At 51.9% G+C, this 57,671-nt stretch carries 46 protein-coding genes and 1 pseudogene (1 of these 47 only partly in view); 27 read left to right on the top strand and 20 right to left on the bottom strand.

Annotated elements, in window-relative coordinates:
* Positions 1–794: 794 nt before the first annotated feature.
* Positions 795–1,094, top strand: coding sequence for a putative quinol monooxygenase (locus tag ACYVK4_RS02415; RefSeq protein ID WP_461125892.1), 300 nt, complete (start codon positions 795–797; stop codon positions 1,092–1,094).
* 64 nt (positions 1,095–1,158) lie between these two features.
* Complete coding sequence (locus ACYVK4_RS02410) at positions 1,159–4,734, top strand: carboxypeptidase regulatory-like domain-containing protein (RefSeq protein ID WP_461125891.1); 3,576 nt, start codon at positions 1,159–1,161, stop codon at positions 4,732–4,734.
* Between the two features lie 15 nt (positions 4,735–4,749).
* On the opposite strand, the gene ACYVK4_RS02405 is transcribed toward ACYVK4_RS02410, so the two are convergent.
* Positions 4,750–5,283, bottom strand: a complete 534-nt coding sequence (locus ACYVK4_RS02405; RefSeq protein WP_461125890.1) for a hypothetical protein — start codon at positions 5,281–5,283, stop codon at positions 4,750–4,752.
* A gap of 104 nt (positions 5,284–5,387) precedes the next feature.
* On the opposite strand from ACYVK4_RS02405, the gene ACYVK4_RS02400 reads away from it, so the two are divergent.
* On the top strand, positions 5,388–5,933 hold the full coding sequence (locus ACYVK4_RS02400; protein ID WP_461125889.1) for an REP-associated tyrosine transposase: 546 nt from the start codon (positions 5,388–5,390) through the stop codon (positions 5,931–5,933).
* Positions 5,934–6,056: 123 nt separating this feature from the next.
* On the opposite strand, the gene ACYVK4_RS02395 is transcribed toward ACYVK4_RS02400, so the two are convergent.
* Both ACYVK4_RS02395 and ACYVK4_RS02390 read right to left on the bottom strand, forming a co-directional pair.
* Positions 6,057–7,259: an MFS transporter gene (locus ACYVK4_RS02395; protein ID WP_461125888.1), complete on the bottom strand. Its 1,203-nt coding sequence runs from the start codon at positions 7,257–7,259 to the stop codon at positions 6,057–6,059.
* 26 nt (positions 7,260–7,285) lie between these two features.
* Complete coding sequence (locus ACYVK4_RS02390) at positions 7,286–7,993, bottom strand: MarR family winged helix-turn-helix transcriptional regulator (protein ID WP_461125887.1); 708 nt, start codon at positions 7,991–7,993, stop codon at positions 7,286–7,288.
* Positions 7,994–8,195: 202 nt separating this feature from the next.
* On the opposite strand from ACYVK4_RS02390, the gene ACYVK4_RS02385 reads away from it, so the two are divergent.
* The 4 genes from ACYVK4_RS02385 to ACYVK4_RS02370 all read left to right on the top strand — a co-directional run bounded on the left by ACYVK4_RS02385 (position 8,196) and on the right by ACYVK4_RS02370 (position 12,467).
* Positions 8,196–8,882: an ABC transporter ATP-binding protein gene (locus ACYVK4_RS02385; protein ID WP_461125886.1), complete on the top strand. Its 687-nt coding sequence runs from the start codon at positions 8,196–8,198 to the stop codon at positions 8,880–8,882.
* Position 8,883: 1 nt separating this feature from the next.
* A complete protein-coding gene (locus tag ACYVK4_RS02380) occupies positions 8,884–9,891 on the top strand; it encodes an HlyD family secretion protein (RefSeq protein WP_461125885.1) in 1,008 nt (335 codons plus the stop codon).
* Positions 9,892–9,893: 2 nt separating this feature from the next.
* A complete protein-coding gene (locus ACYVK4_RS02375) occupies positions 9,894–11,012 on the top strand; it encodes an ABC transporter permease (RefSeq protein ID WP_461125884.1) in 1,119 nt (372 codons plus the stop codon).
* 150 nt (positions 11,013–11,162) lie between these two features.
* Entirely contained in the window at positions 11,163–12,467 is a 1,305-nt protein-coding gene (locus ACYVK4_RS02370; RefSeq protein WP_461125883.1) for a TolC family protein, read from the top strand.
* 32 nt (positions 12,468–12,499) lie between these two features.
* On the opposite strand, the gene ACYVK4_RS02365 is transcribed toward ACYVK4_RS02370, so the two are convergent.
* The 3 genes from ACYVK4_RS02365 to ACYVK4_RS02355 all read right to left on the bottom strand — a co-directional run bounded on the left by ACYVK4_RS02365 (position 12,500) and on the right by ACYVK4_RS02355 (position 15,796).
* Positions 12,500–13,009 (bottom strand): GNAT family N-acetyltransferase, encoded by a 510-nt coding sequence (locus ACYVK4_RS02365; protein WP_461125882.1) that lies wholly within the window; start codon positions 13,007–13,009, stop codon positions 12,500–12,502.
* Positions 13,010–13,156: 147 nt separating this feature from the next.
* Positions 13,157–13,603 carry an IS200/IS605 family transposase gene (gene tnpA / locus ACYVK4_RS02360; protein ID WP_461125881.1) on the bottom strand — a complete coding sequence of 149 codons (447 nt, stop codon included), beginning with the start codon at positions 13,601–13,603 and terminating at the stop codon, positions 13,157–13,159.
* A gap of 315 nt (positions 13,604–13,918) precedes the next feature.
* Positions 13,919–15,796, bottom strand: coding sequence for a family 43 glycosylhydrolase (locus ACYVK4_RS02355; protein WP_461125880.1), 1,878 nt, complete (start codon positions 15,794–15,796; stop codon positions 13,919–13,921).
* Between the two features lie 27 nt (positions 15,797–15,823).
* Here ACYVK4_RS02355 and ACYVK4_RS02350 point away from each other — a divergent pair, with 27 nt between their 5' ends.
* Both ACYVK4_RS02350 and ACYVK4_RS02345 read left to right on the top strand, forming a co-directional pair.
* The gene (locus tag ACYVK4_RS02350; protein WP_461125879.1) at positions 15,824–16,279 is read left to right on the top strand and encodes a hypothetical protein; all 456 of its coding nucleotides are present in this window, start codon (positions 15,824–15,826) and stop codon (positions 16,277–16,279) included.
* Positions 16,280–16,536: 257 nt separating this feature from the next.
* Positions 16,537–16,854, top strand: coding sequence for an antibiotic biosynthesis monooxygenase family protein (locus ACYVK4_RS02345; RefSeq protein WP_461125878.1), 318 nt, complete (start codon positions 16,537–16,539; stop codon positions 16,852–16,854).
* Positions 16,855–16,877: 23 nt separating this feature from the next.
* On the opposite strand, the gene ACYVK4_RS02340 is transcribed toward ACYVK4_RS02345, so the two are convergent.
* Positions 16,878–17,807 carry a cation diffusion facilitator family transporter gene (locus ACYVK4_RS02340; protein ID WP_461125877.1) on the bottom strand — a complete coding sequence of 310 codons (930 nt, stop codon included), beginning with the start codon at positions 17,805–17,807 and terminating at the stop codon, positions 16,878–16,880.
* A 367-nt stretch (positions 17,808–18,174) separates the two neighbouring features.
* Between ACYVK4_RS02340 and ACYVK4_RS02335 the strand changes: the two genes are divergently transcribed.
* From ACYVK4_RS02335 to ACYVK4_RS02315, 5 genes are all read left to right on the top strand, one after another.
* Entirely contained in the window at positions 18,175–18,702 is a 528-nt protein-coding gene (locus ACYVK4_RS02335; RefSeq protein ID WP_461125876.1) for a PAS domain-containing protein, read from the top strand.
* On the top strand, positions 18,680–18,910 hold the full coding sequence (locus ACYVK4_RS02330; RefSeq protein WP_461125875.1) for a cysteine-rich CWC family protein: 231 nt from the start codon (positions 18,680–18,682) through the stop codon (positions 18,908–18,910). The genes ACYVK4_RS02335 and ACYVK4_RS02330 overlap by 23 nt, the downstream gene beginning before the upstream one ends.
* 127 nt (positions 18,911–19,037) lie before the next feature.
* Entirely contained in the window at positions 19,038–19,415 is a 378-nt protein-coding gene (locus ACYVK4_RS02325) for a hypothetical protein (RefSeq protein WP_461125874.1), read from the top strand.
* A gap of 193 nt (positions 19,416–19,608) precedes the next feature.
* Entirely contained in the window at positions 19,609–21,963 is a 2,355-nt protein-coding gene (locus tag ACYVK4_RS02320) for a TonB-dependent receptor (RefSeq protein WP_461125873.1), read from the top strand.
* Between the two features lie 74 nt (positions 21,964–22,037).
* Positions 22,038–23,243: a sialidase family protein gene (locus tag ACYVK4_RS02315; protein WP_461125872.1), complete on the top strand. Its 1,206-nt coding sequence runs from the start codon at positions 22,038–22,040 to the stop codon at positions 23,241–23,243.
* Positions 23,244–23,308: 65 nt separating this feature from the next.
* Here the strand turns inward: ACYVK4_RS02315 and ACYVK4_RS02310 are convergent.
* The 6 genes and pseudogenes from ACYVK4_RS02310 to ACYVK4_RS02285 form a co-directional block, all read right to left on the bottom strand.
* A pseudogene (locus ACYVK4_RS02310) lies at positions 23,309–23,563 on the bottom strand (HepT-like ribonuclease domain-containing protein); the annotation flags it as partial.
* 82 nt (positions 23,564–23,645) lie between these two features.
* Positions 23,646–23,936, bottom strand: a complete 291-nt coding sequence (locus ACYVK4_RS02305) for a nucleotidyltransferase family protein (protein ID WP_461125871.1) — start codon at positions 23,934–23,936, stop codon at positions 23,646–23,648.
* A gap of 128 nt (positions 23,937–24,064) precedes the next feature.
* Positions 24,065–26,488 (bottom strand): TonB-dependent receptor domain-containing protein, encoded by a 2,424-nt coding sequence (locus ACYVK4_RS02300; protein ID WP_461125870.1) that lies wholly within the window; start codon positions 26,486–26,488, stop codon positions 24,065–24,067.
* Entirely contained in the window at positions 26,466–27,815 is a 1,350-nt protein-coding gene (locus ACYVK4_RS02295; RefSeq protein ID WP_461125869.1) for an HTTM domain-containing protein, read from the bottom strand. Before ACYVK4_RS02295 ends, ACYVK4_RS02300 begins: the two co-directional genes overlap by 23 nt.
* A 9-nt stretch (positions 27,816–27,824) precedes the next feature.
* Complete coding sequence (locus ACYVK4_RS02290) at positions 27,825–28,979, bottom strand: imelysin family protein (RefSeq protein WP_461125868.1); 1,155 nt, start codon at positions 28,977–28,979, stop codon at positions 27,825–27,827.
* 74 nt (positions 28,980–29,053) lie between these two features.
* Positions 29,054–30,229, bottom strand: coding sequence for a DUF4856 domain-containing protein (locus ACYVK4_RS02285; protein ID WP_461125867.1), 1,176 nt, complete (start codon positions 30,227–30,229; stop codon positions 29,054–29,056).
* A 407-nt stretch (positions 30,230–30,636) separates the two neighbouring features.
* On the opposite strand from ACYVK4_RS02285, the gene ACYVK4_RS02280 reads away from it, so the two are divergent.
* From ACYVK4_RS02280 to ACYVK4_RS02265, 4 genes are all read left to right on the top strand, one after another.
* Positions 30,637–31,065 (top strand): response regulator, encoded by a 429-nt coding sequence (locus tag ACYVK4_RS02280; RefSeq protein WP_461125866.1) that lies wholly within the window; start codon positions 30,637–30,639, stop codon positions 31,063–31,065.
* Positions 31,066–31,149: 84 nt separating this feature from the next.
* Complete coding sequence (locus tag ACYVK4_RS02275) at positions 31,150–32,226, top strand: alpha/beta hydrolase (protein WP_461125865.1); 1,077 nt, start codon at positions 31,150–31,152, stop codon at positions 32,224–32,226.
* Positions 32,227–32,334: 108 nt separating this feature from the next.
* Complete coding sequence (locus tag ACYVK4_RS02270) at positions 32,335–33,810, top strand: leucyl aminopeptidase family protein (RefSeq protein ID WP_461125864.1); 1,476 nt, start codon at positions 32,335–32,337, stop codon at positions 33,808–33,810.
* A gap of 171 nt (positions 33,811–33,981) precedes the next feature.
* A complete protein-coding gene (locus ACYVK4_RS02265) occupies positions 33,982–35,193 on the top strand; it encodes an ATP-grasp domain-containing protein (protein WP_461125863.1) in 1,212 nt (403 codons plus the stop codon).
* 81 nt (positions 35,194–35,274) lie between these two features.
* Here the strand turns inward: ACYVK4_RS02265 and ACYVK4_RS02260 are convergent, their stop codons facing one another.
* The 5 genes from ACYVK4_RS02260 to ACYVK4_RS02240 all read right to left on the bottom strand — a co-directional run bounded on the left by ACYVK4_RS02260 (position 35,275) and on the right by ACYVK4_RS02240 (position 41,396).
* Complete coding sequence (locus tag ACYVK4_RS02260; RefSeq protein WP_461125862.1) at positions 35,275–35,571, bottom strand: hypothetical protein; 297 nt, start codon at positions 35,569–35,571, stop codon at positions 35,275–35,277.
* Between the two features lie 98 nt (positions 35,572–35,669).
* On the bottom strand, positions 35,670–38,285 hold the full coding sequence (locus tag ACYVK4_RS02255; RefSeq protein WP_461125861.1) for a glycoside hydrolase family 9 protein: 2,616 nt from the start codon (positions 38,283–38,285) through the stop codon (positions 35,670–35,672).
* A gap of 129 nt (positions 38,286–38,414) precedes the next feature.
* Entirely contained in the window at positions 38,415–39,770 is a 1,356-nt protein-coding gene (locus ACYVK4_RS02250; RefSeq protein WP_461125860.1) for a neutral/alkaline non-lysosomal ceramidase N-terminal domain-containing protein, read from the bottom strand.
* A gap of 144 nt (positions 39,771–39,914) precedes the next feature.
* Positions 39,915–40,661, bottom strand: a complete 747-nt coding sequence (locus ACYVK4_RS02245; protein ID WP_461125859.1) for a ferritin-like domain-containing protein — start codon at positions 40,659–40,661, stop codon at positions 39,915–39,917.
* A gap of 15 nt (positions 40,662–40,676) precedes the next feature.
* Positions 40,677–41,396, bottom strand: a complete 720-nt coding sequence (locus ACYVK4_RS02240) for a ferritin-like domain-containing protein (protein ID WP_461125858.1) — start codon at positions 41,394–41,396, stop codon at positions 40,677–40,679.
* A 518-nt stretch (positions 41,397–41,914) separates the two neighbouring features.
* Between ACYVK4_RS02240 and ACYVK4_RS02235 the strand changes: the two genes are divergently transcribed.
* The 5 genes from ACYVK4_RS02235 (at position 41,915) to ACYVK4_RS02215 (ending at position 49,413) form a co-directional block, all read left to right on the top strand.
* Entirely contained in the window at positions 41,915–43,189 is a 1,275-nt protein-coding gene (locus ACYVK4_RS02235; RefSeq protein WP_461125857.1) for an MFS transporter, read from the top strand.
* Between the two features lie 85 nt (positions 43,190–43,274).
* A complete protein-coding gene (locus ACYVK4_RS02230) occupies positions 43,275–43,769 on the top strand; it encodes a DUF4126 family protein (RefSeq protein ID WP_461125856.1) in 495 nt (164 codons plus the stop codon).
* 207 nt (positions 43,770–43,976) lie between these two features.
* Positions 43,977–46,433, top strand: a complete 2,457-nt coding sequence (gene thrA, locus ACYVK4_RS02225; protein WP_461125855.1) for a bifunctional aspartate kinase/homoserine dehydrogenase I — start codon at positions 43,977–43,979, stop codon at positions 46,431–46,433.
* Positions 46,434–46,689: 256 nt separating this feature from the next.
* The gene (locus tag ACYVK4_RS02220) at positions 46,690–48,276 is read left to right on the top strand and encodes an McrB family protein (RefSeq protein WP_461125854.1); all 1,587 of its coding nucleotides are present in this window, start codon (positions 46,690–46,692) and stop codon (positions 48,274–48,276) included.
* A gap of 96 nt (positions 48,277–48,372) precedes the next feature.
* On the top strand, positions 48,373–49,413 hold the full coding sequence (locus tag ACYVK4_RS02215) for a galactitol-1-phosphate 5-dehydrogenase (RefSeq protein WP_461125853.1): 1,041 nt from the start codon (positions 48,373–48,375) through the stop codon (positions 49,411–49,413).
* Between the two features lie 7 nt (positions 49,414–49,420).
* Here the strand turns inward: ACYVK4_RS02215 and ACYVK4_RS02210 are convergent, their stop codons facing one another.
* The gene (locus ACYVK4_RS02210) at positions 49,421–50,803 is read right to left on the bottom strand and encodes a DUF4932 domain-containing protein (protein WP_461125852.1); all 1,383 of its coding nucleotides are present in this window, start codon (positions 50,801–50,803) and stop codon (positions 49,421–49,423) included.
* A 154-nt stretch (positions 50,804–50,957) separates the two neighbouring features.
* Here ACYVK4_RS02210 and ACYVK4_RS02205 point away from each other — a divergent pair, with 154 nt between their 5' ends.
* The 4 genes from ACYVK4_RS02205 (at position 50,958) to ACYVK4_RS02190 (ending at position 56,702) form a co-directional block, all read left to right on the top strand.
* The gene (locus ACYVK4_RS02205; protein WP_461125851.1) at positions 50,958–52,034 is read left to right on the top strand and encodes a Gfo/Idh/MocA family protein; all 1,077 of its coding nucleotides are present in this window, start codon (positions 50,958–50,960) and stop codon (positions 52,032–52,034) included.
* Between the two features lie 210 nt (positions 52,035–52,244).
* Entirely contained in the window at positions 52,245–54,467 is a 2,223-nt protein-coding gene (locus ACYVK4_RS02200; RefSeq protein ID WP_461125850.1) for a S9 family peptidase, read from the top strand.
* An 856-nt stretch (positions 54,468–55,323) separates the two neighbouring features.
* Positions 55,324–55,911: an RNA polymerase sigma factor gene (locus tag ACYVK4_RS02195; protein WP_461125849.1), complete on the top strand. Its 588-nt coding sequence runs from the start codon at positions 55,324–55,326 to the stop codon at positions 55,909–55,911.
* Positions 55,908–56,702 (top strand): hypothetical protein, encoded by a 795-nt coding sequence (locus ACYVK4_RS02190; protein WP_461125848.1) that lies wholly within the window; start codon positions 55,908–55,910, stop codon positions 56,700–56,702. The genes ACYVK4_RS02195 and ACYVK4_RS02190 overlap by 4 nt, the downstream gene beginning before the upstream one ends.
* Before the next feature lie 5 nt (positions 56,703–56,707).
* On the opposite strand, the gene ACYVK4_RS02185 is transcribed toward ACYVK4_RS02190, so the two are convergent.
* Positions 56,708–57,671, bottom strand: the 3' portion of a protein-coding gene (locus ACYVK4_RS02185; protein WP_461125847.1) for a LamG domain-containing protein. It continues 560 nt past the right edge of the window; the window shows 964 of its 1,524 coding nt (coding positions 561–1,524); its start codon lies beyond the right edge, outside the window — the gene reads right to left on this strand; the stop codon is at positions 56,708–56,710.

Raw genomic sequence — 57,671 nt, 5'->3', positions numbered from 1 at the left:
AAACAAGTCAACGGGAAGCTTTATACAACCAGGAGAGGACGGTATGAGGGGAGTAATTTCCTGACGAGCATTTCTCTGTGTTCTTTGTGCCTCTGTGGTTAATATTCTTTTAAGATTTTATGAACCACAGAGGCACAGAGACCACAGAGAAACAAGTGAGCGGGAAGCTTTATACAACCAGGAGAGGACGGTATGAGGAGAGTAGTTCCCTAGCGAGCATTTCTCTGTGTTCTCTGTTCCTCTGTGGTTAGTATTGTTTTGTGTTTTATGAACCACAGAGGCACAGAGAAACAAGTGAACGGGAAGCTTTGTACAACCAGGAGAGGACGGTATGAGGAGAGTAGTTCCCTAGCGAGCATTTCTCTGTGTTCTCTGTGCCTCTGTGGTTAGTATTGTTTTGTGTTTTATGAACCACAGAGGCACAGAGAAACAAGTGAACGGGAAGCTTTATAGAACCAGGAGAGGACGGTATGAGGAGAGTAGTTCCCTAGCGAGCATTTCTCTGTGTTCTCTGTGCCTCTGTGGTTAGTATTGTTTTGTGTTTTATGAACCACAGAGGCACAGAGAAACAAGTGAGCGGAAACCTTTGTACAACCAGGAGAGGACGGTATGAGGAGAGTAGTTCCCTAGCGAGCATTTCTCTGTGTTCTCTGTGCCTCTGTGGTTAATATTCTTTTAAGATTCTATGAACCACAGAGAAACAAGTGAGCGGGAAGCTTTATACAACCAGGAGAGGATGGCATGGGGGTAGTAGAAACCTGATGAGCTTTTCTCTATGTTCAAACCATACATTTATGCTCGTTCGTATTGTTCGTATGACGTTTCAGGATGGTAAACTGGACGACTTTCATGCCATTTTTGACCGCTCCAAGCACCACATTCGGGCCTTTCCCGGTAACCATCACCTCGCACTCCTGCGCGATCCCGATCAGCCAAACGTGCGCATAACCTACAGCCTGTGGGAATCGGCTGACGCGCTGGAAGCGTATCGCCAAAGTGAGTTGTTTCGCACAACATGGGCCGCTACCAAAGTGCTCTTTTCCGAACGGGCTATGGCGTTTTCAGGCGAAAAACTGGAAGAGATAACCAGTTGATTTCTTGAGTAAAACCGCTTATATTGTGCCTTATGCACACGGGTAAATAAACAACTAAACATACATGAATCGTCAGCTTTCCATCACCTGGTTGACTATCTGTCTGCTGCTCTGGCTGGCGACGATCACGTATGCACAAACGACCACTACACTCACTGGCTCCGTAACGGATGCGGCTACGGGAAAGCCCATGCCGTTTGCCAATGTTTACCTCAATGGCAGCACACGAGGTACAACCACCAATGAACAGGGGCGCTATTCGCTGTCGGGGGTGCCGCTTGGAACGGTCGAGGTGGTGGCTTCCTTTATCGGCTATCAACCGCACCGGCGCATATTCCGGCTGGATAAGAGCCCGGACAACAAAGCCAACTTCCAGCTGAAACCCAGCGATCAGACACTGGCCGCCGTTACGGTTCGCGGAAATCCGAAAAAGTGGCAGCAGCACCTTCGCCAGTTTAAACGCCAGTTGCTCGGTGAGCCCTTCGGCGGGCAATGCCAGATCCTGAACGTCGATGCGCTGAGCTTTCGTGAGGAAGACAGCCACCTGAAAGCTACCGCCAGTGAGCCCCTGGTCATCGAAAATCAGGCATTGGGCTATAAGCTCTGGTATGACCTGATGTATTTCGACGGCACCTCTCAAAAAGTCTATTATGCCGGTGCTACCCGCTTTGAAGAAATAAAGCCCGCGGATGAACGACAGGCCAACCGCTTTAAACGCAACCGGATGAGGGCCTACAATGGGTCGACCCGGCATCTGATGGCCAGCCTAATCGACAGCACGTATGAGAAGGAAGGCTTTCTGGTATATGAAGAGGATTTACTCATGCCTATCACCAAAACCAGAGAAAATCGAACAACCTTATATGGATCGGTGAACAGGCGATTGAAACCGTTACGCATCAGCCAACTGATTCAGCCGGGCCGACTCCCAACGGAACGAAGGCTGGTGTCTACCCGTCCGCTCGTGGTGTTTTATACCAATGCCATGTCGAATTATTCACCCTATATGGACGCCCGGTTTGCTTACTCCCAAATCGTGCTGCCGAAGGGACAGCTGGAAATGACCGTCGACGGTACAGTTACGCTCCCGTTTGGCGTTGAGATTCAGGGCTCACTGGCCGATGATCGTTTGTCGACGATGCTGCCTGCCGACTGGACGCCGAACCCCGCGGATGCTGAACCCACAAAAAGCAATACGCCCATAGCGACTCAGGGAAAGCTACTGCCGCCCGATGCCCGGATGAACCGCATTGCCACGGCCTTCAACGACCGATTCCAGGCACTGGCTCCCGTTGTATTCCTGCACACCGATAAGCCGCTGTACGCTACCGGCGACCGGGTCTGGCTGAGCGGATATGTGCTCGATGCCGCCACCAATCGCCGACCCCTGGGCGAGACAGCCATTCACGCCGACTTGCTGACGCCGGCCGGTAAACTCATTCAGCATCAGTGGCTGAAAGTTGAAGACGGACGCGCCGTGGGCAACTTTCGGTTGTCTGATACACTGACATCGGGAACGTATCGACTACGAGCCTATACCGATGAAGATGATGGGCAGCATCGGCCCGCCTTTGATCGATCCATTGCCGTTTACAACATTCTTCAGGGAACGGGCACGACGTCTAAAACAAGGGATACCTCCCGACAAGCGCTCGATATTCAGGTGCTGCCCGAAGGAGGGCGCTGGCTGGTAGGGTTAGCCGCCCGGCTGGGCATTAAAGTTGTTCAGCCGAATGGGCATGGACTGGCTGTTGCAGGCCGGATTGTGAACGAAGAGGGAACGGAAATCTCCCGATTTAACACCAGTGTTCTGGGAATGGGGAGCGTGGTGATAACACCCCAGGCTGGCCGGAAATACTATGCCGAGGTGCAACAGGATAATCAAGAGCAACGGGTGCCCTTGCCTGCTCCTGAGTCGGAAGGGTTAATGCTGGCGGCCGATGTCGTCAGCGATACCAGTCGACTGACACTCTCGATTGTTGGTACCAGCCGCCCGCCCAAAGACTCGGTCTATATGCTCATTCAACAGCAGGGACGGCTGGTGGAGCAACGGAAAATTCTGCTCGACAATGGCGTGGCTCAGGTCAGCCTGCCAGCTGCGTCGTTGCCAGCGGGTCTGAACCAGATTACACTCTACGACGCCACCGCCCGTCCCCAGGCCGAACGACTGGTGTTTTTACCCGAACGGGTGCCGCCTATCCGGGTTATTATGGGGGCGAATAAACCCCGCTACCAACCTCGCGAAAAAGTCACGCTCAGTATCAATCTGAATGATGATGGCCTACCCATCGTTGCGGGCCTGTCGGCTTCCGTTACGGATGTGAGTCAGGTACCCGAAGATACCGCGGAGGCTACCATTCGAACCCACCTCCTGCTAACGGGCGAATTGCGCGGGCGGGTAGAGCAGCCTGCCAGCTACTTAAACGATAACTCGTCTATTACCCGCCGGGCCATAGACGACTTGTTGTTGACACAGGGCTGGCGACGGGTAAGCGGCACGCCCTCCACTGAATTGTTAGGTGGGGTTTCCTTTATGGGTCGGGTGTTCAATGCTAAAAATCAACCTATGGCCGGAGCGCAGGTAATTCTGGCTTCAACAGCCCCCGGCAATTCCTTTGTGCGGTCAGCAGGAACAGACGAGCAGGGGCGGTTTCGACTGGCCGGATTCTCCATTGCCGACACCCTCCGGCTGATGACTCAGATTACGGATCGCCAGCTAAAAAACGTTCCGCCCAAAGATGCCCGCCTGGTACTGGAAGGGCCTGGGGGCGGCTGGGCACCCGATAGCGTTCGGGCTTTACCGGACTGGGTGGCGCTGCGGGCTCAACTGGAGGCTGCCCGTACCCGTCAGGAGGGCGACGCTGATTTTTACCGGGACAAGACCGTTAAATTATTAAAAGAAGTGACCGTGCGGGCCCGTCGAAGAGATGACCGGCCGGAAGATATTCAGCGATCCAGTTTGCATAAAGAATCGGATGCGACCCTGCTTTTCGATGAGAAGTCGCCCCGGTTCTCGAATCTTTACGAAATGATTCGGGGGCGGGTGTCGGGCGTTAGCGTCCAGCAATCGACGACATCGCTGGTGGGCTCCTATCAGGTTGTCATTCGGGGGGTAGGCACGTTGAAAAGCAGTCCTCAACCGTTGTTCCTGGTCGATGGGATGCCCATTGAAGATAATGAGGGAACGGCCTTGCTGGTCTTTAATCCGGGTGATATAGAGCGGATCGAAGTGTTGAAAAATGCAGGTACTGCCGGTATTTATGGCGTTCGGGGCGGCAATGGTGTCATCGCTTTTTATACCAGACGCTTCCGCCCCGGCCAGTCGTCGGCAGAGGAGGAAAAAGCAGGCATGAAATCGCTGCAGGTGATCGGCTTCCCATCCGTTCAGCGGGAGTTTTACGTGCCCCGCTACGAAACAGCGGCTACGGATCGGCTTGGCGAAGGGCAGTCTGATTTCTCAGAGCGTATCGATCGACGGGATGTATTGTACTGGAAGCCCATCATGCAAACCGATAGCCAGGGGCACAGTCAATTGATCTTCCCTTTGTCGGACGTGGTCCGCACCCTACGGGTAGTCGTGCAGGGCATTTCGGCTGATGGCCGACCCGTGGTGGGCATCCAGCATATTCGTGTCCAGTAGCATCACCCGCTGCGTTTACTTCGCCCAGGCGGGGGCTGCCGTGTTCGCATCGAAAAGCTCGTCGATGTAGTAACGCCTCCGTGGACGCTTGTCGCATTCATCGTCCCCAATCGGATACTGGCAGGTCGCATAGATGGCCACATTGTTGGGGTTCATGATGCTGGCAAACGCGCCGATGGGAAATTTATCGGTTTTATGGCCCCGCTTCAGCAGGCAGTGGGCGAGTTCATGGAACACCAGGCATTCCCGTTCCTGCTGACTGGCCCGCTGCCAGCAAAAGTCATCGTTATTCAGCGTAATGCGGGGCGTTTTTCCACTTTCCAGCAAGCACTCACCGCATATGTCTTCGCCTAGCGCTGTTCCGAACCTAACAATCAGGTTGTCTGTCGAAATGGATACGTTGCGTTTGCGAGCTTCATCCCGAAACGACTGAACAAACGGCTCTACATCGGCCGGGACGCTGTATTGTATAGGCTCCGGTTGCGCCGTAGGCTGGCAGCCTGTCAGGCAGAAGATAACAAGCAAGATGACCAATGAAGTGGGGCGCATATACTAAGGAGTACGCTGGCACGAGTAAATACTCGTGCCAGCGCACCAGCTATTTATTGATTTCTTTTATATTCGATTTTTATTTATATGTATACAAGAGCCTCATGAGCGAAAAATACAAAGTCAGGGATCAGTCTAAAGTTTATTTCGTGACATTCACGGTCGTGCAATGGGTTGATGTATTTACCCGGCGTCACTACAAAGATCTTATTCTTGACAGTATACGCTATTGTGTCGCCCAAAAAGGTCTTGAGTTGTATGCCTATTGCCTGATGACGAACCACCTGCACATGATCGTCGGTAGTAATAAAGATCCCATCCAATATATAATGCGTGACATGAAGCGACATACGTCTACGCAATTATTTCCGATGATTGAAAATGACAGTGAAGAAAGTAGACGGGGTTGGATGTGCTGGATTTTCAAGCGGGCGGGTCTGTCAAATCCTGCCAATAATGTACATCAGCTTTGGCAGCAGGGCTTTCACCCAATTGAACTATTTACCGATAGTGTACTTCAACAGAAGCTTGACTACATTCATAACAACCCGGTTGAAGCCGGATTTGTGGACGAACCCGAAGATTACCTGTATAGTAGCGCCCGTAACTACGCTGGCCGGAAAGGGTTGATCGATGTGATTTTGGTGTAAGGGATGCTGGGAAAGCTGGCGCGAGCATTGGCTCGTGCCTTTTGATATAGTCAGTATTCACTGACGCAAGCGAATGCTTGCTATATGTACAGGCACGAGCCAATGCTCGCGCCAGCTTTCCTGTCAACTTTTCCGTTTCCAGGCCAGCCATGCCACTACGGCCAGGCACGCGCCGAACCAGGCGAAGGGTAATCGTAAATCAATCAATGATAAACTGCCAAAGACTACGGTGGTCACAAAACTGGCTACGCCCTGTAAGGCCTGGTTGATGCCGAAGATTTCGCCCCGGTCTTCGTCCGATGTCAATTGGGCCATCAAGCCTTCGATAAGTCCCTGAATGAGCGACAACGTCAGGCAGTCGATCGTGACGAGAATATACAACCACAGCACGGATGTTCCGACAAGTCCATAGCCGCCAAGTATGGGTGCCCCCAGCAACGCGAGCCAGAAAATACCCCGTCGCTGGTTGATGCGGTCGGCGATGTAGCCGTAAAAGACGTAACTGATCACGACGCTCAGCCCGCCGAAATACATGAAGAAATACGAAATGGCTTTGGCGTCCATCTGCAACGCCCCAAAACTGGCGAAGGTGACGAAGTAAAAATAGTAGCCGGTGCTAAACGTGAGAGCCAGCTGCATCAATACCAGTATTTTCAGGCCTTTGTATTGCCGGTCTTTGGCTAACAGGCGCGTCCAGAGGGTATGTACGTCGAGTGAGTTGGCCAGTTCCGTTTTCAGAGCGGCTGTGGTGATACCCGGCGGATTCGGGTGGGTTTCGCGCAAAGTCCAGCTCAGGATCATGTTTACGCTCGACAGGGTTACCGCCATAATGGCCACCACCCGTGCCTGATCGCCCTGCGCAACATCGAAGGTCGTCAGCAACAAACCTGATACGGCCGGACCAATGACAAAGCCAAGGGAGATAATTGCTCCTTCGATGCCCAGATTCTTAAATAGATTTTCTTTTGGGGAAATATCCGTAATCGCCGACCGCACCGTAGCATACATACCATTCGTGGTGCCATCGCTCACCCGATTGGCAAAGTAATACCCGACCCGAACCGGAAGCAGCAGGCAATCGGCCAGGAAGGTGCCAATGGCTGAGACAATAAAAATCGGTCGGCGGCCGTACCCGTCGGATAGTTTGCCTAACAGTGGGGCCGAAAACAATTGCATGCCCAGAAACAGGGCCGTACCCACGGCAAGCCACAACTGGGGCCGTTCGAGCCCCTTCACGAACTCGGGTAAGATAGGGCCCACCGCCGAGCCGACGATGACATCAATGAAAATGATGGCGTAAATATGAAGCAGTTGACGGTTGGCCACAGGTTGTCTTTCGGTAGGATGCAAAGTTACCCCACCATGCGTTCATACACCTCGCTGAATTCACTATTCCGACTTTGTTTGTAATGGTCGGCATGATAGCGGTCGAGTTTGTCGAGAATCTGTACTAAAATAGCTTTCTCTCCTTCTGTTAATGAACTGTAGGCCACATCGGCCACCTGGTTCATGACCGGAAAGCACGCCTGAATAATGTCCATGCCTTTGGGTGTTAACCGCAGGCGTTTGGACCGCCGATCGTGTTCGTCGGGAAATTCTTCGAGGTATGCCATTCGGATGTGCCGGTTGATAATGTCGGTACCCGACGCAAACTCGGCCATCATCTCATAAATCACCTCACTTTTTTTGGGCGTACCCATCTGTAACACAACCAACAGATAAATCGGATCGTCAAGTCCTTTGACATCCAGCGACTGCATTGCCTTTTTGGAATAGAAATAGGCATATTTTGCCAACCTGCCCACCAAAGCCCCTAAGCGGGCTTCGGTACGAATAGACATCATCGGCTGGCTTGTCGTGTCGGTAAGGCTCTCTTTCCATTGATCGTTCTGGAGCTTGTCTTTATCGACAGTAGGAACCTCTCCATTCATGGCCGATTCGTGCAATTGATCAGTCAGGTAATGCAGACAGAATCCCGCCAGATCAGCACCTGGCGTAACGGCGCTGTACGCAGCCCAGCGATTCACCAACTCAATAACGTTTTGCTCACCTCTATCCATACTACTACGCTTTCGTAGTGAATAACATACCGTTCTTATAAAATCATTACGAAAATAAATTTTTTTTCTTCAAAACAGAGTTATTGTTACGAAATCGCACTAATATTGTAAATAAATGAAATATTAACTACGAAAATGTAGTATATGATACTTTGTTTGTGTCTCATTGGTTGGAGAATCAATCCTTTATTGTCCTGAACAAATGATAGCTGAATTGAAAGATGTGGGTAAAGAATACAAAACCGGCGACCAGACGATTGTGGCCCTGCAACCAACGACGCTTCAATTGAATGAAGGTGAACTGCTGCTCATCATTGGTCCGTCGGGTTCGGGGAAAACAACTCTGCTGTCGATGCTGGGGTGTGTGATTTACCCCAGTTACGGCGAATTGTGGGTCGATGGGCAGCACATTAACAAGCTGAATGAGAAAGCCCTGGCGACCCTGCGGCTAAATACCATCGGATTCGTTTTCCAGAATTTCAACCTACTGGCTCCGCTTACCGCGGAAGAAAACGTGCTGATGCCCCTTCAGCTTCAGGGTATTGGTAAAGCCGAAGCGCGTGATCGCACCGAACAGGCACTCAAGACGGTGGGGATGATCGACCGTCGGAGAAACCTGCCCAAACAACTGTCAGGCGGACAGCAGCAACGCATCGCCATTGCCCGTGCGCTGGTAACGAACCCCAAACTGGTTCTGTGCGATGAGCCCACGGCCTCGCTGGACAAAGACTCGGTAAGCGTTGTCATGCGCGAATTACGAGCACTGGCCGATGATGGAAAATCGGTCGCCGTAGTAACCCACGACCCGCGTCTGAAGCCCTATGCCCACCGAATTGTGGAGGTCGACAATGGGTCGGTTCGGGAGATAAGCGAATTTAATGATGTATAACATGAACGATACACTGCATACCGCAACAACTAACCGGATGAAAGCAACACGTATCAACATTCGTTCGGTACTTTTTTGTACGCTGGCGGCTGCTCTGTCGCTCGTTTCCTGCGATAACAAGAAGGAGAAAGCCGAGGCTCAGCAAGACTCGATCCGAACGATGCAGACGGCCCGGCAAATTGCCGAGGTGGTGGGCGTGGCCGTTATTGAGCCAGCTGCCCGCATCAGTAAACTGGCCGCCGAAACGGATGGCCTCGTTAAAACGATGAATGTCGAAATCGGTCAGGAGGTCCGAAAAGGGCAGGTGCTCCTAACGATGGATAATGCGGTGGAATCGGCGCAACTTCAACAGGCTACCGTCAAGCTGAAGACCCAGCAGGACGCCATCGAAACGGCCCGGCAAAATGTGCAGACGCTCCGGGTGCAGCTCCGGAAAGCCGAAGCCGACCTGAGCCGGAACGAAACGCTCTTTGCCGGGAATGCGCTTACCCGCAAAGAGCTTGACGATTCGCGCTACGATGTCCAGAACCTGCAACAGCAGATCCGGGCGTCGGAAGCGCAGGTGAAACAGGCGCAGGGGCGCATCGCCGAGATCCGGGCCGACAATCAGTATGCCCGCACCGTGGCCGGGCTGAAAACGGTGAAAGCGCCTGTCGATGGGACGCTGCTGAGTCTGGATGCCAAAGTGGGGCAGTACCTGAGCAGCAACCAGCCCATTGGCGATTTTGCCCCTGCTGGCCCACTGGTGGCGGTTACGGAAATCGACGAATTATTTGCCCTGAAGGTGAAGGTCGGTCAAAAAGCGTACATCCGCCCTCAGGGCAGCAGCGACCGGCTGACGACGGGCACCGTCATACTGGCATCGCCCTACTTACGGAAGAAATCGCTCTTTTCCGATAACGCGTCGAACCTCGAAGATCGGCGTGTTCGTGAAGTTCGCGTCCGGTTAGACGATCCGGGTAAGGTAATCATTGGGGCACGGGTAGAGTGCGTCATTAACGTCGACTAACTATGCTGCAAACGGCATTTAGCTTTCTGAAATACGACAAGGCCAAGTCGATTGGAGCGATGGTTGGTATTACCCTGTCGGTATTTCTGGTTGGTCAGCAAACGGGGGTATTTCTGTTTCTGACCAACTCCATCATCAATGTAGTCAACAGTAATCGGCAGTATATCTGGATTGTTGACGAGAGCACTACCGATGCTAACAAGCTGGTGCCGCTGGATGTGCGGATTGGTCGGGAGGTAGCCAGTATGACCGGTGTAAAGCAGGTCCATGAAGTCGTTATATCGGCGGGTTCGGTGAAGCGACTCAACGGAAAAACCGCCGGTCTTTCGCTCATCGGTGTTCAGGCCCCTGCCTATGCCGGGATGTGGAATGTCGAGCCGGGCACCTCACCCAACCAACTGCTGACCGAGGGGGCGTTATTCATGGATCTCTTTTCGGAAAACCTGAAGGATGTCAAAGTAGGGGAAGCTTTCGAACTGAACGGAAAACGGGTTTACAAAGCCGGACAAACCCGGGGTACACAGGGGCTGGGTATCGACTATGCCTTTACGACCATTGAACGCGCCCGGAGTCTGACAGGCTTTTCGCCCGACAAGGTCAGCTTCTTTCTGGTGGAGGCACGGCCCAATGTAGACAAGACACAACTGGTAAACCGCATTAACGCGGCCATTCCGGGCATTCGGGCCTGGACGGGCGAAGCCTTTGCGGAAAGTACCTTCACGCGGGCCGTGGTATCGGGTGGTTTTGCTGCCACGTTCGGCTTCCTGATCGTATTTGCCATCATTGCGGGCTTCGTCATTATCGGCCTTACGCTGTACTCGGCGGCCAACGAACGAATCCAGGATTACGGAACGCTGAAAGCCATTGGTGCCACCAACCGCTACATTGCCCGGCTCATTCTGCTTCAGGCCATGATTCTGGCAGTTATTGGTTATGGCATCGGGCGACTGTTTGTGGAGGGGTTTCGATTGCTGCTGGTGTCAATCGGTTCCAACTTCACCTTTTCTCCCTGGCTCGAAGTCGGCTTCATCAGCGTAACCCTTTTCATTGCGGTGGGCGGCAGTTTGTTCGCCATCCGGCGTATCACATCGCTGGAGCCCGCATCGGTATTCAGGCGGTGAGTATCTTACCCCGCCCCAACCCCTCCCCTTGAACTAAGGGGAGGGGCTATGTCAACGGCTACTCCTTTTTTAGCCCCTCCCCTTAGTTCAAGGGGAGGGATTGGGGGTAGCATGCCACCAATCTACGACCCTCTAATTCATTCAATTCCTATGAAGTCGCTACTCGCTATAGTCTTCTTTACCCTCGCTTTTTCGCTCGTCGGGAGGGCGCAACCGGTTAATCTTACGCTGGATCAGGCTCTCCGTCAAGCGCAGGAAAACCGGTTGGAGTTGCTGAACGGACAACTGCAAACGCAGATTGCGGAGAGCGACGAAGCTCGCCGACGCGCTCGCTGGCAACCGCAGGTGAAGGCCGCAGCCGATTTTCGGTGGAACACGCAAATTCAGCAAAGTGTCATCAAAAACGCGCCCTTTGCCAACGGGCAGGATGTGGTGCTCCGGTTCGGGACGCCGATCGCCAACGTGTTGAATGTACAGGCCGAACAGAAAATCTACGACGCCCAATCGCCCATCGACCGGCGGATCAACCGGGTCAATGTGGCCGCTCAGCAGACGACGCTGGAAAAAACAGCGGTCGATATTCGGCAGCAGGTGACTGAAGCCTACTATCAGGCCGTTTTCAATCGGGAGAAAATCCGGCTGTCGGAGCGGGCCAGAACGCGGGCGCAGGGGTATCTGGAACAGGCGCAAACCCGCTTTCGGGCGGGCTCACTCCTACAAACGGATTTCGACCGGTTCGCGCTCGATCTCAGCAATGCCGAGCTCACCTACCGCAACGATCAGCGCGACTATTCACTTAGTCTGGACAACCTCCGCTACCGAATCAACACCTCACAGGCCGTTAAACCTGCCGATTCTTTAGGGACCTTGTTTGCCCAGTTTCAGGATCAGAATGGAGCCGCAGGCAGCCGGGTAGAACTGAAACAGGAAGAGTTGAGCCGGCAACTGAATGAACTGAACCAGCGACGGGAGCAGGCCCGTCTTGCGCCGGTCGTGTCGGCTTACGGGGCTTATTTTGCGCAGCAACTGGCCGATGGGTTCAATCCATTTCAGGCTGATACCTGGTATCGGTACAATTACGTGGGTGTTCAGGTCAGCGTCCCAATTTTCGATGGGCGGCAGGCCCGGCTCAACCGGCAGGACTATGTACGTCGCGCCCAGGTGAATCAGAACACCATCCAGCAGCTCAAAAACGACTTCGATTACGAAACCCGTTCGGCTAAAAACACGCTGGAACAGGCCCGCGAAAACCTCGCCGAAACCCGGAAGAACATTCAGCAGGCCCAACGCATACTCGCTGTCGATCGGGTTCGTTTTGATGCGGGTACGCTGTTGCTGGCCGATTTTCGGAATAGTGAATACAGTCTGCAACAGGCCGAGACGAACTACCTCCGTGCGGTATATGACGCGCTGGTAGGTCAGTTGCAGCTACGGAAGGCAACGGGTAGTTTATAGGGCGCTGATGGGGCCCCTATCAAGCATCAGGACTAGAACGTCATCACATAAAACTGACAGGTAAATGACTGCCCAAACTCCACCATCTCCCGCTGGTACGTGGGAGTAAAACCGTAGCGTTCATAAAACTGCATCAGTTTGGGCCTTGAGGCATCGGTTTCGAGTTGCAGGGTTTTAATGCCGCGTTTCAGGCACTCCTCCCGGCTGAAGTCGATGATAGCGGCAAACAGGTTTTGCCCGTTGAACGGTCGGCGAATGGCTAGTTTGTGAATGAATCCTGAAGTGTTGGGCGGTACATCGGGCCAGTAGAGCGGGTCGGTCCACTGCAGGATAAAGACCCCGGCCGGTTCGGGACCAGCCCCTTCTTCGCGGTCGGCGTAAAGTACAAACAGGTTGCCCTTGGTGTGTTCATCCAGTAGGTTCTCGGCCGTTAGCGTATCAACTTGCCAGAGTTCGCGGTCGTTGTCGGCGAGCCACTGGCCGACTTCACGGAGGATAGTCAGGGCAAGCTCGGGCTGGTCGTTTCGGAAGGTAAACTGCATGAGTAGGTTGTAAAGGTGTATGTGTGTGGTGAGTTGGGTAGTATGCTGGGCGTGTGTCTATGTATCTATCTATTGGGTATCTCCATACGCTGTGCCGCATCCGTAAGCTACGCATACGGTGATCCACAGTCAACTCCTTCGGAGTTGTTAGGTGAATAGGTGTTTTTCGTCGTAGGATACACCGTTTTCATCGAGTAGTACTTTGTATTCATCGGTGAAGGTCACTTGTTTATGGTGCTCTTTTTGCTTTTTGATGTAGTTGATGACGCGGTCACGCTCTTTGATCGAGTAGGTGAAGGCACCGTATCCTTCGGCCCATCCTTCGAAATCAGGAAACAATCCACTGGCTTTCATCCAGAGCGAGCTGGCTACTTTGATGTCTTTAACGAAGTCAGCTAAGGCTATCGACGGATGCAGATCACTCAGAATGTGGATATGGTCTTCCACGCCATTTATTCTAAGTAGTGTCCCTTTCTTGTTTTTTATGACGCCCCAAATATATCTGTATAACTCTTCACAATGAGCATCCGTAATGGTTGGATGTCTATACTTGGTGCCAAAAACAATATGATATAAAATCTGTCGATAGCTCATAGCCTGTAAGATAAGTACAGGCTGGTTTTTAGTCAACTTATTTTTTGTTTGGGTATATATGTTGTATGTGTAGTGTCAGTCCTATACTACGCCCCGCACTGGGTGGTGCCCGCGCTACGTACAGCCCCGCACTGCGTACGGGGTTATCCACAGTCAACACCTCCGGCGTTGCGATGTGGTACAACGCCGGAGGTGTTGACTGTGGATAACCCTAGGTGTAACCTAGGGCAGATGGATAACCCTAGGTGTAGTCTGGGGCAGATGGTATAGTTAGGTGTAGCCTGGTGTGGTCTAGCCATGTACCTGATACAGAAGCTATTGCTTCTTGCCCAGTCCTGATCCGTCGTCGATCACCTTACTCAATACCGATACGCCATTTTCGTCGAACGCTTCGATGGCGAAGTAATAAGGGACATCGACGTTGAGCGCGCGGAGTTCGAAGGTGTTGGGCTGGTCATTCCAGAACTGGTAATTTTGATACAGTTTGTCGGGGGCAATGCCCCAGCGGATGTTATACCCCACGGCACCCGGTACTTTACTCCACGAGAGGTCGGCGTTGCGCTGGTCTTTCTGGCGTTTGGCCGTGAGGGTGGCCGGAGTCGCGGGCACTTTTCCGAGTCCGTTACCAAATACCCGGAAGGCATTGATGGCCAGGTGCGACCCGGCAACGTACACATGTTCGTAGCGCACGTAGCGGGCCCGGGCAGGCTTGTCTAACGGTACATAGGCGCAGGCGCGGTCACGTTTGGGCTCTTTGCGGTCCGACGTATCGGTTAGATCGGCCACAACCGTCCACTTTTTGTTGTCCATCGACGTCAGGATTTTGAACTGGGTATACACCGTTGAGTCGGAATCGTAAACGGTTTGTCGGTAGTCGATGTAATCGACCTGCACGGCCCGTATATCCCGTTCGGCACCCAGGTCGAGGGTGAGCGTTTCGCCGGGTTTGTTCTGGCCTGCCACCCAGAACGTGCGCGGGTTTTCATCCGTCGTCTTATCGGCCGACAAGGTGTCTACGGCAGATGCTTTAAAGGTCGACGATGCCACGGCGGGTTTGCGGTAGGAGAGAAGCATCCAGCCCGTGAACAGCTCGTCGGTGTTCATCCCGTTCTGGGTTGGAATATTTTTATCAGGCAGATAATGCGGAAAATCGCCGAAACGGGTGTTGGCAAACATTTGGTCGTCTTTGTCAAAACCAGCGGGATTCATCACAATCCGTCGCTCCATGCCCCAGTTGTGTCCGATCCAGGTTGTGCCCGTATTCCAGTAATTCCCAAAATTATCCTGAAACGTATTGCCGTGGCCGCATCCCGTAGCAAATCCGCCCGGCTTGTACGCCACCGGATTGTAGGGCGCATACTCGAATGGCCCCAGCGGATCTTTGCCAACGTAGGTGCCGTTGCCGTAGACATTGTATTCCGTACCGGGCGCACCGTACTGCAAGTAGTATTTGCCATTGTGTTTGGTCATCCAGGCTCCTTCGGTAAACGGTTTGAAGGGGTCGGAGTGGTTCGGGCCGAAGCGTTCCCAACCGTGCTTGTAGGGGTCGAGCCAGAGCATGGCTTTGTAGGAAGCCGCCGGGTTATTACCGGCATAGGTCAGGTTGCGGCTTTTGTCCAGCTCGGCACCAAACAGCGGATACACATTCGAGGAGCCCCAGTACATGTACCATTTGTCGGTATCGTCGTCGTGGAAGAGTGCCGGGTCCCAGGGGCCAATGTCTTTGGGTAGGCGGGGTAGCCAGCGATTGAAAAACTTGAGTTTCCCTTTCTCGGGTTCGGTGGAGTAAAAAATAGGACGCTGCTCAAAGGTTGATTGAAACAGGTACATCGTATCGCGAACGGACAATGCTGCCGGGGCGCACATATCTTCCATGGGCCACTTGTCGGGCACGATGTATTTCCAATTGACCATATCTTTCGAATGCCACCAGCCGCCCTGAATCGTGACAAACAGGTAGTATTCTTTCTTATGGTTGATGATAACCGGGTCGGCTCCGGAGCGATACGAGATTTTCTCGTTCAACTGTTCGAAATTATACCGATAGCTGATATCCATCGGGTTACAATAGGTTAGCTTCGGCTTTTGTTGCGCTATGGTTGCATGATAACCGGTTGCTAATAAGCCGATTAAGAGAATAAGAAAGGTCAGGAAACGCACGACGTTGTCAGGTTTGGTACCGGTAGTTAACATTTGTAGAGGCTCACAAGTTAAGCACCTATGACTGATATAAACAAGACTCTCCTGCAATCGCTGGGCAGCGGTTTGGCCGGTGCCTGTGCGCTGACGGCCCTCCACGAAACGGTACGCCAGTTCGTTCCCGAAGCTCCCCGCGCCGACATTCTGGGCATGCGGGCTATTAAAAAAATAATGGAAAGTGCTGATGAAGAGCCACCCGCCGATGATGAATTCCACAACTGGGCCTTAGGTGGTGATGTGCTGTCTAACACTATTTATTACAGTCTGATCGGGCTGGCCAAACCTGAAAACGCCGTCCTGACGGGAGCTGCCCTGGGGTTGGCTGCGGGCGTTGGTGCCGTTGCTTTGCCCGGACCAATGGGCCTCGGCACAGCGCCCAGCAGCCGGACACCCGCCACAGCCGCCATGACGATTGGCTGGTATCTGGTGGGCGGACTCGTAACCGCAGGGGCTTTTGCATGGCTGAAGCGTCGCTGATAACCGGGCTTGATTTTAATGTACGTCAACAAAGCGGATACGGGGCTACTCCGGTCCGCTTTGTTAGTTACCGTTGGCCGCCATGAGTCAGGCTGCCAGGGTCAGTCCATGCATTCAGAGTGAGATTTATTTTTGAAATAATGTCAATTCTTTCATTTAATCAACGGTAATGCCAGTAAATCGTTATATTTAGTTCACAAATACTAAGAAACAGAAAATGAACCGATATCCTATGGTAAAAATGTATACTTATTGATATGATTGCGTCAACCCCTTCACCGCCTTATTATGCTGTGATTTTTACATCCATTCGCACCGATTTCGACAAGGGCTACAGCGACATGGCTGCCCGTATGGTCGAGATGGCCCACGAACAGGTGGGCTTCCTGGGTGTCGAATCGGCCCGGGTCGATATAGGCATTACCGTATCGTACTGGGAAAGTCTGGAGTCGATTCGCGTTTGGAAAGAGAAGGCTGAACACCGGATTGCCCAGCAAATAGGCCGCGAACGCTGGTACGACAGTTATAAAGTTCGCATCTGTAAAGTAGAGCGGGATTACGGGTTCGAACTGTGACCCGGCTTTTTAATGATCGTTCGCTAGCAGACTTCGGCACCGTGGTCGGCCCCGGTGCCAACTTCGGTTTCCAGAGTGGCATGGCTTATTTTATGGTGTTCGAGCCGGTGCCGGGCATCTGCTTTCAGGGTGTTTACGGCATCCGGGGTTAGATTCGTCGCCAGCACAAGGTGGGCGGTAATGGCATTTTCAGTAGTGCTCATGGCCCACACGTGCACATGATGGACGGCCTCCACACCGGCAACCGACCGTAGATCAGTCAGCACTTTCGGCAGGTCGATGTCAGCGGGTACCCCATCCATCGACAGGCGTAGGCTGTCGGTCAGCAAACGCCAGGTCGAACCCATAATAACGACCGCCACCAGAACGCCAATGATCGGGTCGAGCCAGGTCCAGCCGGTGTAGCTGATGATGACGCCCGCTACAACGACACCCAGCGAGACCAGTGCATCGGCTGCCAAATGCAGATAGGCGCCTTTTACATTCAGATCATGGTCTTTGTCGCGGAAGAACAGCAGGGCCGACACGCTATTGACGAGAATACCAATACCGGCGACCCAGGCTACGGAGCCACCGGCAACGGGTTCGGGATGGCGGAAACGGCTGATGCTTTCCCACAAAATGGCTCCGATGGTGATTAGCAAAATAACGGCATTGGTCAGTGAGGCCAGCACGGTACTTTTCCGATAGCCATAAGTAAAGCTTGGTGTTTGGCGCACCCGTGCCAGCCGGAACGCCAGCAACGAAAGCAGCAGGCTGGCCACATCGCTGAGGTTATGTCCCGCATCGGCAACCAGTGCCAGCGAATTGTAATGGAAACCAAGAACGAACTCAACAACAACATAGACCGTGTTTAGAATGGCCCCAATAATTAATGCCCGATTAATAGAGGTAAGAACCGTTGGACCGTGGTGGTGCCCGCTATGGTCATGATGTGCGTGATCGTGTGTCATATAATGTTTACGCGTGGCGCATTTTCAGTAACGCTGTATGTATAACGCGGTTTTTGATAAATTGGCCGTCAGATAATCTATAAAGATTACCAACAAAACCTGGTTCAATAATTGTACCGATCGTTTATGAGCCGAAAGCCGCAGCCCTATTCGCCTGAAAATGAAAATAATAAGCAATCAGAGCCATGGCTATCATACAATATGGTTAATTATGCAGTTACCTTGACATATAAATACAGTCGAATTAAACCAAAAGACTGGTAGACAGTCAAAAAGAGACCAACTGGCACGCAAATTTGTTAGGGTATCCAATGGGACCACCATAACTTTCTGTTAATACTGGCCAGAAGGTCTTACATTCGTTATTATGAACTTTACTGGACCTTACGACAAACAACTTGCTGCACAGCCGCAGCCTTCTCTGCTGACGCCCCTCCTGGCGGGCTGGGAGTTTAGGGAACGGCCAACCCTCCTGACAGGGAGTGCGGGTTGGCGAGCGTTGGCCAAAATGCAGAATTGGGCCTTAACCGCTCCGGTTCGCCATGACCTGTTGAGTGATCAGTGGGTTATTGTTGTGACCGATACGAACCAGGTAATTCAATACGTAAACCCGCATTTCGAAACAATGACCGGATACAATAGCTACGAAGCTGTTGGGCGTCGTCCGGCTTTTCTGCAAGGGAAAGATACATCGATAGTGACCCGTAATCGAATCCGGCAAGCGATTGAGTTGAAGAAGTCTGTGAGTGAAAAAGTGTTGAATTATCGAAAGGACAGCACACCTTACTGGTGCCAGATTGTCATTCGACCGATCGCTAACCAACAGAAAGAAATCGTCAATTTTATCGCATTCGAGAAGGAAATTTCTGCCGATGAAGCCGCTGTTGAGCAATAAACAGGAACACACTAGCTGCCCGCGTTGCCAACGTACCTTCGACTGTCGGGCTGAGGAAGTCAGTCAGTGTCAATGTCAGGCTGTTGCCTTAACTGAACCTCAACAGAACTACATCCGATCTTTATACGAAGGATGTCTCTGCGCAACCTGTCTGCTGGCTCTGCAAACAGACTATCAGTCAGCGATGGTGCAGTGTCAGAACAGATAAACAGTATACTTTAGCGTTTACACAGAGGTGTTTCACAGCGAAACACCTCTGTTTGTGTATACCGAACGGATAAAAAAACGGGTGCTTTCATCTCGCATGTTCGATCAGGACCTACCTTTGCCTGTCCATGAAAACCGCTCTGCTCTTCCTGCTGCTTGTTGCAACGATGCTGCCTGTTGTCAGCCCCTGGGGAACCATTGCGTATTATCATGTGAATAAGGACTACATTGCCCGTGTGCTCTGCCAGAACCGGGATAAACCCCAACTCCACTGCGATGGGCAGTGTTATCTGGCTAAACAACTGAAAGTTCAGCAGGACAAACAGGACAAAGAAACGACAGAACGGGTGCAGCATATGCCCGTATTACAACTGTTTTGTCAGGCAACAATCCCATTTCAATTTCGTCGGCATCTGGCTTTGCTGTTGTCGACTGATTTTTTTGCCTATCATCTTCCTGTTTACACGGCTCCCTTAGCGGGCTCGTTTCATCCTCCCCAGGTTTAAGTCACCCTACTTTCCTGTCAGCCTGCCTGTCCGCCCTTGCGGACGGAATAACTCTGTCGTTTTCCAGACAAACGTATTGGAAGATGGTGCGCGGATTTATTCGGTAGTCTGATACCTGATCGATTCGAAGACACAACGATTGGTTGGCCTTCGAATCCTCTCGTCCTTCATTTTCTCGACTTAAACTACTGTCATGACTGTTTATAAACTGTTCATAACCTTCGCGTTATGGACAATAAGTGCATGCTGTGCTCTGGCACAGCCTATTCCGTCGGGACTTGTCTTCGACGCCCAGACCAACGAGCCGCTACCCGGCGTGACACTGATATTCGCTACCGGAAAAGGTGTACTAACCGATGCAAATGGTCGATTCGACCTAACCGCTAATATGACCCGCCTGACTGTATCGGCCATTGGGTATCGACAGCAGGAGGTGCGTATTTCACCTGGCCAACCCGTTCGCATTGCACTCGAACCCGCTGTTGAAGACCTTCAGCCGGTGGTCGTAACGGGTAACCGGGAAGCTGCCCTCCGCACCGAAACACCCATGGCAATCTCAAAACTGTCCGCTAAACTCATCAACGAAACCAAACCCACGGGCATCTACGAAGTCATCAACAAAACCCCGGGGGTGCTTATGGTCAATCTGGGAAATGAACAGCACATGATGGCCATTCGACAGCCGATGACGACAAACGCGTATTTTCTGTATATGGAAGATGGCGTGCCCGTTCGGCCAATGGGCGTTTTCAATCACAATGCCCTGCTCGAAATGAATCAGTTTACGGTCAGCTCCATCGAGGTGGTCAAAGGCCCCGTGTCATCCATTTATGGGCCGGAGGCTGTGGGGGGCGCGGTAAACTTCATAACCCAACGGCCAACAGCGGTGCCAACGGCGCGGGCGGGTATTCAGGTCGATCAGTGGGGATATCAGCGAGTACAAGTGGGGGCGGGCACTACGCAGGGTAAATTCGGCATCTACGTTGGGGGCTTCATCTCCCGGCAGCGTGACTCCTGGATGGCTCGCTCAAACTACGACAAGTCGTCGTATTTCGCCCGGCTCGAATATGCTTTTACGCCCCGAACCCGCCTGACGGGTACGCTGTCCTATAACGATTATAATTCGCAGACCAGTGGCAGCGTCGACAGTACCGCTTTCTTTTCGCGGCAGTATGTGAGTACCACCGATTTTACGTATCGTAAAACAGTCTCACTGCGTAGCCGCCTGACGCTGGAGCACGATTGGAAAGATGGACGGTCCGACGTATCGGCTCAGTCGTTTTTTACGGCCTTCGTTCGTAATAACAGCGTTGGGCAAAACCCGGCTTACGCCATTCGGTGGGTAACCGGGGCCGCCACAGCTACGGGTCAGATCAACAGCAATGATTTCAGGAGTTACGGGGTCATTACGCAGCATACGCAGAAACTGAATTTTCTGAACAGCAAACTGATTGCCGGTGCCACCCTCGACCTGTCGCCCAATACGTACTACGCCTATCAAACCAATCTGACCACCCAGCTCCGGGCCGACAAACGATCTGTTGAGAAATACACGCAGGTAGACGAGCGGCCCGATATTCAGCTGGCAAACTACCAGGCCCACATTCATAATATGGCGGTTTATGGTCAATATGAGTTCGAGCCATTACCCAAACTGCGGCTGTCGGCAGGGCTTCGTTATGATCGAATGGCGTTTGATTACACCAATGCGCTGGATAACAGTACGGGTAGTAAAGACTACAGCCAGGCCACGCCGAAACTTGGCGCTACCTATGACCTTGGCCGGGGAGTGGGCATATACGGCAACTACGCAAAGGGCTTTTCGCCCCCCGCCCTCACGGCTATTTTCCTCAAACGCACCACACCAACAACTGGCGGTGATGTATTCTATTACAACCTGCAACCCGCCAAATTCGATAATATGGAAATTGGGGGCTGGGCCTCGTTGCTGCATAATAAGCTGTATATCGATGCCGCTCTCTACCAGATGAACGGAATCAATGAACTTCTCAACATTCGCCAGCCCGACAACTCCACCGACTACCAGTCGGCCGGTCGGACACGGCATCGGGGTGTTGAGTTAGGCATCACCTATCGGCCGTCGAAACAGGTGTTTTTGCGGTTTGGCGGGACGCATGCCGTACATCAGTTTGTGGCCTTCACGCTCAGCCAGCGGGCATCTGATGTAGTGCAGAACGTGAACGGGAAAGACATGCCATCGGCCCCGCGTACGCTCTGGAATACCGAAATCAGCTACTATCCGGCCTGGTTGAAAAACTTTCGTAGTTCGCTGGAATGGCAGCATGTCGCGGGCTGGTACCAGAACCAGACCAACACGGTCAGCTACGGTGGGTACAACTATGCCAATGCCCGCGTAGGGTACCAGTGGAAAGGTATTGAGGTGTTTTCCAATGTCCTGAATGTGACGAATGTCCTTTTTGCTGCCAACGCGACGCGGGGTAACAATTCGGCCGATCGCACCACCTACACCCCGGCGGCTCCGCGCACGTTTGTGTTTGGGGTTCAGTATAATTTTTCGGGTAAATGACAACGGGTACTTCAATCATTCATCAAGGAATAAGACGCGAAGGGTCGCGTCTCTACACATAAGACAAACAGAACATGAACCATCTATTTTCGATTCTAATCGCCTTACTGACGTTTCTGACACCCGCAGAAACCCCAATTTCCAATCCTCAATTTGCGGGTGTTGTCCCCCGCCTGACGACCGATGCCAGCGGGAAACCGCTGTTGAGCTGGGTAGAGAAAATCAGTGAGAAAGAGTCTGCATTTTACTTCGCTGTAGCGGCCAACGGGCAAACATTCGGCGAAAAAATCAGGGTGAAAACACCGGCTACGATCTCCAGTCATGCCGAAGGGATGCCCAAGATTGCGGTTAAGGCCGATGGAACGATCATTGCCGTTTTTGAGGTGCCTAACCCCACACCCGAATCGCGCTTCGCCGGTGATTTATTGTATACGCTGTCCACGAACAATGGGCAAACCTGGACCGAACCAGTGCCTGTTCATCGACATGTGAAGGCGGGTACAAGCCATTCGTATGCCGACATAGCCCGGCTGCCAAATGGCGAGATTGGGGCGGTCTGGCTCGATGAGAAGCTGCCGGGTCAGGAAGGCCGACCGGTGGTTTTTGCCCAAACGACGAAAGGAAAAGGATTTGGCCCGGCGGTGCAGGTGGATGATAACGCCTGCCAGTGCTGCCGAACGAATGTATTTGTCGACGCATCGAAGGCTATTCACCTGACCTACCGAGACCTGCTCCCCTCCGGTAAGCCCGACGAACCAGCGGCCCGAGATATCAGCACGGCCGTTTCGACGGATGGCGGTAAAACATTCAGTAAGCCACAGGTCGTCTTTGCCGATCATTGGCAGGTGAACGCCTGCCCACATGCCGGGCCGGTGGTCGCGCAACTGGGTAATGATATTTTGATGACGTGGTTCTCGGGGAAAGAGGATGCCGTTGGTTTACGGCTGGCTCAACTGGGTTCTGACAAATTAGCCGCCAGCGTTTTATCCAGCCGGGCGAGGCATCCGCAGGTGGCATTGGCGGGTGATCAACTCATCTGGGTGTGGGATGAATCCATATCCAGAGATGGCACCGGCCAGATGGGGTCATTTGTTCAGCGAATCGGGATGCGCACTTTCGCGAAGGGGGCCGATAGCCCCACCGCTTACCTAACCCCCGAAACGGTGAACGCAGCCTATCCGGCCGTACTCGCTACTGAAAAGGGCGTTCTGGTTGCCTACGAGCAAAGCCGGGACAACCGCAACTCCGTAATTGTGCTGCGGTTGCTGGAGTCACAGTAAGCGATGGATATGCAGCTCTATTGACGAGGAAGGCCATCACGTAGGGGCATCGCAATGGCCTGGCTCTACGTGATCGTGTCTTTCAACGTCTCGAATTGCTTTTTCAAATCGCTTAGATCGGCCTTAATTATATACCATACAATTTCATAGTCTACGCCAAAGTAGCCATGAATAAGGCGGTTTCGGAAACTGATGACACTATGCCAGGGGATGTGGCTATTTTCCTCTTGAAACTCTATAGGTATCTGATTAGCCGCTTCGCCAATTATTTCAAAATTACGCTCAACGGCTTCTACCGTACGCCTGTCAGCTAAAAAAGCCTCATAGTCAAACCCTTACGTGTAGGTTTCAATTTTGCTAATGGCCGTAAGAATGTCAGCTACTAGTAAGGCCGGAATACGTTTAGACATCGATCAAGTCAGATTCGATAGCGGCAAAATAATCTGGCTTTATCCCGTGTCGGGATACTAAATCAACGGGCTGCTGGAGTAGCTGTTCAAGCTCGAAAGCCAATTCAAAAAACTTCATGCCAATGGGTTGGCTAAATTCGACCAAAATATCCACATCGCTCGTAGGCGTGGCTTCATTGCGGGCGTTAGAACCAAACAGTGCAAGCCGTTGTATGGGGTAACGGGCTTCTAAATGCGGACGGTTTTGTGCCAACAAGCGTCGGGTATCCTGTAATGTGTTCATTAGCCGTTAGTTCGTTGAAAACAAAAATAACGATTCAAGCTTTAATAAGGCTATTTATCAGCAGCCTTATTAACGCTTGAATCGTTTCGTGTCGAGTATGAGAACCCGACACCACGCGTAAACAATGCTTACAGCCGCACCTGCATGGTCAGGTAAAACCCGCGCCCATCGGAGGGCAGGATGCCAGGGCCTGGGTAGCCGGTTGCCCGGCGGGTAAAATAAGCCGTGTTGGCCAGGTTATTAAGACTGCCTTCCAGACGGAACCGGCTGAACTGATACGACAGGCTCGCATCCATAATGGAGTAGGCCGGGATCAGCCCGATAACGGCCGAAACACCTCCCTCGCGGGAGTTGGTGGCGTCGGAAAATTGATCCGATAAATAGGTGTACTGGAACGACGCTTTCAGGTTTTTATAGCCTACGCGCACACCACTTTTCAGGTTCACATTCGGCACAAACTCTACTTGGTTGCCAACGACTCCGGCAATCTCGCTGGCTTTGTAGGTGGAATGGATCAGGGCGACGTTGGCAAACAGGACACCACTTAAGTTCGTATTGGCGGGGTTGGCCATTCGGAGGAAATCGCCTTCGGCATAGGATTCAAGCCCCATGATAACGGCTTGCCCGATGTTGCCCCGTCGGCGGAGGACCCGGTCGTTGGCGTCGTAGAACTGCACCTCGCCAATGCGGTTGTTGTAATTCAGGTAGAACGCGCTCAAGTCGAAGTTGTACAGCGTCGTCTGCACACTGCGAATACCCAGGTCGATGGAGTACCCTTTTTCGTCCTGCAAATTCGGGTCGATTACCGACGAGGGGTTGGCAATCCGCATATCGCTGAAGGTGATGGATCGGTAGTTCTGCGAAATGTTCCCGTATATATCCAACTGCGCCGTTGGCTTGTAACTCAGCCCCAGGCCCCCCAGCAGAAAATGCCGTCCGTTGGTGCGTACTTCGTTGGTTCGGGTGGCACCGATGATGTTGCCGGCCAGATCGCGGGTAACGGTGCCGTAAAAACCATTGGCCGTGGTATGAATGTACTCGAAGCGAACACCGGGCGTAATGGATAGCTTATCGCCAACATACAGGATGTTTTCGGCAAAGAGCGACACGTTCCGGTTCGGAAACTGGTAGTCCGATGCAATGCCCTGCTCCATATCGGTAAAGGTAAAGTTGGCATCTTTTCCGGTGGTCCCCAGGCCCTGAATGCTGTGGTTGTAGCCATGATAATAGCGGCTGCCAACCAGTAAAACCGCCTGTTGTTTGCCCACATAATACCGTTTCAGATACCGGGCTTCGGCACCATAATTCTGGAAATCACCTTTGATCAGGTCCCGCTCGCTGTTGTCATCAACACTGGCCACGCGGTTGGGCCGGAAACCCACCGAATACCGATAAGCGTACAGGCCAAACACGCGCACGTTGACTTCATTATTGGCATTGATCTTATGATCGAAGTGCAGCGCGGGCATGGTCCAGTTGACCTTGAACCAGTTTCGCTCGCGGTTACTCTGCCGGGGATCTTCGAGGAACATCGCATCGGTGAGTCCCCCCGGCTGCTGAGCCAGGTAGCTCATCTGCGTAATATCAACGCCAACAGTCGTTTTCTCCGAAAAACGGTAATCCACATCGGCATAGGCCGTATAGTTGGTGAAGTTGGAGTTAGGCCGCCAGCCGCCACCTTTCTTGTATTGAAAAAAGGTGTAATAGCTCAACTTACCCACCGTACCGCTGGCGCTGGTAAAGGCATTGTAAAACCCGAATGACCCAACGGTTTGCCGGGCTACCAACTCGAATTTTCGGTCGGCAACGGGCTTCTTCATGACAAAGTTGAGCAGCCCGCCAAACTGCGTGCCGTACTGGAGCGAAGCGGCCCCCCGCACAATCTGGATGCGGCCAACCGCTTCGATGGGTGGCGTATAATAGCTTTCGGGATAGCCCAGCGCGTCGGCGCTGATGTCGTAGCCATTCTGCCGGACGTTGAAGTTGGAACTTCGGTTGGGGTCGAGGCCACGCCCGCCAATGCTGAGTTGAAGGCCCGCACCCTCGTTTTCCCAGATGTTGAGGCCCGCCACGCGGGCGTAGATCTGCCGGGCATTGTTGGTCGATAAGTTGGCCACCAACTGCTCGGGAATGATCACTTCTGATTTTTTGCCCTCATAGATCCCCATGTTTTCGACCCCCCGCATGCGGGTGAAGCCAAAGTCCGACTGCTTGTCGGTAACGGTCACTTCCTTCAGCGTTTCCTGCCGACTAGCCACATAGATACGTACCGTTAGGTCGCGCCCGTCGAGGATGGCTTTTTGGGTAGCCGCCTTGAAATCGGGGCAGCTGGTGTTCAGCACATAGGTGCCGTTGGGGAGATTTGAAAAACTAAATTGACCCAGGCTGTCCGTCAGCGCCGTTCGACTGCCGTTGTTGAGGTAAATCGTGCAGCCTTTCACTGCCGTACTGTCCTGTCGGGCGTTTACCGTACCCGAAAGTTGATATTGAGCGAAGGCCGTCGTTGACAGCAGGCAACTAACGAATAAATTAAAAACCGTAAATTTTGTCATTGAAGGAGGTGATCCACTCTTTGTGTTTAAAGGAGTCCTGTTGGCTGGCCAGATCCGTGTCCGGGTCAATTAGGGGTTTGCCCAGGCGACCGTTCAGGGCTACATACGAATCGACATAGACTTCGGGTTGCCGGAAGCCCTGCCGCGCATAATGGTCCCGGAGTATGTGCGCGTATTGCAGCAGCATATCGGGCTGGGTTGCCATCATTTTTTCCTGTAAGGGTGTCAGGAATTCGGTGTTGTTGACAATGGTTTGATGGCCTGCGTTGTCTTTCACCGTAAACTGGGCGTAGCCCGCTTTTTCCATAAGCATGACGCGCCATGAAAACCGATAGCCCTGCTCCGTCCAGAATAATTCGCCCGGATAGAGCAGGTAACGCAAGGGAAACAGCAGCTGAACGACGAAGAAAAGGGCTAAAAATGTCTGGGTACCTGTTGCCGCCACAGGACGATACGAATACGTGCGGTGGTTGAACAGAAACGTGGCCGGTATCGACAACCATTTACTGAGTTGGCGGATAATGCCCAGGTGAAAATCGGGCGAAAAATAGATCAGCGCCGTTACAATCATGATGTACGGAAACATGCCGATTGGAAAGAGGAACGCCGTCAGCCCGTGGAAGACCACAACGGCGGCATAGGCCCAGGGCCGCGTTGCCCGATTCCAGAGCAGGAACGGAATACTCAAATCATACAGACAGCCAAACCAGCTAAAGGCGACGGGTACCCAGGGATAATTAAACAGGAAACCTACAATCGGAATGTCATTATGGGCTGGTAGCCAGATGCGCAGGGGGAGGGCATGTAACAGCCAGTCGCTGTTCACTTTGGCCAGACCCGCAAAGACGTACAACAGGGCTACAAACAGCTTCAGTGAATCGAGGCACCAGGCCGGAATCTGGTTGGCCAGCAAATCCCGACGGCGGTAGGCATCGACCGAAAAGTAAGCGTGGGCGGGCAGAAAGATCAGCAGCAAACACACCATACTCGTAAAATAGTAGTGGTTGAGGTAGGTGCTTTTGTCGATCAGTTCGATGTAGGTGAGGCTCAGAAACAGGCTGACGATGGCTATTCGGTAAAATAAACCGATGGCCACCAGCAAGGCCGATAGCCCGCAAATGGCGAACAGCCCATAGGTATACGGACCGAGCGGCTTCACAAACTCAAAGCCATAAAACGGGAAGTAATAACGAGGGTTGATGTACAGCTCCGCAATCCAGCCCTTACTCCAGAAACGGATAATGCTCCCGAAGAGCATCAGTCCGAACAGCAGTCTGAAAACGGCCAGTGGAGCCGCCGAGGTGATTTTGCGAAAATAACTGCTCATGAGCCGAGGTTAATCGCCATCATTGTCTGTATAGGTGATCGTAATGCTCATCGCCGTTGTCATGTCGACCTTAAGCATCCGGATGGCTTTTTGCATTTGGGTATATACCGACACCACAGATGCATTATTGGTTTTAATTTCGTCAGACAGGTTGGGCGACAACGTGCTGAGTTGCTGCGTGACGGTGTTGAACTGGTTATTGATAATGTCGACCAGCGATGTGCCCGTGCTGCTGTCTTTGGCACCGAGCGAGTTCAGGTATGTTTTCAGGCCCGGTCCTTCGGCACCCGTTTTTACGCTCTTCCCGTTGAAGAAATCAACCGAAGCCTGATGGGCCGCTTTCGCCAGCGTCAGCGACAAATCTTTTTTGTAATACGCTTCCACTTTGTCGGGCGCTACGGTGCCGTTGGTCATGGCTCCCGATGGAATGCCGAACTTGCCCGAACGGAGGTAACGTTCGTAATTGAGCACATACCCGTTCACCAGTTTTGAGGTCGAGCAGCCCGCACTCAGAGCCGTACAGTTAACGAACGTATCCCGATAGCCGCCCGTCGTCCAGGCGGTGTACACCGTTGAGAACTGGGTGTTCATCTGGGTGGTCAGGCGTTTCAGGTAAGCGATTCGTTTGGCAGCATCGGCGGCTGTCGTGTAACGGGCTACAATAGCATCGTCGGTGGTGCCGAGGCCGTTAATCAGGTAGTCCAGCGCCGGGAAGCCCTGTTTCGAGTAGGAGGCCGGGACGTCGAACGTACCGGAACCGGCAGCTACGTATTCTTCAATACCGCTCACGTTGGTTGGATAGATATTGAAGAAATTGCGGAGCGTATTCTGTTCCGCCGGACCTACGTCGAACAGTTCAACTTTCTGCCATTCGGTGTATGCATCGGCCCAGGCCTGCCGGAACTCGGTGAGTGAGGCTTTGTCCGGCTTGGCCGCAAACGCATCGGATTTGGTGAGCATCAGGTCGAACTTTGTTTTGAAGTTCGCGTAACTGGGCAGGATAATGTTGTCGGCGATATTGGTCAGCATCGCTTTTCGATCACTACCGGCCTGATCCGTCGGTGCAACGGGCGTTGGGGTGTCGGAGCTACCGCCCGAACAGGCCCACAGTGCCGTTAAAAATGCACACATAAATCCTATCTGTTTCCAATTGCTCTTTGTCATGACATTAAAATAGGTCAGAGCGATAGGATGAGTATCGCTCTGAGATGAAGGAAAAACGGCCCGTTAAGCCAAGCTTAGAGAGGCATATTGAATTTGGTCCGGATGGCTGTCGAAGCGGCATCGATCTTGGCGTTGGTCAGACCCCAGAAACCATTGGGGGCGGAGATGAGTCCGGCCAGAACCGCGTCGGAAAAAGCGGCATCGGCTTTGTTGAGTTTGGCGTACCGCAGGGAATAGATAAAACCCAGTCCTTCGCCGATGGCGTGAGCGGCAGCCGCTGTATTGGTACCCGCCGTTTTCCATTTGCCCAGATAACCTAAAGCCGCATTGGCAACGGCTTTTTCCATAGCCTGATGAATGAAAGCCGCCTGTTCTTTCAGGGTTTGCGTATCGTTGTTCACGATGGCTGCCCGACCCTTCAGCAGAGCTGCATAAAGTTTTGGAAAGTCTTCTTTATTGTATTCCCAGAGATAAGAGCCGATAAAGCTTTCGCCCGACGAGGTCGCCGTGGCTTTGGCACCATAGATTGGGTTGGCGGTAAGAATGCCATACACCTCATCCCAGTTTTGCTCAAGCTGGGTGTAGTTTTTGCCCGTTACCAGCGTCGTGTTATCCAACGACAGGTTTTTGTCGCTCAGCAGAACATTGCCGATGTAGTCCATTTGAAAAGCACCGATCAGCCCTTTTTGAATAATCTGGCCCCATTCGATGCCTTGCTCGTCGACCAGGTAAGTGCCCAGTTTCCCGGCTTTTCCCTCCGAAGCCACCGCTGATACTGACTGGCTGGCGGTTGCAATCTTAGGAAAACCGGCTTCGATCGTTAGCCGCTCTTTTTCGGCATCTGCTGCCGGCAGCGACGAGGCCGTTACATTTCGGAGCTGCACGCCCGATGTATTCAATCCTGTATTGGCCGTACCTGAAAAGGGGCTTCCGGTATTTGCAAACATGTTTTTCAAGACATTCGCATCTAGTGTCGCTCCCGTTCCTACTGCCGTTCCGTTATAGGTATTGATAGCCCGAAACATCAGCAAACGATTGGCGCCGTTTGCCAGATCAACCGTTTTTGCCCCCGCATTGTCGACGAAAAAATTCGCATACGTTGTCGTGTCAGTGAGTTTGGCGTACTCAACAGATTTGCGAAGCTGCGGAGTAACGGTTGTTGGGTTCTCACTTTCTTTACACGCAGATAAACTGGCGGCAAGGAGGGTGATGAATAAGCATCGGTTGATTAATGTAGTAGAAGGTAACATTTGAAGCCTGTCTTATTTGGAATATTTCCACAAAGATATGCCTTAATTAGACCAGTTCTAATATATTATTTAGAATTTTTTTAAATAGCTTTGTAGTCATGTATGCCTAATTCACTACTTTTGGTGTATGATTGGTCAAAATAGTACGAGAAAGTGGATAATTTTGTTGAAAAATTGTTAATTAGATTACTAAAGAGTGGTTTTTTAAAAACAAAAATTTTATATTTGAATCTACATTAATCGTTGTTTTGCCAGCAGTAAAAAATTGATTTCGGGTTAAACTACGTATACACGTTGTGCCGGAAGAATCACGTTATAGTCTCTCAACTACTCTTCTTTTCATGTCTCTTAACGCCCGAATCAACGGGTGCTTTAACCTATCGTAAACCGTATTTTAAGTATTCGTCATGGCTTTTCACTCACCTACGGGCTTTGGGCATCTGGATGCATCAACCGTTTGGGTTGTTGATGATGATGAAGACGACCGTCTTTTTATTCGTTCTGCCTTTGCGGATACGCATCAGCCAATCAGTGTATTGACACTGGCGGATGGCGATCAGCTGTTGCCGAAACTGGCAGCGTGCAGTAAGCTGCCCCAGCTGATTCTGCTGGACATTAATATGAATCGCCAAAATGGGTTCGATACGCTGAAACAGCTACGGAACACGCCAACGTTTGCTCATTTGCCGGTTGTGATGCTGACGACCTCCTCAGATGCGACCGACCATCAGCGGAGCATGGCCCTGGGAGCCAATCAATTTATGACCAAACCCGCCAACTACAATCAGTTGGTGACGCTGGTGAAAGGCCTGACCGAACAGTGGGCCTTAGCCTGATCGTCAGCCGATGCCCGTTTCTGTTAGCCTAACTTTCCTGATAGGAGGCTGAACCAACTCGCCCTCCGATTCGATTCTGTACGTATGGCTTCATCTTTACGTTTAGAATTGAGAACGCATATCACAGACGACCGACCGGTATTTGTGTCGGGTAATTTCTGTGACTGGTTTCCGGATGTGGACTTGTTTCGGATGGAGTCTGTCGGGGATGGGCTGTTCATCTACGAGTTTCCCCCGGAGGTTAACCTTCCCGACCTACTGGAATACAAATACACACGGGGCGGGTGGGAACACGTTGAACTGAGCGCTTCGGGCGAAGGTGTACTTAATCGTACGGTGTCGTTGGCCGAACGGATAAAACAGGATTACGTGCCTCACTGGCGGTGGTACGGCATGCCCTACAACCCCGATTTTTTACCCAAGATAGAACTGCTCGGCGATTCATTCGACGCCACCAGACTGGGCGCTTCCCGCCGGGTACATGTATTGCTGCCCCATGATTATGCCGATTCTGATAAGCGATACCCTGTTTTGTATCTGCACGATGGGCAAAATCTGTTTGGGGGTGGAGCCGGCTATGGAAGCTGGGAGGTCGATCAGCGCATGGCCGTGCTGGCCGGTCGTCATCATCATGAAGTTATCCTGGTTTCTATCGATCATGCCAACGACGAGCGCATTCGGGAGTTTACCTTCCACCAAACGAGGGCCGGGATGGGCAGAGGGCAGTACTACCTGGATTTCCTTCGCCATACCGTAAAGCCGCTTATCGACGCCCGCTTTCGAACCCTGCCCGATGCCACGCATACCGGCGTGGGCGGGAGTTCACTGGGTGGCCTGATCAGCATTTATGCCGGCCTCCTGCATCCCGATACCTTCGGGCGGCTGATGGTTTTTTCGCCTTCTCTCTGGATATCGCCCAAAATATATTTCGACGCCATTCGCTTTCAGTCGCCGGTACCCATGAAGATCTACACCTATGGCGGTGAACAGGAATCAAAATACATGGTTCCTAATATCGAGCGATTCAAAGAAGCGCTGGCCCGCCAGAACTATGGTGGACACTCCATTGAGATGCATCTGTCTGTAGACCCCACCGGCCTGCATCAGGAAGCCCACTGGGGGCGCGAGTTTCCCAGGGCCGTGGAATGGCTGTTTTATTGATGGTCTTCGACCTATCCTTCAGCGTGAACGGTGCGGTCTGGCTCAGGCCATCTGATCGCTAAACTAAATTTCTGGCACTGTCCGTCAGAAAAACTACTATCATTAACCATGAACATTACCTTACAGACCCAATCGCCTGCCACCGGCAACCGTATACTTCCGATTGTTGAGACCGACGCTCTGGACAGCCAACTGGCTCAAATTGCCCCAAAACTGGGTTTGCGGGCCGATGTGCTGCAGCGCGATTTCACCGCCGATGCGAAAGAGGCACTGACTGTGTATGGCCCGGATGGGCAAAAGACATACCTGCTGGGGCTTGGCGAAAAGCCGAAGGAAATAGACTGGTTACGGACGTTCCGTAAATTCTTCTTCGACCAGAAAAGCAAACTGCCTGCTCAACTGAGCATCGACCTGAGCGGGTTTGAGGGGTCTGTCGTGTCGGGCGTTGTGCTGGGTGTTCGCTGGGGCGGCTACGACCTTAAATTGTACCAGACAGAAAAAGCTGATGGCCCTGTTTTCTTTTCCGACGCGGGGGAGTTGACTCTTTATGTAAAGCCCGATCAGCAGGAAGCTGCGCAGAACGCCCTCACACAGGCCGAAGCCATGGCCGAAACGCATCGTCAGATGCTGGATTTGATGAACGCGCCAGCCAATTACAAAAATCCGCAGACACTGGCGAACTGGGCTATTGAGTCGGGTAAGCAGTTCAACTATGCCGTAACGGTCCTTGACAAAGCCGAGCTGGAACGCCAGAAATTAGGGGCTTTGCTGAGTGTCAGTCAGGGGAGTGATGTACCCCCCGTATTGATCGTTGCCGAATACATACCCGAAGGCGTTTTGAATCCCCGCAAAATCGGGCTGGTTGGCAAAGGCGTTACCTTCGATACCGGTGGCGTGTCCATCAAGACCTCGGCCAGCATGCACCTCATGAAAAGTGACATGGGCGGAGCCGCGGCCGTACTGGGCACTCTGGAGGTGGTAGCCAAACTGAAACTGCCCATTCATGTCATTGGGATCGTACCGGCAACGGAAAACTCAGTGGATGGCCGCTCTACCAAACCCGGTGATGTAGTGACCGCCTATTCCGGAAAGACCATCGAAATCATCGACACAGACGCCGAAGGACGGGTTATTCTGGCCGATGGACTGGGGTACATGGTGCGCAATTACCAGCCCGATGTGCTGATCGACCTGGCCACCTTGACCGGTAGCGTCATTGCCACGCTGGGCTATCACGCGGCCGGTCTATTTACGCCTAACGACGAGCTGGCGGCCAAACTCATTGAAGCGGGCCATAAAACCGGTGAGCAACTCTGGCGGCTGCCCGTTTGGGACGCATACAGCGAGGATATAAAATCGGACGTAGCTGATCTGAAAAACTACAGCGGCAAGCCAGTGGCCGGGGCCATTAGTGCCGCCAAATTTCTGGAAGTGTTCTCGGAGAAACACCCCGCCTGGGCGCACCTGGATATTGCGGGTATGGCCTTTGCCGACACCGAATTTGGCTCGCAGAAGAACGCAACGGGCTTTGGTATTCGCCTGTTAGTCTCCTACTTACAATCAATTCTTTCAGAAAAAGCCTAAGAAAATTCGTTGTTCAGGCTTTTGGCCGTATCTTTTTTGGCCAAACACTACTTAACGGTTTATGTTCTAAGTTTCCTATATCTACTTCTTCCCGGCTACCTGATGATCTGGTGTTGTGGGCGAACCTGAAACGTGGAATATAAAATTCTGAAATTTTGAAAAAACGAAAGTATGAGCCAACTGTCTTTTCTGTGCATTGCCACCTTTTTAAAGGGGCAGGATTTCATGCGGGCCTGCAAAGAAATGGGCAGCACTGTCTATCTGTTGACCGACCAGAAACTGGCAAACGAGGCCTGGCCGCGGGAGTGCATTGACGAAATGTTTTTTTTGCCCTCGCCCAGCAATGCGCCGGATGCACTGGAGGAGATGATTGTGGGGCTGGCTCATGCGATGCGCTCCCGGCGGATTGATCGGGTGGTGGCGCTCGATGATTTCGATGTGGAAAAAGGCGCGCTCATCCGCGAAACGTTCCGTATTGACGGCATGGGGCAGACGACCTCACGCTATTTTCGGGATAAATTGGCCATGCGAACACGGGCTTTTGCTGCGGGTATCCGGGTGCCGGCCTTCTGTCCGCTCTTCCACGACGAAACGGTCACCGCTTTTTTACAAACCACCGAAGCTCCCTGGCTGATAAAACCCCGTTCGGAAGCCTCGGCGACGGGCATCCGGAAGGTTCATTCGCTGGATGAAGCCTGGTCGGCCATTCATTTACTGGGCGACAAACGCCATACGTATCTTATTGAAGAATTCAAACCCGGCAAGGTCTACCACGTCGACTCCCTGTCGGTTGACGGAAAAGCGGTGTTTACCCGCGTGAGCCAGTACCTCGCCACGCCCATGGAGGTAGCCCACGGCGGTGGGGTGTTCCGAACGGGTACGCTGGAAATAGATACCCCGGAAAGCGATGCCCTGCGCCAGATCAACGATCAGGTGATGGCTGCTTTCGGCATGCGCTACAGCGCGTCGCACTCCGAGTATATTCGGGGAGATCACGATGGGGAGCTGTATTTTCTGGAAACAGCCTCGCGCGTGGGTGGGGCTCACATTGCCGAAATGGTGGAGGCCGCATCGGGCGTGAACCTCTGGCGGGAGTGGGCCAAACTGGAAATCGCTATTGCCCGGAAAGAACATTATGTACCCCCCGTCGATACCGGCTCCCATGCCGGATTGATCGTGTCGCTGGCCCGCCAGCAATGGCCCGATCTGTCGGTGTTTACCGAACAGGAGATCTTCTGGCGCATGAACCGCGAGTACCACGTTGGCCTGATTATCCAGTCTGAAGACCGGTCGCGCATCCGTACGCTGCTCGACGACTACATGCACCGCATCTACGCCGAGTTTCACGCATCGGCCCCCTTACCCGATAAGCCAACGAGCTGACCTGTACCCACGGGTTTCAACCCGTGTTTGCTTATTTATGGTTTTATTCAGCAAACACGGGTTGAAACCCGTGGGTACAAGTTATAACGTATCCCGTTTTGCTTTTCCAATCGGTACCGATACGCCAAAGGCGCGTGGGTCGCTGGGCGGCATCGTTTTCCGTTTTTTATCGTCCTGAACGGGAGGGATCGGGTTGTTTGGGGTTTGGGCCGTCATGCCGCCACCGGATATGGGCGTATCGACACCCGGAATAGCTACCTGTCTTTGAACGGGCGATTGCTGAACGGGCGTGCGCTCTACCTTTTTGGATGAGTCGCTTTGGGCGAAGGAAACAGCGCTATAGAGGCTTAGAGCCAGGAAAAACAGAAGCGTACGCATGAGAAGAGATCGTTTGTTGAGTAAACAGGTTGCTGCAAAATCGTTGCAGATCTGTATCTATATCAACACACTTTCATGCGTAAGGTTTTGAGTTGTTTTTAAAGCGCATCAACACGCACAAACTGGTACTTTTTCTGCCGAAGTTCGGTCAGTAATTCGTCCAGATGTGCGTAGAGTTTGTCGGTGCGGTTGGGCGAGGTGCCAATGTGCATGAGCAGGATAAAGCCGTTTAAACCGGATGGTTTTTTCTGCTCGTAGTGACGGATGGATTGCAGGATGGTGGCACTGCTTCGATAGTTTCGGTCCTGGGGCGTGGTGTAATCAGCATGGCTCAGCGTGCCGGGCGTGTAATTGATTAACTGAATACCTTCGTCCTGCGCCCAGGTCGCAATACTGTCGTTATACCATTCATAAGGCGGTAGGAAAAGTTTAACGGTTTGACGTTTTGGGCGGGACGAATCAAATGCCATATCTCCAAGATATGGCGTTTGATTCGTCCCGCCCAAAACACCCGAAAGGGCAGCGTAATTAGCCCGCAGATCCTCTACAAATTGCTGACGGCTAACGAGCAGGCTATCGCGTTTAACCCAGTCGCAATACAGCAGGTGCTGATCGGAATGGGGGCCCAGGTAGTTGCCATCCTGTTGAAGCTGTCTTATGAGCGACGCAAACGAGGGGTTTCGTAAAAAACGACCCGTCAGAAAAAACGAAGCCCGAACCTGGTGCTTTCGCAGGGTCCGGGCAATACTGAAACCGCCATCCGCAAACTCATCGCCGGTAAATACCAGTGCCAGCCGCCGAACCGCGGTGTCACCCCTTATTTTGGCCCCTTTGAAATAGGTTGATTTGAGGTCCGTTTTAGGTAACGAACTTGCCTTCTTTAGCGGATATTTAGTCGTCTTTGTCGAGCTGGATTTAGATACCGGCTTGTGTTTTTCGGCATGTTTGGCGGCCAGTAGATAAATCAGTGACGCCGTTCCGTCCATGGTTGGTTCGTTGGTGCTGTAGTCGCCATAGTCGTCGTGGTATACGGCTACAGTACTCTGAAAAGCGGCATACTCGTCTGGTTCGTGCAGCGTAATGCCAATTAAATTTCCATAGATACTGCCGCGCACAGGACCATCGACGAGGCCTCCGTCGATGGGGTAGTTTTTCAGGTGGGTAAAGGCCGAGTGCGGATCGGCAGGGGTGTCGGCGTGGGCGGGCAGCCCATACACGAAACTCGTTCCCCAGGGATTACAGCCAAACAGCCAGTCGACATTTGCCTGCTCCAGGGCCGCAAACTGATCGTCGCCGGTGAGCTGCCGATACCAGAAACATTGGGTGGCGAATGACGTAGTGAGGTTGTTGCTGCACCACGTAAACGGGACGCCCCGATAGAAAGCATTCTGACGAGCGCGTTTCCAGATGGTTTCGATACCCGATTTGTAATAATCGGTAACGGTTTTCCGGCGGTTGGTGGGCAGCCGTTTCGCCAGTTCAGCATGGCCGATGTTAACGAATGGATACCACTGGTAGTGCCGAGCTGTGTCGTTCAGTATCCAGGGCGTTACCGGTTCCTGCCGGGCAAAATCCAGAGCGGCTGCTTGTAGCCGAGTGGCCTGTATACCTTTGGCCCCCGTTGCATTGAGCTGCTCGACGGTGGCCAGCTCCATGTCGTCGGTGTAGTTGTCTTCTTCGTAAAAATAGGGTGCCCGGCCGGGAGCCGTCTGACAATTTCCCGGTTTTTCCAGCCCTAACGTATAGGCCGACTGTGCCCGTTGCCAGAGCTTACCGGCGTATGCAGGGTCTTTTTTACGCGTTAACTGATACCCCAGCGCCAGAGCGCTGCTGACTTTGCCGGCTGTAGAGGCAACACCCGTTGCCCTGTTTTTGTATTTAAACAGGCCCTGCGGCTTTCCTGTAGCAAAATACACCGGACGTTCAGCCCCTTTACCATACACACTGTCCAGCCTGGGAATACGCAGGCTCGTATGATCGCGGTCATCACCAAGCTGGTTGAAGAGCCACGTATCAGTGGGGTGCATTTTCAGGAGCCAGTCGAGGCCCCAGCGGGCTTCGTCCAGCACATCGGGCTGCCCATTGCTGCCTGTCAGGCCATTCAGCTGGTGCTGGTCGCCAAAAGCGGAAGGGAAATCGCGGAGGGCGGCCAGCAGGTGATAGGTAGCATTGGCCGAAGTGGTTACGTATTGCAGGTAATCAGATGCATCGTGCCAGCCTCCCGATGCGTCGATGTGGGTGCTGTCGGGCATAGGGCCATACATGGTGTAGCCATCGTGCGTGTGACAGGAGTCCTTCAAAAAGGGATTGAAACCACTCCGCTGCTGACGCATGTAGCGCAGACAAAAGTCGGCGGCACCCGCGTAGACATCGTCGTCAAGGCGGAAACCCGGCGACCGGGTTCCATCGGCGGCTCGCAGAAAATAGCGGCCAGGCTTGCGAAACGCCGAGAAGTCGAGCCGGTACGATTGTTTGAACGGCCCATACGCCCCAAACGCCCGTCCGGCCGAAAATTGCTGACTAACTTTGCCCGTCTGCTCATCGACAAGCTCGAACCGGTCTATTGATCCATCTGTGAGACTGCCCCAAACGGCTATTTTCGGGCTGTCCGGCCGATAACCCAGTAGATTGATGCGAATAACGGCGGAGGGTTCGGTACGGGTGGTAACCGATACCAGACTGACTAAAACAGAAAGAAACAGAATGAAACGCATGGCCTTACAGGGCGTCGTAAAATTTATCCTTTTCCCGGCTTTCGGGATTTAATTCCAAGTAATCGTTGATGCGTCGGCATTCGACATGGCTTTGGCTAATGTGGTTGTGAAAACGTGCCTACCTTGTTTCTACATTTTTTTTAACAGCCCCATCATCATCTCCTCAAAATAAGCGCCGTTGTAAGGCCCGAACCAATTCATGTCGCGGGTTTCATACGTCGTGCGGTTATAGTATTTGTCGGGGGTTACGTAACCAATGTATCCACCGTCGAAGCTGGTGATCATCAGGTTAACGCCTTTTTGGGTTGCCAGTGGTTTGAAATCGGCCACAAACTCGCCTGAGTAATCGCAGGGGGTGCCGAGCAAAACGGTTTGGCCAATGCGCAGGGCTTTCAGGTCGGACGGGTAATCGCCGTAGATGGCATAAAAAAGCCACGGCCGCACGCGCCAGTTTCCAATGACGCGGGGGTGTGGTTCGCGCAGGCCAAGGGGAAGGGTAAGAATGGCCAGTGAACGATCAGATTGTGTCTGAATCCGGGGAATGGCCCGCTCAATACGGAGAGCTAAATCACCCGCGTAATTCCGAATCTCCTGAAAGTCGGTCTTCCCCCGTGCCTGCGGGCCGGTGCTGCCAACGGCTCCGGCCATGAAGACCGCAAAATCAGCCGATTTCTTCTCCAGCCGGTCGACCAGCGAACCGGGGTAGTCGCGGCTGAGGTAATTCCACATAGCATCTTCATAGAGCGTAGCGTGGCCCGAAAAGGTACACAGCAGTGCGGATTCGCCCGTTTGTTTCCTGATCTTCAACAAGTGAACGGTGCCGTCGAGCGGACCGGTGGGGCCGGAAAAGCCAATTCGGTTGTAGATGTGGTCGCTGGCATCCGTTTCGCCATACCCGACCTGAGCAGGAGCCATGTTCTGCTGGGCAGCCCGAATGGCGTTCAGAACACCATCGGTAATACGGGTCACGAGTTTCTCATCATAGCCCCCCGCAATAAGCTGACCCACCAGACCGGGGGCCCATCCGCCAATGCTGTTGTGCGAGTGAATGGCTCCGCTGTAGATGTTCTCCCAGCGCAGCCCGACTTCGGGCAGCCTTTTCTTCAGCTCTGCCACCACCGTAGGGGGCGTAATGAGTAAGTCGAGGCCAACTACCGCGACTTTGGTACCACCATTGTCGAGCACAATGGCCCGCGCAAAAATAGAGTCGGCCACAACATGCCAGTGCTTGCCGCGTCGGGCACCGTAGCCGCCGGTTGGGGTGGAATAGGGCGGGGTGATATTCGCTTTTGCCCAACCCGCCCGCAGGGGCCCCTGCGCTGGCGGTATGGCCGGGAGCTGAGCCAGGCGCTGTTTGGTCTGCGTGTAATACGGCATTTGCTGGTAGGGCGTTTCATCGACCGGGGCCAGGCTAACCGCTAAAAAGAGAAGGATAAAGACAACCAGTCCCAGCAGGACTTTCAACAGAATACGGACGAATTTCATACAGATGCCGCTAGCAGGAGCGAATTTACCTGCAAGCAACAAAAAAAGCGACGGATGGGAAAGGGCCCCAAAAAAAGGCACCGGAGAAAATCCCCGATGCCTTCTGTCACCCTACCGGTTTCCCGGCCTCCCTATATATGAGTTTTACCCCAAGAACGGTGCCGCAGCCGCTAAAACCACCTCTTTGGTTAATGGCTCGTCGAAAGCTCCCCGGAGATTATCATCCGTAATTCCGGTTACGTTTGGCAGTGTTTTTAAATTAACACCACCCTGTGTAAATGTCGTTTGTGTTGGATCAGACACCCAGCCCTTCATTCCCAACATCCGGCGAATTTCCGACGCGTGCCGCGCTTCAACGGAGTGGATCTGTAAAGCGACCTGCAGAATGCCTTTGTCGTTGATCAGGTTCCCCGCCTGTCCTTTATAAGCCTGAACGCCGGTATCTTCCAGCACACGCGCCGTGGACAGGAACTGAGCGTAGGTCGAGAATGTCCCGGATGGGTATTTAAAGGTTGGCTTCGCGATGGCTGCGGCACCCAGTGCTCCTTTGAGCAGGGCAACGTGCGCCGTTTCGTGTTTGCTGATCTGATTAATGACCGTCTGGTCGCTGGCCGGTATCAAACCGGGCGTTGACAGCCCCATCCGGTAAAATTCATCCTCCAGGTATTCGAGCGTGAGGGCAAAGTTGGCAACATCGATGGCGGCCTGCGAGGGGGCTGCTGTGGCCTGAGCGAAGGCTTTGTTCAGGTTGGCGGCAACCAGTGTTGGAATACCGGCGGCTACCAGATTTGACCCAAACTTGAGGAGATTCCGGCGCGAGTAAAAGCTAAAGCGTTCGCTAACTTCGGGATCTGCCTTTTCAATATCGGCTAATAATTTAAATAGATTCATGGCGTTGCGTAGGGTTTACTTGGGAAGTGTGGTGGCTGTAATGGTCGTTTTTACATACTTCTGCGCAATGGGCAACACAACAGATGGGCTGTTGGCAGCATCGAGTCCGGTGGTCGGCGCAACAACGTCATCACCGGCGAAATCAGCCGATTTTGGATTGAGCAAGTCGCGGATAGCCGCTGCGTGACGCGCTTCTACCGAAACGATTTTGCCGGCCAGGGCCAGGTATTGTACGTTGGTGATCAACGGACCCGCTCCGTTATAAGCCGATACGCCTAAATCTTCGAATGCTTTGGCGGTGCCCAGTACACTAGCCCGGTCGCTGAAGTTGACGCTGGCGAAGTTGGGGACCAGATTGGCAATTCGGTTGGCTTCCGGAATGGCTGCTTTGAAAAATTCGCGGTGAACAATCTCGTGATCGCGAATGTCGGACAATATCGTTTTTTCGGCATCCGTCATCCCGCTGTATGGTGTTAGAAGGACCTGGGTATAAAAGGCGGCTTCCAGCTGTTCCAGTGCGTAGGCATAGTTCAGAATACCAACGTCGCCAGTTCCTAAATCAACCGGAGCCATTACTGTTGTTGGGTTTTCTTCTCCTTCCTTACAGGAGGCCAGAATAGCGCCCCCGGCGGCAAAAGCGCCTGCATAGCGAAGAAATAACCGGCGTCCTACCCGTACTGTCTCCAGCTGACCCGGTAACATGCTCAGGCCCGATTCGTGCTGTTGCTTGTTCATAACGTATTTAATTAAATGCAGTGTCTACTTAAGTGTGTCAATACAACCTCTGGTTTATCAGACAGTTCGATAGACATACGACATCATTTTTCCTCTGGATTTATTTTATGGTAAAATAGGGATAGGATTATACTGTACATATGTAATAGACTGATAGTTAAGATTCTGATTATCAGTGATATTTCATTTTTTCTGATCAGGAGTGCCCGTTAAAAAAATAAACCTGACGGGTTGTCTGCTGCGATTACTTATTTATCAGATGGTTGGTCAATTTGATAAGGGGGAAGGCGGCATACGCTCAAAAGTGGATAAACCTAAACCCTTTGCTATCCATTAGGTAATGGGTTAGTTGATTTCCATCTCTTGCTGTTTGATGGGTTTTTGTAGGATTATCTATATATATCGTCGTCTCATACCACTTGCTATCTAACAATTCACGGTTTTTATGGTCATCAATCCAGGACATGCGGGAAGTTGGTTAAGTACGTGTCCGGTTTTGCCTGTTGATTGCCATACGTATGCGTAAAGACCGTCGGTTGCTGCTGATTTTTGCTATTGTTCTGATTGATGTTGTGGCCGCCGGTGCGCTGGGCGCGTTGCTCACTAAATTTGTTATTGATCTACCCGCTAAATCCATTTGGCTAACGGGAGGAACCGCTCTGATGCTGGCCGTTCAGCTGGGGTTCTCGCCCGCCATAGGGCACTGGTCCGACAAAAAAGGCCGTCGGCCGGCGGTCATCACCACAACGATAGCGTCGTTGCTATCCTCACTTCTGCTGCTTCCTGTGCAAGCGTGGGGTTACGTAGCCAACAGGGTCTCGAAGGGGGCTACCAATGGGCTCTATGCTGTGATGCGGTCGTCGATGGCGGACATTGTGAAGGGCGACGAGTTTATCAAATATTCGGGGATGCTGAGCTTCATAGTAGGGGGCGGCCCGTTTATTGGTCCTATGTTTGGCGCGCTACTGGTGCTGGGCCTGCGCGAGGCCCGTCACGATGCATTACCGCTGGTTATTCTGATCCTTTGCCTGAGCGGGCTGAATATTGTGCTGGCACTGGTTTTTAAAGAGACGAACGACAAACCCCGCGAGGAGGTCGACTTCGGCGAACTGCGGGATAAGGCGGTCAGCGCGATACAGGTTAAAACGATATGGAATCAGCTCACGGAGGCCGATAAACAGGTGCCGGGTCTGAAACCGATCTTTATTCTGAATATGCTGGCAACACTCGGCTTCGGGTACTACGCCTTTTTCGTCGCGTTTCTGACCCAGAGCGATCTGGCCATGATACCGGAGCAGACTGCGCACTTTTTCCTGTATTTCGGCGCGCTGGCATTTCTGGCCAATACGATCTTCTTCCGCTATATGGTCGATCACGTCAACAAGCGAAAAACGATCATCGGGCTTGTGCTGCTGAGTATTGTGGTCCAGATCGGTTATTGTTTTTCAGAATCGTCCGTTACGCTGCTGTATGTAGTTGCCGGTATTGATGCGTTGACGGTTTCGCTGGTTGGCGGCCTGATTGGCGGCATTCTGTCCGAAATAACCCGGGAAGGGGGCGGTCAGGGCGAAATGTTTGGCAATATTCAGGCCCTGGGTGGGCTGGCCAGCTTTGTCACGGCTTTGGTGAATAGTCTGCTGTCGGGGGTGAGTCTGAAAGCGCCGTTCATCTTTTGTGCACTCTCGGCGGCTGTTGTGGTCTGGTGGATACTGCGTCTGCCCGAAGATGCCCGGAAATATACGGACCTGACAGCGGCCGAACGCCGACAGGAAGCCAGCCCCGTTGACGCCTGATGACGCCTGATCCGGTGAATCGGCGTGTTATAGAAACAAAGGCGCTCGGTTCTGGTTCGACTCCTATACTCAACGAAAAGAAATCATGATCAGAACGTACTTGAATGCCTTTCAAATCGGCATTGTAGCCGGTATGCGTGCCATGTCGGCACCGGCCCTGGTTAGTCATAAACTGTCACATGCCCCGATAAATCCATTGCCGGATTCGATTTTTCATTTTTTAACGTCGTCCAAAGCCGCCACAACACTGGCCGTTCTGGCGGGGGGTGAACTGATCGGCGATAAAGTGCCGAATGCACCCGACCGTATTTCGCCGGCACAGCTGCCCGTTCGGCTGATTTCCGGAGCCGCATCCGGAGCGGCTTTAACCGAAGCCGATGGCGAATCCGTTGCCTATGGAGCTGTTTTAGGGGCTGTGGGTGCGGCCGTTGGCAGCTTTGCGTTCTTCCATCTTCGCCACTGGCTGACCCACGAAAAAGACCTGCCTGATCCCGTCGTTGCGCTGGCCGAAGATGCTCTGACAATTGGTTTGGGGCTGCTCACCATCAACGAAACCAGGTCGTTCAGTACGGCATCGTAATTGCAGGAAGATGTTCAGGCAACAGAAAAGGCGCTCGTTATGGGGTGCCTTTTCTGTTGAGGAAAGCCCGGAAATGAGCGCACCGTATTATCTTTGCCTTGCAAATACCACCATCATCAACGGCTTCCTGATTAAATTTCGCGAATAGCGACATCTCCTCTTCGGCGGAGTCGCTCTTTCGCACATTCACTCTTTCGCTTTCTAGTAATGCAGGTTCTTAAATTTGGCGGCACCTCTGTTGGGTCCGTAGACAGTATCAAACAGGTTATCCAGATCATTGAAAACCATCGGCAGAACGGCGACCAGATAGCGGTCGTGTTTTCGGCGATGGGGGGCATCACCAACCAGCTTATCGAGATTGGGCGGATGGCCACAACGGGTGAAACCGATTATATGGAACTGGTGCGCCGGATTGAAGACCGCCATTTTAACGTTATCAAGGCCCTGCTTCCTGTAAAGGAACAGAGCAAAGTGTTTGCCCATATCCGGGGCATTATCAACGAACTCGAAGATCTGCTGCGCGGTGTGTCGCTCATTCGCGAACTAACCCTTCGCACCCACGACCTTATCACCAGTTTTGGCGAACGGCTTTCGACCACGATCATTACCGAATGTGTGAAGAGCCGGGGTATTCCGGCCCAGTTCTGCGATGCCCGCAAGATCATTAAAACCGACGCTCAGTTTGGGCAGGCCGAAGTAAACTATACGCTGACGAACCAGCTCATTCAGGAGCATTTCGCCAAAACGTCTGACCTTCAAATGGTGACGGGTTTTATTGGCTCGACAGAGAAAAACGAAACCACAACCCTCGGCCGGGGTGGATCGGATTATACGGCTTCCATTCTGGGCGCTGCCTTGAACGCCAAGGTGATCGACATCTGGACGGATGTCGACGGCATGATGACTGCCGACCCGCGCAAGGTGCCCAATGCTTTCAATATTCCAACCATCACCTATGCCGAAGCGATGGAACTGTCGCACTTTGGCGCGAAGGTGATTTACCCGCCGAGTCTGCAACCGGCTTTTGCCCGCAACATTCCGGTTCGGGTGTTGAATACTTTCAACCCAACGCACGACGGTACCGTCGTGAGCCGCACCGCCGAACGGCGGCAGTATACCATAACGGGTATTTCGAGTATCGACGATATTGCGCTGGTGAACGTGCAGGGTTCCGGTATGATCGGCGTGGCCGGGGTATCCGCCAAGTTGTTTGGCGTGTTGGCCGCTCACAAGATCAGCGTCATTCTGATCTCGCAGGCTTCGTCGGAGCATTCCATCTGCTTCGCCATCGACCCGCGTGGGGCTGAGAATGTGAAGACCATTCTCGACGCCGAGTTCGCTACCGAAATTGCCCATGGGCATATTGATAACATCGCTATTGAGCGCGACCTGTCGGTGATTGCGACGGTGGGAGAGGGCATGAAGAAAAGCTCCGGTATTGCCGGGAAACTGTTTTCGGTGCTTGGTAAAAACGGGGTCAACATCGTGGCCGTGGCGCAGGGGTCGTCGGAAATCAATATCTCGGTGGTTATCAACAAGAATAACCTCTCGAAAGCGCTCAATTCGCTGCACAACATTTTCTTCCAGTCCGAAGCCCGCGTGCTGAACCTGTATCTGGTGGGTACGGGCCTGATCGGGAAAACGTTGCTGCAACAAATTTACAACCAGTCGGAATACCTGCGTTCAGAAAAGCTGCTGAAGGTCTGTGTAGTGGGTATGACCAACACCAAAAAGATGGTGCTTGACACGAGAGGGATTTCGCTGGACGGTTGGCGCGAACGGCTCCTGACCGATGGCGTCACGACGTCCCTGCCAGCTTTTGTCGAGAAGATCAAAGATTACAACCTGCCCAACTCGGTCTTCATCGACTGCACTTCCGATAAAGACATTGTGCAGTTTTACGAGTCGCTGCTGGATGCCAACATCTCGGTGGTAACGCCGAACAAAGTAGCCAATTCCGGCCCGTACAGCGAATACCGTCGTTTGCAGCGGACAGCCCTGAACCGGGGCGTCAAGTTCCTCTACGAAACCAACGTGGGGGCCGGTTTGCCCATCATCAACACCGTGCAGGGGCTAATGACGGCGGGCGACCGTTTCCTGAAAATTGAAGCGATCCTGTCGGGTACGCTGTCGTTCATCTTCAACACCTTTCGCCCCGGCATCTCCTTTGCCGATGTAGTACGCGAGGCCAAAGAGAAAGGCTACACCGAACCCGATCCGCGCGATGACCTGAGCGGCCTGGACGTAGCTCGTAAAATACTGATTCTGGCGCGTGAAGCCGGTTTTCCGCTGGAGCCGGAAGACGTCACCATCGAAACCCTGCTGCCCGAATCCTGCCTGGCCGCGCCCACCATCCCGGCCTTTTTCGAGGAGCTGGAACGCAATAACGATTACTTCGAAAACCTGTTGGCCGAAGCCGAAACGAAGGGTGAAAAGCTGCGGTTTGTCGCCAGTTTCGAGAACAACAAAGCGACCATCGGCCTGCGGCCCGTTGGTGTGGAGCATCCATTCTATCAGCTAACCGGTGCCGACAACATCGTTTCGTTCACGACGGAGCGTTATAAAGACCGGCCCTTGGTGATCAAAGGCCCCGGCGCAGGGGCAGAGGTAACGGCCTCGGGCGTGTTCGCCGATGTAGTGAGTATCGGTAGCTATCTGGCGTAGGAATTGGTATCTGTAGCTGGCGCGAGCATTAGCTCGTGCTTTTTTATATAGCAAGCATTCGCTTACGTCAGTAAATACTGACTTCATCAAAAGGCACGGGCCAATGCCTGCGCCAGCCACCTTAAACAGTAACGCCCCCGTTCAAAAAGGCCGTCTCACGATCGATTATCTCAACAACCATTTTGGCTGTAGCGAAACGAAGTCCGCAAAACACTAAAATTTTCGTAGCTTCGTAAACGACAATTTCTTTTTTCCTGTGTTATCCGATACCCAGCAGCAACCCCTCATTGAACGCATTCGTGACATTGGTCACCCCGAAGCTGTCCGGCGATTTTTTGGGTTGTTGAAAGAGCTGATCGATATGGTTAACCTGCCAAACGGCGATGCCCGTTTGGCGTTTGTTGTGCGGCAGGAGAAAGCCGCTATTACGGCCCATATTAACTACTTTCAGGCGTTACGCATCCAGCGCCCGCGTAAGGGCGAAGTCGAATACCACCTAACTGTTAAGAAATCCTGCCAGGATCGGCTAAAAGTTCTGGAAGAACTGGTGTTTGAACCCATTACTGAAAAGTCCGATTATGTAGCGGCTATCGTCGGGCAGTCGAACGTGCATCTGCTCTATCAGCCCGTTTTACGAACCTGCTGGGAAGACTGTCTGCTCGAACTGGTGGAGAGCACCAAACGGGGGCCGCACTCGGCCCGGCATAACGCCGATGTGTACCGGGCCGCCGAAGATGAAGCCTTCCTGAGCGAAGTGATCCGGCTCGCCGACGATCCCACGCTGGGCGATGCACGACCGAACGACTACACCGCCGAGGAGCCGGAGACTGAATACGAGGCCGGGCCGCAGCCGATTAGTCAGCCGCACAACCTCATCTTGTTCGGGCCACCCGGTACGGGTAAAACTTTTGCGTTGAAGCCGTATTTACAAAGCCAGTCCAGCCTGATCACCTTTCACCCAGCCTACAGCTACGAAGAGTTTGTGGAAGGTATTCGTCCGGAAGTCATCAACGGGCAGATCAGTTATCGGATTCGGAAGGGTATTTTTTATAAAGCCTGTATGACGGCTATTCAACAGGCGGGTTATGCTACGCTGGCCGATTGCCTGAATGATTCGCCGGAGACTCGCTTGCAGAAGTTCAAAAAAGCGGCTCCGCATTATCTGCTCATCGACGAGATCAACCGGGCCAACGTTGCCAGCGTATTCGGGGACCTGATTACGCTCCTGGAAAGTGATAAACGGCTGGGTGCCGAAAACGAACTCTGGCTCACATTACCCTATTCACAGGAGCGGTTCGGGGTGCCGTTGAATCTGTTCGTAGTGGCCACCATGAACACTACCGATAAGTCGATTGCCCTGCTGGATATTGCCCTCCGCCGTCGGTTTTCGTTTCGCGAAATCGCGCCCGATCCTGCTGTTCTGGGTACCATTGACGGTATTGATCTGGGCCAGATGTTACGGACTATGAATGAACGCATCGAATACCTTCTCGACCGCGATCATCAGATTGGGCATGCGTACCTAACTCGTGTCGAAACGCATGCTGATCTCTGTGTTGTCTTCCGCGACCGAATTATTCCGCTTCTACAGGAATACTTTTTTAACGATTGGGCCAAAATTCAGTTAGTACTAGGAGACAACGTGGCTTGGGGTAAAGACCCGGACTTGCGCTTGGTGCAGGTTAAAAAGAAATATACATCGGTGTCTGCAAGTAAGCTTTTTGGTGAAATACCTGATTTCATAGATGAAATTGTAACTTATGAAATCAACCCGAGTCTAAAAAATGATATCCCCGAACGAATGCCAATCGAAGCATTCATCGGAATTTATCAGAAGCAGTGAATAACACGGACGGTCGACTGTTCCTGTAAAAACCCGCTTTTTTAGCCAACACTACCGATTTTTTAATAAAAGCGGGTCTCCGCCTGCGCTACCGACATGAAAGCACTCGTTCTTACCGAATACAATCATCTACATGTTCAGGATGTGCCCAAGCCGTCCATCCGCCCCAACGAAGTGCTGGTGCGCGTACAGGCCGTTGGCATTTGCGGCTCCGACGTACATGGCATGGACGGTAGCAGTGGTCGGCGTATTCCGCCCATCGTCATGGGCCACGAAGCCAGCGGCATCATTGCCGAAGTAGGCAGCGACGTGAAAAACTGGGCCACCGGCGACCGGGTCACCTTCGATTCGACAGTTTATGTGCTTGATGATTGGTACAGCCGTCGGGGCCAATATAACCTAAGCGATGGCCGCGAAGTCGTGGGCGTATCGACGCCCGATTTTAAGCGTAATGGCGCGTTTGCGGAGTATGTAGCCATACCCCAGCATATTCTGTATGCTGTTCCTGATAATGTCAGCTTTACCCAGGCGGCTTTGGTTGAGCCAGTGGCCGTGGCACTCCATGCCGTTAGCCTGACGCCTATTCAGGTCAACGATTCGGCGGTGGTGGTTGGCTCAGGCATGATCGGCCTGTTCATTATTCAAGTCCTGAAACTGGCGGGCTGCGGTACCATCATTGCCATTGACCTGGACGACGACCGGCTGGCGCTGGCTCAAAAACTTGGCGCCACGCATACCCTGAATGCAGGTATGCAGCAGGGCCTTGACCTTGCCAAGCAGGTACAGGATTTAACCCATGGACGCGGAGCCGATGTCTCCTTTGAAGTCGTGGGAGCCGGGCCAACCGTCAAAACTGCTATCGACTGTGTTCGGAAAGGGGCTACGGTAACCCTCGTCGGTAATCTGGCGCCAACCGTTGAGATGCCTTTGCAGGCCATCGTTACCCGTCAGCTACGGCTGCAGGGCTCCTGTGCCATCAACGGTGAATACGAAGCGGCACTGGCTTTGATCTCGTCCGGGCGCGTGAATGTCGAAGCTATTCTAAGCGCAGAGGTTCCCCTTGTTGAAGGAGCCGATTGGTTTGACCGACTTTATAACAAAGAGAAGGGCCTGATTAAGGTTGTGTTGAGACCGTAATCTATACTTACTGTTTAGCCGCCCATGCAATAATATCCGGGTACAGATCGGCAACGGTTTGGCCCGGTTTTTTATTTCTATACAATCGAAGTAATTCCTGGTCAAACTCCTGGAATCGCCGGAATCCACGCTTACTGGCCATTTTTGATGACATGGTTTCGTTAAGAACGGCGAATGTTTTGGCATCGAAGATATCGTTGAACAGGAGGGTCACAAGACCATAGTTCATGTACTCTTCAAAGCACAAGATCGCATTATTGTAGTTGCTGGACGGGGTACCTGCCGTTGTCCAATCGGTCATATTTTTAAAGGCCGCGTATAGAGCATTAGCGTATTTATCGGCTTCAGGATTTAAGTAATTATGATTCAGTTCGGTGAATGAAATGACCATCCGCTGGCCACGCAACACATCGCTGGGCTGGCTGGTTTCGTCCTGGCCGATGAACGGATAATTGACATGGCACTGAGCCTCTGTGAAGCCGTTGTCGTCGAATCGATTTGCAGATTGGTTAAACCCGATCAGGGGCGTAAAGATCATCTTGACGGCGGAGTAGCGTGTAGTCGGAAACTGCTTATCCAGCCACGTTTTCATGGTTGCCACGTCCACGTTCTTCTTGAAGTCATTGATCAGACTGGTATAGTAGGGCTGCTGTTTTCGAAAAAAGGAGCGAAACGTCGATTGGCTGGCAAATTGTTCCAGCAGCGGAATGTAGGGTAATAGTGTATTTGCTTCGCCCCAACTGATTCGATCATACACACCACCGTTAACGATCTTATCGCCCTGAAAGCGGAAGGCGTAACTATCCATTTTCAGGTTATGATACTGATCGCCTGAAGCCCGCAACAACGAGTCGAAAATCTGCACCGCACGGCTGTTTTTGTATGGTGTAAAATGCCGCATCATGGCCGGATAATAGGCCGTTTCCTTATAAATCGCATCGGTCTTGCCGTAATCCGTAAGGGCGAAAATGATATTGAGCAGCTCATACACTTCGGGAACGTCGACAATTGTTTTCCCCTGATTAGCCTTTTTATAAGCATCTGTAAAAACAGCGGCCTTAACAAAGGGATGGCTGGTGAAATGGCAGTGAATGGTATCGCCTTTTTCCTGCCGGATAATCTCGAAATTAGTTTGAGTCCCATGCCTGAGCAACAACACAATGGAGTCCTGTTCTGAAACGACGCTTAGAGGAGTGCTCTCTGCCTTCGTGCCAAAATCATAAGGAAACTCTATGGGTAAGTTATCAATCCCATTAAAATTGCCGCGTTCACCTTCCACGTACATGACAATTTTATTTTGCTTTGTCCGAACAGCAGGCAGGGGAGCTGTTTGCCCAAATGCGTTAAATACGATCGAGGTAAATAGTAGAAAAGTGGCTATTCTTTTCATGCTGTCAAATGTGCTGAGTTTCGTCTGCATGTTAGACAAAAAGGCGTAGTATTGCTATTGGTACCGAAATAATTCTTGCCACCCATAATTCAATCTTTGTTTAGAGTAGAAGACTTGCCGAAAATACATTTCGTTGGAAGACGTTTTAGATATTATGCCTGAACCCATTCGCATTGCCATTATTGGCCCCGGCAAAGTGGCGCACCTGCACGCCAAAGCCGCTCTGGAAATACCCAACGCTGAACTAGTCGCTGTTTACGGCCGAACCTATCAGAAAGCGGAAGACTTCGCCAATCAGTACGGCATTCGTGCCTACAGTGATGTCTACGACATGGTCGACCGGGAGAACGTTGACCTCTGTCTGGTTTGTACCACGCACCCTGGCCACCGGGAGCCAACCGTAGCGGCTCTCAACGCCGGTTCGCACGTGCTGGTTGAGAAACCACTGGCGTCGTCGCTGGAAGATTGCGACGCCATGCTCGAAGCAGCCAAACGCAACAATCGCCACCTGGGCGTTATCAGCCAACGTCGATTCTACGCGCCCAGTCAGCGAATTCGGGAGGCTATCGAATCAGGAAAGATAGGGTCGCCGGTGCTCGGTACGATTCAGATGCTCGGCTGGCGGGATGAGAACTACTACAAAAGTGACGCCTGGCGCGGTACCTGGTCCGACGAAGGCGGTGGCGTGTTGGTCAACCAGTCGCCCCACCAACTGGATCTGCTGCTCTGGTACATGGGCGAAGTTGATGAAGTATTCGGTGTCTGGCGTAACCTGAACCACCCATACATTGAGGTAGATGATACGGCTCTGGCCATTGTCAAATTCAAGAATGGCGGTCTGGGGAACATCATCGTCAGCAACTCACAGAAGCCCGGCATTTTCGGGAAAGTGCACGTACACGGCCAGAACGGTGCCTCGGTGGGCGTTCAGACCGATGGCGGGGCTTTGTTTATTGCCGGCATGTCGACCATCACCGACCCGCCCGTCAATGATCTCTGGACGGTACCCGGCGAAGAAACCCTGCTCGCCAAATTTATTGAGGAAGACACCGCCTTCTTTAATACCATCGACGCTACCGTCTATTACTTCGGTCTGCAAATTGCCGAATTCTGCGACGCCATCCGGGAAGGTCGCGCCCCGGCCGTAACAGGCGAAGAAGGCCGCAAAGTGGTTGCCCTCTTCCAGGCTATTTACGAATCGACACGAACAGGATTGCCGGTTAAGTTTTAATGAATTAGTCGAATAGTGGAGTAAGTAAAATAGGTGGAGTAAGTGAAGTGAGTAATTGACTCATTTTACTTACTCCACCTATTTTACTTACTCCACTATTCGACTCCAATACATTCAGCGGCCGTATGGGAAGCCGTCAGGGACTTTCATCTGAAAAATGAAATCCTAAATTTTAGTAGCTTTGATTCTTTGATACGTTCTATATACTTCATGAGTAATCGCAAACTATCCGGATGGTTGCTTGGGGCAGCTATCCTGTTTACCCATCTGGCAACGGCACAGTCGGCCAAACAACCATACACCAATCTTCAGCAGGCTATTTTTTCGGGGGGACAACTGAATGGCTCGTCGGGGCCGCGTTCGGTCAACTGGATCGAAGGTGGTAACAAGTTCTCCTTCATTGACGGCCAGAGCACCATCAAAACGCTTTCGCCGAAAGACCAGAAAGAAGAGGTGGTTTTTGATGGTAGCCAGTTGAAATTTCCCGGCACCGACAAGCCCTTTGCCTATGGTTCGTTTCAATGGTCAAAAGATTCGAAGAACATCCTGTTTCAGTCGAATTTCCGGCCCGTCTATCGGCGGTCGGGTATTTCGGATTATTACGTGTATGCGGTGGCCGACAAAAGTCTGAAACTGGTTGCCAAAGACGCCCAAACTGCCGAACTCGCACCCGACGGCAGTAAGGTCGGCTATGAGCGGGGCGGGAATCTGTTCGTATTTGATTTCGCTACCCAGAAAGAAGTCCAACTGACCAATGATGCGAAAGCCGCTTTTTACAACGGACGTTTTGGCTGGGCCTACGAAGAGGAATTCGGTTTGGCGCAGGCCTGGGACTGGTCGCCGGACAGCAAGTTCATTGCCTTCTGGCAATCCGATGAGCGGCAGGTGCCCATCTATAAACTGACCGATTACAAAGGCTTCGACGAGACGTTCGACTCACTGCCATATCCCCGCGTTGGCGACAAAAACCCGACCGTTCGCATTGGCGTCATCGAAATCGCCAATAAAGCAAAGCAGTGGATGAATGTCGAGTTAGGGGATGGCTACATTCCCCGCATCTACTGGAGTTCGCAGGAAGGACAACTCGCACTCATGCACCTGAACCGGAAGCAGAATCATTTGCGGCTGTTCATGGCTAATGCGCGCACCGGTGAGGCCCGGCAGATCCTGGAAGAAAAATCAAACACCTGGGTGGATGTATTTGATTTCTTTGCGGGCATTAATCACCTGATCTACTTTCCAACGAGTGTGCAGGAGTTCTATTGGGTATCGGATCGGGATGGATTTGCGCATCTGTACCGCTACGATTATACCGGCAAATTGCTCAATGCCGTAACGAGCGGCAAGTGGGAGGTAAGCTACGTACACCACATCGACCCAAAAACGAAGAAAGTGTATTTCACCTCGACCGAAGCATCGCCCCTGGAGCGGCAGTTGTTTGTTGTTGACGTTGATGGCAAGAACAAGCGTCGGTTAACGACCGTACCGGGAAAGCACGCGGTTAATTTTTCGCCCAACGGTCAGTATTTCATTGACCGCTACTCGAACATATCCACGCCCACTCAGGTCGAATTGCGGGATACTAAAGGTCAGTTGATCAAGTCGCTGGAGACCAACAAAAAGGTGTCGGATTATGTGGCCAGTCATGGTTATTCGCCTAAGGAGTTAACCAGTTTTACTACGACCGACGGACAGCAGATCGACATTTCGATCATCAAACCCGTTGATTTTGATCCTACTAAAAAGTACCCGGTCGTGATGGATATTTACGGCGGGCCGGGGGCGCAGTCGGTGTATAACGAGTTTGCGACAACGGGCTGGCACCAGTGGCTGGCGCAAACGGGCTATATCGTGGTAGGTGTCAATAACCGGGGCAGCGGTGGCTACGGCCGCGAATTCGAGAAAGTCGTTTATGAGCAGTTAGGGAAATACGAGAGCCTGGATTTTGCCGAAGCTGCTGCTTATCTGGCCAAACAACCCTGGGTGGATGGCAACCGGATGGCCATTCGGGGACATAGCTATGGCGGCTACATGAGCAGCTATACCATGCTCACCCATCCCGGCGTATTCAAAGTTTCGCTGGTGGGCGCCCCCGTAACCGACTGGCGATTATACGACTCCATTTATACAGAGCGGTATATGGGCCTGATTCCCGAAAACGAGGCCAAGTACAAAGCCAGTGCCGTGACGTCTTATGCCAAGAACCTGGCCGGAAAAATGTTCATCGCCCACTCAACGATGGATGAGAACGTGCACGTTCGGAACACATTTCAGCTAATGAACGCCCTCGAAGATGCGGGTAAAGATGCTGACTTACGGATATACCCGCCGGGTGCCCACGGGGTTGCTTACAGCGCCGGTACTCAGCTGCTGTTGTATCAGCAGTACACCAATTATCTGGAGATGAATCTGAAAAACAGCCCGATTAACTAATAAAGTGACCTCTAAACCAGATTTTATTTGGTTTAGAGGTCACTTTATTAAATAGCTTTGAGTGTGGAAGCTGCGGAAAGCCAGACTTAGTGTATCTATTTCTGTTTTAATATTATTTCTTAAAATGGCTGCTTAGGTACGTAAGTACGATTACCATTGCTATTCTGGTAATACTGTCCACCACGTGGCCCTGTTTGAATCGTTTGACTCTGACCGTAGTTAGTTGCGTCGTTCGAATAATCACGCGCTCTTGTTCCCTGAATCCCTGTCATCGGATTTGTGTTCCCGCTTGTGCTCCAATTGTCTGTATTGGTATTATTTGGTCTTGTATGAAAACTTGGTTCAACATAGGTCCCATTCCGCTCGTAACCGCTCTGATACTGTACATCTGTATTTGTGGCACCATAGCTCGGTCTGGAATAGCTATTTCCGTATGTCTGCTTATTGGAGTTGTATCTCATATCAGGCGTACCATCTTTCTTATACTGAGCCATTATAAGTGAATTAGTAAGCATAAGAATTGACAATAGGATGAAATTTTTCATCTTGAATAAAATTTAAGCACTGCTTACTCTATTGGCTTTTCAGCTTACGCCACCTGGTTTTTAGGGAAATCGGTGTTATAACCCGCTTAATATCTTTAGAAGTAGATAACCCTATTAACGGGTTCAACTACGCTAAAAGCTAAGCTTCGGTTATAGATCGCTTGAGGTACGAAAAGGTAAGTCGGGGATATGAAAAATAATTAAACAATAGGTTTGACTTACCTTTTTAGCTTAGGTCCTATTAACCAATAATTAGCTGACGGGTAAGATTGTGTGCTTCTGGGTTTTATATTCGCTCATTCTACAATTTTATGTCAACTCGTCTATTACCTGTCTACTCAACAGAACAAGATTTTTACAATGCCTTGAGTCGCCGTGATGAGCAGGCTTATCAGTTTTTGTATGCTGAGTCCTATCCTTCTTTCCGATATTGGGTATTAACAAACAGCGGTTCAGAAATGGATGCTCAGGATGCCTTTCAGAAGGGATTGATGAGCTTTCTGCTCAATGTAGAAACCGGTAGCTATCAGCTTCTAGAAAGTGCCCGAATAACTACTGTGGTCTTTGAGTATTGTAAACGCGTATGGTTGACTGAATTAAAATCGTCTCGTTTACGTACACGTGCTGCTATGCCCGATACACTTGATATGGTTGATACGGCGGACATAGTTAAGGATTTAGAACGAATGGATATTGTTCGTGTTGTTCGGCAATCGCTTGGCCAACTTAAGGATGAGTGCCGAAAATTAATTGAGTGGTTTTATGTGGATGAACTATCACTGCGGGAAATTGCCGAACGGCTTGGTATGAAAGAGTCCTCCGTAAAGTCGAAGCGGTATGATTGTGCTGAAAAGCTGAAAAATTTTTATCTGAAAACCGCTAATCAGCAAGGTTTATGAAGTTATCGGAAGAGCAATATGAGATAATTGAGGCTTATCTGGCCAATGAGCTATCAGCAACAGACCGAGCATTGTTTGAGAAAGATATCCAGGCCGATGTTGAGCTTCGTGCGGAAGTTGGCCGGCAACGGGCTATCCGGCTTGGGTTGCGTGCCTTAGGTATTGAACGCGCACTAGAACGAGCGAAGGCACAGTACGAAGCATCCTCAGTAGCTGTGGATGCAATAGAAGAAGATAAACAGCCCCTCGTTCGTCCCTTGTTTAGCTGGCGATATTGGGTTGCGGCTGCATCGCTGGTTATGGCTTTAGGTGTTGGCTATTACATTTATCAGCAGACCGGAAATAGCCAGGCCGACATTGCTTATGTCGAAACCCTTTCGCCCGACCCGTCCAATGACTTGCTGAAAGATTTTCCCTCCAGCAGCGTTGCTCCGTCCGTACGGACTGAATTTTTGAATGCTATAACGAAATACAAGGCAGGTAAGTATGATCAGGTTATTAAGCAACTAACCACCCTTACCGCCAACGAACAGACTATTTATTACAAAAACTATTTCTTAGGACTTAGCTATCTGGCTAACAAGCAACCTACAGAGGCAATACCCATATTGATTGAAGCGCAAGAGGCTCCGTCTCAGCAACTTCGACAAAAAGCTGAATGGTTTCTGGCTCTGGCTTATGTTAAGAATGACCAGAAGAAGAAGGCCTTACCTATACTGAAGCGAATCAGCACCGATAAGGCCCATCCTTTTCAATCACTGGCGCAGCGTGTACTTCAGAAAGTGAAGTAACTTCATTACAACTTGAACAGCGTTTCTACTTCGGCTGCTGTAATAGCTCGTTTATAAATACGGATATCGTCCATAGCTCCATTAAAATACCAAGGTAGTGACTGATATTGAGCACCAAACTTCAATTCGCCCCCCGCACATTTATCTATTGTGTTGTAAGGAAGATTATCGGTCTTAAATACCAGAACGTTGTTAAAGTACATTCGGGCAGATTTGCCACTGTATGTAAAAACAAGATGATACCAGGTGTTCAGTACAACTGGACTGGTGAATGCCAGATCCTGCCAGCCCACTCCGCCCTGGCAATTACTCCCTTGCTTAATGTTAGTCATAAATGTAAGAGAGGGACCTATATCATTTTCCAGCTTAATCAGTGAGCTGTATGTTTGGGGTAAGCCATCACTGAACCGTGATTTGTTATAAATCTGCATACGCCCATTGCTTGAAGCAGGTTTTATCCAAAGGCTAACACTCATCTCATCTGGATTTAGTGTGCCATTGTCATCCATGTAGAAATAATCGCCCGAGCCATCGAGCATTACAGCTGAGTTTCCCTTTCCAGTACGATCTGTAGTGAATGAAGCATCGCCCACCAGCTTTACGTGATTGTTGTAACCACTGGCATCCTGTAGCGATCGGTCAGTAAATGATACTTGAGCAATTAAATCTTTCGAAACTGGATCTAGCGGGGTCGTAAATGACAACACAGGCCCATAGATTATCTCACCAGACGATAGCCTAGCATATGCCCGGTAGTAATAGAGTTTATTGGGCGTGAGGTTATTTAGATCAATAAGTATATTAGTACCGACAGTCGGAGAAACGACTTTAGAAGATGGACTGTTTACATTGGGATCGTTGGTTTCCGACGAATAATAGACCCCAAATTCATAAGCGGCTGGATTACCCATATTCAGAATAACAAAATTTATTGAAGCCGCCGTTGCGCTTACCTTTGAGGTTCCATTG

Source organism: Spirosoma aerophilum, assembly GCF_054782495.1.
This window is presented reverse-complemented; position numbering and strand designations above follow the sequence as displayed.

Bases quoted from the DNA above. Each gene is read 5' to 3' on its own strand.
- ACYVK4_RS02415 (WP_461125892.1), top strand. From the start codon at position 795: ATGCTCGTTCGTATTGTTCGTATGACGTTTCAGGATGGTAAACTGGAC.
- ACYVK4_RS02410 (WP_461125891.1), top strand. From the start codon at position 1,159: ATGAATCGTCAGCTTTCCATCACCTGGTTGACTATCTGTCTGCTGCTC.
- ACYVK4_RS02405 (WP_461125890.1), bottom strand. From the start codon at position 5,283: ATGCGCCCCACTTCATTGGTCATCTTGCTTGTTATCTTCTGCCTGACA.
- ACYVK4_RS02400 (WP_461125889.1), top strand. From the start codon at position 5,388: ATGAGCGAAAAATACAAAGTCAGGGATCAGTCTAAAGTTTATTTCGTG.
- ACYVK4_RS02390 (WP_461125887.1), bottom strand. From the start codon at position 7,993: ATGGATAGAGGTGAGCAAAACGTTATTGAGTTGGTGAATCGCTGGGCT.
- ACYVK4_RS02385 (WP_461125886.1), top strand. From the start codon at position 8,196: ATGATAGCTGAATTGAAAGATGTGGGTAAAGAATACAAAACCGGCGAC.
- ACYVK4_RS02380 (WP_461125885.1), top strand. From the start codon at position 8,884: ATGAACGATACACTGCATACCGCAACAACTAACCGGATGAAAGCAACA.
- ACYVK4_RS02375 (WP_461125884.1), top strand. From the start codon at position 9,894: ATGCTGCAAACGGCATTTAGCTTTCTGAAATACGACAAGGCCAAGTCG.
- ACYVK4_RS02370 (WP_461125883.1), top strand. From the start codon at position 11,163: ATGAAGTCGCTACTCGCTATAGTCTTCTTTACCCTCGCTTTTTCGCTC.
- ACYVK4_RS02365 (WP_461125882.1), bottom strand. From the start codon at position 13,009: ATGCAGTTTACCTTCCGAAACGACCAGCCCGAGCTTGCCCTGACTATC.
- tnpA (WP_461125881.1), bottom strand. From the start codon at position 13,603: ATGAGCTATCGACAGATTTTATATCATATTGTTTTTGGCACCAAGTAT.
- ACYVK4_RS02355 (WP_461125880.1), bottom strand. From the start codon at position 15,796: ATGTTAACTACCGGTACCAAACCTGACAACGTCGTGCGTTTCCTGACC.
- ACYVK4_RS02350 (WP_461125879.1), top strand. From the start codon at position 15,824: ATGACTGATATAAACAAGACTCTCCTGCAATCGCTGGGCAGCGGTTTG.
- ACYVK4_RS02345 (WP_461125878.1), top strand. From the start codon at position 16,537: ATGATTGCGTCAACCCCTTCACCGCCTTATTATGCTGTGATTTTTACA.
- ACYVK4_RS02340 (WP_461125877.1), bottom strand. From the start codon at position 17,807: ATGACACACGATCACGCACATCATGACCATAGCGGGCACCACCACGGT.
- ACYVK4_RS02335 (WP_461125876.1), top strand. From the start codon at position 18,175: ATGAACTTTACTGGACCTTACGACAAACAACTTGCTGCACAGCCGCAG.
- ACYVK4_RS02330 (WP_461125875.1), top strand. From the start codon at position 18,680: ATGAAGCCGCTGTTGAGCAATAAACAGGAACACACTAGCTGCCCGCGT.
- ACYVK4_RS02325 (WP_461125874.1), top strand. From the start codon at position 19,038: ATGAAAACCGCTCTGCTCTTCCTGCTGCTTGTTGCAACGATGCTGCCT.
- ACYVK4_RS02320 (WP_461125873.1), top strand. From the start codon at position 19,609: ATGACTGTTTATAAACTGTTCATAACCTTCGCGTTATGGACAATAAGT.
- ACYVK4_RS02315 (WP_461125872.1), top strand. From the start codon at position 22,038: ATGAACCATCTATTTTCGATTCTAATCGCCTTACTGACGTTTCTGACA.
- ACYVK4_RS02305 (WP_461125871.1), bottom strand. From the start codon at position 23,936: ATGAACACATTACAGGATACCCGACGCTTGTTGGCACAAAACCGTCCG.
- ACYVK4_RS02300 (WP_461125870.1), bottom strand. From the start codon at position 26,488: ATGACAAAATTTACGGTTTTTAATTTATTCGTTAGTTGCCTGCTGTCA.
- ACYVK4_RS02295 (WP_461125869.1), bottom strand. From the start codon at position 27,815: ATGAGCAGTTATTTTCGCAAAATCACCTCGGCGGCTCCACTGGCCGTT.
- ACYVK4_RS02290 (WP_461125868.1), bottom strand. From the start codon at position 28,979: ATGACAAAGAGCAATTGGAAACAGATAGGATTTATGTGTGCATTTTTA.
- ACYVK4_RS02285 (WP_461125867.1), bottom strand. From the start codon at position 30,229: ATGTTACCTTCTACTACATTAATCAACCGATGCTTATTCATCACCCTC.
- ACYVK4_RS02280 (WP_461125866.1), top strand. From the start codon at position 30,637: ATGGCTTTTCACTCACCTACGGGCTTTGGGCATCTGGATGCATCAACC.
- ACYVK4_RS02275 (WP_461125865.1), top strand. From the start codon at position 31,150: ATGGCTTCATCTTTACGTTTAGAATTGAGAACGCATATCACAGACGAC.
- ACYVK4_RS02270 (WP_461125864.1), top strand. From the start codon at position 32,335: ATGAACATTACCTTACAGACCCAATCGCCTGCCACCGGCAACCGTATA.
- ACYVK4_RS02265 (WP_461125863.1), top strand. From the start codon at position 33,982: ATGAGCCAACTGTCTTTTCTGTGCATTGCCACCTTTTTAAAGGGGCAG.
- ACYVK4_RS02260 (WP_461125862.1), bottom strand. From the start codon at position 35,571: ATGCGTACGCTTCTGTTTTTCCTGGCTCTAAGCCTCTATAGCGCTGTT.
- ACYVK4_RS02255 (WP_461125861.1), bottom strand. From the start codon at position 38,285: ATGCGTTTCATTCTGTTTCTTTCTGTTTTAGTCAGTCTGGTATCGGTT.
- ACYVK4_RS02250 (WP_461125860.1), bottom strand. From the start codon at position 39,770: ATGAAATTCGTCCGTATTCTGTTGAAAGTCCTGCTGGGACTGGTTGTC.
- ACYVK4_RS02245 (WP_461125859.1), bottom strand. From the start codon at position 40,661: ATGAATCTATTTAAATTATTAGCCGATATTGAAAAGGCAGATCCCGAA.
- ACYVK4_RS02240 (WP_461125858.1), bottom strand. From the start codon at position 41,396: ATGAACAAGCAACAGCACGAATCGGGCCTGAGCATGTTACCGGGTCAG.
- ACYVK4_RS02235 (WP_461125857.1), top strand. From the start codon at position 41,915: ATGCGTAAAGACCGTCGGTTGCTGCTGATTTTTGCTATTGTTCTGATT.
- ACYVK4_RS02230 (WP_461125856.1), top strand. From the start codon at position 43,275: ATGATCAGAACGTACTTGAATGCCTTTCAAATCGGCATTGTAGCCGGT.
- thrA (WP_461125855.1), top strand. From the start codon at position 43,977: ATGCAGGTTCTTAAATTTGGCGGCACCTCTGTTGGGTCCGTAGACAGT.
- ACYVK4_RS02215 (WP_461125853.1), top strand. From the start codon at position 48,373: ATGAAAGCACTCGTTCTTACCGAATACAATCATCTACATGTTCAGGAT.
- ACYVK4_RS02210 (WP_461125852.1), bottom strand. From the start codon at position 50,803: ATGAAAAGAATAGCCACTTTTCTACTATTTACCTCGATCGTATTTAAC.
- ACYVK4_RS02205 (WP_461125851.1), top strand. From the start codon at position 50,958: ATGCCTGAACCCATTCGCATTGCCATTATTGGCCCCGGCAAAGTGGCG.
- ACYVK4_RS02200 (WP_461125850.1), top strand. From the start codon at position 52,245: ATGAGTAATCGCAAACTATCCGGATGGTTGCTTGGGGCAGCTATCCTG.
- ACYVK4_RS02195 (WP_461125849.1), top strand. From the start codon at position 55,324: ATGTCAACTCGTCTATTACCTGTCTACTCAACAGAACAAGATTTTTAC.
- ACYVK4_RS02190 (WP_461125848.1), top strand. From the start codon at position 55,908: ATGAAGTTATCGGAAGAGCAATATGAGATAATTGAGGCTTATCTGGCC.